The sequence below is a fragment of the Streptomyces sp. 378 genome, assembly GCF_030124145.1.
In the GTDB taxonomy this organism is placed as follows: Bacteria; Actinomycetota; Actinomycetes; order Streptomycetales; family Streptomycetaceae; genus Streptomyces.
Window position 1 is genome coordinate 1 of the sequence record NZ_JASKMS010000023.1, and the last position, 56785, is coordinate 56785.

Genomic DNA, 56785 nt, shown 5'->3' on the forward strand with positions numbered 1-56785 from the left:
ACACCGGCCGAGGTCTTCGAAGAGCAGCTACGCTCGCTGCAACAGCCCGGTGTTGCAACGACTGGTTGAACTCGCCCAATACACGAGTTTCAAGCCGGCCGAACACCTGGACGCGGCAGGCATCGCGGCCTCGATCGGCTCTGTCGGAGATGCGTACGACAACGCCCTGATGGAGAGCACGATCGGCCTGTTCAAGACCGAGTCGATCAAGCCGCGGCTGCCCTGGAAGACCCTCTCCCAGGTTGAGCTGGCCACCGCCGAATGGATCGACCGGTACTGCCACCGACGACTCCACGGTGAGATAGGCCACGTCCCACCCGTCGACTACGAGACCAACTACTACACAGAACTCACAAAACCCCCGGTCAAAACCACAATCTGAGGTCTCTACCGAACCCGGTGCGGTTCACTCCCCATCACGCTCACTCATATCCCATGGTCGCCAGGAAATGCGTCGATGTTTCATGTCGCGCGTACATACATGGTTGCCCCGGTATCCTGCCTTCGCCCTCCTCCTGTCCTCGATGGTTTCCGAGGGTGCGGTGCCGGCAGTCGATGTCGCCGCCTATGGGGTTCGGCGCGGGGTGGCCGCACGCACGTCGTGATGGGGTGGCGGTCAGACGGTCATCCGATCGGCGGGCCGGCCGGCGCGGCGGCAGCGGGTCAGAGCCCGGCGTCCGAGCAGTACGGCGCCCAGCCCCAGCGGGACGGCCACGATGGCACCGACGAGTCCGTTGCCGGTGCCGGGACCACCGCTGGCAGTGGCCAGGTGCAGCACCGCGAGAAGCATGCCGACCGTTCCCACCGCGATGGCCGCCACCCCGCCGGCGCGCGCGCTGCCGGTGCTGATCCGGCGGCCGACGCGGGCCAGGGCCAGCCAGCCGATGGCCAGCCCCAGCACCCCTACTGCGAGGGCCAGGTTGGCCCCCGTCCTCCCGTCGCCGATGATCCCACCCTCGACAGCCGCCATCAGTGCTGCTGAAGCGCTCATGCCGATCTCCCCCTTCATTCTTCGTCGCCGCTTCCGAAATTCGATGTCCGTTGAGAGCATGCGCGCCGGCCTTCCTGCCGGTCGTCCAGCAGACGCAGGCACTTCCCGCTGCCGCCGCCGCGGCATCCACATACCGCAGCAGCGGCACGCGGCGGTCCGCTACCGCACAGGCGGTACGACTCGCTCACCCACCAGATCTCGGTCATCAAGGTGCAGTCCGAGGTCGCCGTCCACGTGGCCCGGCGCCGCGGCGAGCAGGTGCCAGAAACCCTGCTCGCGATCCAGGAAGCCGGCCGGGAGGCAAGCCGGGAGCTGCGGGCGACCCTCGAGGCGCTGCGCGACGATGACACCACCCCGCCGCACGGACTCGACCACACCCCCAACCTGATGAAACGGCTCCAAGGGACCGGCCTGGAGACGACGCTGACGATCGAAGGACATCCGCACGCCGTGCCGGCCGCGGTGAGCCGAACCGCCTACCGGATCGTTCAGGAGTCGCTCACCAACGTCACCCGGCACGCCGCCGCCACCACTGCCTCAGTGCTCATCGACTACCGGCCGGACACCCTCGCCATCCGCGTCGACGACAACGGAAAGGACACCTCGGTGGTTCGGCTTCCTGGCCAAAACCAGATGATCCGCCACGGCGCACACAAGAACCTCCAGACCCTTGAAGCCGACATCCGCCGCTGGGTCAAGAACTGGAACGAGGACCCCAAGCCGTTCATCTGGACCAAGACCGCCGAAGAGATCCCCGACTCCCTCGCCCCTCTGCCGACGGATCTCTGACGCTGGCACTAGAGGCGCTGAAGGGCCTTCATTCCAAGTGAACCGGGAAGTCCCGCCCCAAGGCCGGCACCGGCCCCGGGGGCGCGGTGCGTCGCGACTACCGCGGCGCCGGGCCGGCCATGGTCCACGTTGTGCATGTTTGCCCGGAGATCGCGGTGGAAGAGTTGACCCCGACGACCGGCCGGCCGAGTCGCCGGCGGGACGGCCGGTTTCCTCGATGCCCTGAACAGAACAGGAGGCCGCCGTTGCGCCTCTACGCGCAGACTCCCGCACGCCGGAACCGCCAGGTGCTCGTGGACCTGATCGCCGTGACCCTGATCGCCCTCACGGTGTGGGCGGCATTCTTCGTCCGCGACATGATCATGCTGCTGGCTGAGCCGGGGCGGAAGGTCGAAAACTCCGGAGACGGCCTCGCCGAGGACCTCGGCAATGCTGGCGAAGCGGCGTCGGACGTACCGTTCATCGGCGACGTCCTGAAGAAGCCGCTCCAGTCCGCAGCCGACGCCAGTACCGGCTTTGCCGACGCCGGTGCATCGCTCCAGGAGACCGTCACTCAGGTCGCCGACGTGACGACCGCGGCTATCATCGTCGTCCTCGTGCTCCTCATCCTGGTTCTGTGGCTCCCCCCGCGCCTGCTCTGGATTCGCCGCAGCATGATCGTCCGCCGTCTTGCCGACGCGCCGGGCGGCGCCGACCTGCTCGCCCTGCGCGCCCTCACCGGCCCGCCGGCCGCCCTCGTCGAGCTGCCCATCCCGCCCGGCGGATTCGCCGACGCCTGGCGCCGGGGTGACCAGGAGGTCATCGCCACCCTCAGCGCGGTCGCCCTCGCACACACCGGCCTGCGCCCATGACGCGCGCCTTCCACGGCGGGGGTCAGCCGACGGACGGATACAGGCCGGGGCACCGGAGGTGCGTAGCGTTCGCCCAGCGACGGATGTCCGCACCGGTATGGGCGGAGAGGTTGTCCAGGATGATGTAGATCGGAGTGCCGTCGGGCCGGGCGGCCCGGATCGACTTCAGCGCGGCCAGGGTGTTGGCGGTGCCCATGCGGCGGCGGTTGACGCCCCACAGCCGGTCGTCGCCGACGGAGTAGCAGCCGTGGACGTAGGTGACGCCGTGGGTGCGACGGTAGGTCGCCGGAAGGCGGTCGGGCTGCCCTGCCTTGGCCCAGCAGGAACCTGCAGTGGGCGGATGCCCAGGGGCCCGAACTCGTCGAAGGCGAAGACCCGGTCCGGGAAGTGCTCCAGCACGTGCTCGATGCGGTCGAGCTTGGCGTCGCGTTCGGGATCGGGCGACTCCTTCCAGGTCTTCGTGCGCTGGAAGGTGATCCCGCGGCGCCGGAGCAGGCACCGTAGCGCTTCCCGGCCGATCCGTATGACGCGTCCGTGTACTTTCCGCAGGTAGGCGGCGAGTTTGCGGATCGACCAACGCTGCGCCCAGACCTGGGCGGCCGGCCCTCCTGGGCCCGGGTCGAGATGATCCGCCTGCCGCAGGAGGTCAGTCTCCAGACGGCGCAGTCTCGGCCCGGGCTCGAGCCCCATCCGGTCGCTCAGTGTGCTGCGGGCTCGCCGCACGACGGACAGCGCGTCGGTCTGACGCCCCGACCGGTACAGGGCCAGGGCGAGGAGATGCCAGCCGTTCTCGCGCCAGGGGTGTTCGCTGACGTAGGTGTCCAGCTCGGGAACGGCCTCGGCCGCACCGCCCAGGGCCAGCCGGGCCTCGGCCCGGCTTTCGACGGCCCGGCATTCCAGATCGGTCAGCCGGTTGCGTTCGGAGCGTACCCAGGACGCGTCCGCCACATCGGCGTACGCGGGACCGCGCCACCAGCTCAGCGCCTGTGTGAGCCGGCGTACGGCCTCGGTCGGCGGCAGGTCGGCGGCTGAGTGGACGGCGTGCTCGAAACGCCAGGCGTCCACGTGCTCGTCCGCGGCCTTCAGGGCGTAGCCCGAGCCCTCGGTGACCAGCAGCCGGGGCCGGGCGCGGGGCAGGCGGTCGGGTTCCAGGGCACGGCGCAGCGCGGCCACGAAGGTGCGCAGCGTGCCGAGGGCTTCGGTCGGCGGCTCGTCCCAGAGGTCCTCGACCAGGCGGGTGACCGGCACGACGCGACGGCGGGCGACGACGAGCCGCGCCAGGACCGCCCGGTGCATCGGGCCTTTGAGACCGATGGCTCGCCCGTCGGGGTTCCAGGCCGCGACCGCCCCCAGCACACCCAGTTCCACGTGCATGTTCGTCGTCCGCTCCACCGAGATCCGGAGTCCAACGTACCGGGTGCTCATCGGATGCTCATCCATCGCGACGAGGGTGGGGACATCAAGGACGGCCGCCCAGTGGAGCCGCTCCCTCTTCGAACGGAACGAGTCCTGCTATGTCACCCACCATTCCCGACTTCACCTACCAGCGCGTGCGCGGCACCGACGGCATCTCCCTGAACGTCGCCGTCGGCGGTTCGGGCACCCCCGTGGTGCTCCTCCACGGCTTCCCCCAGACCCACCTCATGTGGCGGGGTGTCGCCCCCGAACTGGCCCGGGACCACACAGTCATCTGCCCCGACCTGCGCGGGTACGGCGACAGCGACAAGCCGGCCGAGGACGGCCCGGACACCTACTCCAAGCGGACCATGGCCCAGGACATCGTCACGCTCGCCCAGGAGCTGGGGCACGACCGCTTCGCTCTCGCGGGCCACGACCGCGGCGCGCTGGTGGCCTTCCGGGCCGGCCTGGACCACCCGGAGGCCGTCAGCCACCTGGCCTGCCTGGACGTGCTGCCCACCCTCGACATGTGGGAGGCGCTGCACGGCGTCACCGCCGCCGTCGGCTTCCACCTGTACCTCATGACACAGCCGCCCGGCCTGCCGGAGAAGATGATCCAGGCCAGTGCCGACGAGTTCTTCGGCTACTTCCTCGATGTGTGGGCCAACCGCCCCGAGGCCATTCCGGCCGACATACGCGACGCCTACCTCGCGGCATGCCGCAACGCCGTCCCGTCGATCGTCGCGGACTACCGGGCCTCCGCGGGCATCGACGTGGAGCACGACCGCGCCGACCGCGCCGCGGGCCGCCGGCTCTCCATGCCCCTGACCGTGCTCCAGCAGGACTGGGGCGCCGCGCTCGGCTACGAGGCCGCCGCGCTGTGGGGCGCCTGGGCCGGCGACCTGAAGCACCTCACGGATTCCTTCCGGCCACTTCATGGCCGAGGAAGCCCCGGCGGACATCGTGGAGGCGTTCCGGGAACTGCTGACGCGCTGACCCGAGAAAGGAGGGAGGCCGTGCCCCGCGCGCGAGGCCCGGGAAAGACGCCATCGGGTCCCGCGGGTTGTGCGTCAGGTGACGACCTTTCCTGCTGCCAGTGCGCTTCGGATCGGGCCATGCCGCCAGGCCTTCACCTTCACCCCGGTTCACTCAGGAGCGGCGATGCTCCGTCAGCCGAGCGAGTCCCAGAACGTGGTCAGTTCCCGGGCGCTGTACTCGGGGTCCTGGAGCATCCACCAGTGCCCTGGGGCATCTCGACGTGGCGCGCGCCGAGGATTTCGGCCGTCTCCCGGGACATGACGGGGTCCTTGACGTGATCGGCCTTGGGGGTGAGCACCAGGCCGGGGCTGTGGGGGGGGGTGGCGGTCGTCGGCCCCCAGTCGGCGAAGACGTTGGGGGTGGACGAGCGGTAGAGCGCGAGGATCGCGTCGCACATCGTGCGGTCGAGCCGTGCGTTCATGGCCCGTGCGTGCGCTTTGGGAACGCCCCACCCGCGCATCGCTGTGGCGGTGTTCCGAGGGTGCTCCGCCGGCACCGACAGGGCATGGGCCATGAACGCCTCGCCCGCCTCTGGGGTCTGCCAGGTCTGGGCGAGGTCGTGCCAGACGTAGGAGGGGTGGTAGATGCAGGCCACGTCCTTCACCCAGCTGCGCAGCGGTACGGCTCCCGTGGTGGCGATGCGTGCACTCAGCAGTGCGCCCCAGTCGTGGCCGACGAGGTCGATGGGCCCGTCCACCTCTTTCAGGGCATCGGTCAGCCAGCGGAGGTAGAACTCCTGGTGGCCGTGGTGCCTTTGGGCAGCGGGGTGCCGAAGCCGGGCAGGGACAGGGCGATGCTGTCGCGGCCGAGCAGGGGACGCAGTTCGTCCCAGACCTCAGGGGTCTCGGGAACGCCGTGGACCAGGACGACAGGAATGGGTGCGATCCGTTTCGTTGCGTGGACCCGATGCGGTGGTGATGCAACAGGCGGGTGCATGGGGTGACTACGTCACAGGGGCGGGGAGGGTTCGGTCCGGCTTCCCCGCGGGCGGGTGCGGGCCGGCTCCGCTGGACCGGATCCCTGCCTCAGGGAGCAGAGCTCGCGGCGCTCTTCAGCGAGGACGTTCGGCAGTACTTCGCTGCTGGCGGCGGCCGACGCGAGGTACGAGCAGGTGGAGGTGCCGGTGTACCTCGTGACCCGGTACCGCCGCTCGTGACCGGCCGGTTCGGCACGAACCAGCCCGACCCGGTCGAGGACGGCGAGGTGTTCGGACACGGCCTGCCCCGTGAGGGGCAGGCCCGGGCTGAGCGAGGTGGCCGTTCCGGCTCCGGACGCGAGGAGCACCTCCGGTGGTGCGTCGACGTGGACCTCGCACTCGATACTGCCCTACTCCATGCCCGACCCCCTCTGCGACCTTTCGTGGCGTATCAGAGCACGGCAGTGGGCGTTCACATGCCATGGTTGGTTGCACATGGGTGCGACGTCGTCCATCAGCCGTCGGCGACATCCGTACGGGGCTGCCGGTAGGGCCGCAGCGCGCGGCGCGCTATGGCGAAACGATGCGTCTCCGACGGGCCGTCGTAGATGCGGAACGGCCGCACCTCCCTGAACAGGCGGGCCAGCGGGGCGTCGGCGGCCGAGATGCCGAGCGCTCCGCAGATCTGCACCGCGCGGTCGACCACTCGGTTCACCGCCTCCGCCACGAAGGTCTTGGACACCGAGGTGAGCTGCGAGGCGGCGGCGGAGCCGGTGTCCAGTTCCCAGGCGGTGCGCAGGATCAGGGCGCGGCTCGCCTCGATGTCGATCTCGGAGTCGGCCAGCATCTGCTGGACCATGCCGAGGTCTCCCAGAGCCGAGCCGAACGCCCTCCGGCTCCCCGCCCGCTCCAAGGCAACGTCCTGGGCGCGGCGGGCGGCTCCCAGCCAGCGCATGCAGTGGGTCATCCGGGCGGGACCGAGCCTGACCTGGGCGCCCTGGAAGCCGTGGTCCACCGCTCCGAGCACCTGCTCCTCCCCCACCACGCACTCCTCGAAGGCGAGCTCGCTGTGCCCGGCGAAGAGCGACTCGTCGAGGGTCTCGATGGTCCGGACGAGGCGCATGCCGGGATTGCCGGCCTCGACGAGGAACATGGTGGCGCCGCCCGGGTCGCCGGGACTGCCGGAGGTGCGGGCCATGACGATGGCGAAGCCGGCGCCCTCGGCACCGGTGATGAACCACTTGCGCCCGTCGATGCGCCAGCCGCCGGGGACCCGGGTCGCGGTGGTCCGCAGGGAGCGGGGATCGGCACCCGCACCGGGTGCCGGTTCGGTCATGGCGAAACAGGACCGTGACTCCCCCGCGGCGAGCGGACGCAGATACCTCTGCTTCTGCTCTTCGGTGGCCACCTTCTCCAGCAGGTGCATGTTGCCCTCGTCCGGGGCGGCGCAGTTCAGCGCCAGCGGTCCGAGCAGGGAGTAGCCCGCCGCCTCGAACACCACCGCCTGCCCGCGCAGGTCGAGCCCGTGTCCGCCCCAGCGCGCCGGCACGTGCGGAGCGAAGACCCCCGCGTCACGGGCGGCCTTTTGCAGGGTCTCCCGCAGGGCCTCGGGGGCGTCGTGCACGGAGCCGCCGCACTCACGCTCGGCCGGAACGACCACCTCGCGCACGAACTCGGCCGTCTTGGCGGCGAGTTGAGTGACAGTCGGGTCTGCATCGAACTGGATGGGCACGGGACCTCCCGCCGACGGGCGTACGGGCATCGGCTCCCGTCGCATTCTAGAAACTGTATAGCCTCTTCAGTATCTTGCCGGGAAGCACCCGGCGACGGGAAGACCACAGGAGAAACACCCATGAGCCTTGCCGTGAGCACCGAGCCGGTCCGGATCGTCCGCCACCCCGACCGGGTCGTCGAGCTGAGACTCGACGACCCGGGGCGGGGCAACGCCCTGGATCTGAGGACGGCCGAGGCCTTGCGGGAGACCGCGCTCGAGGTGGCCGCGGACCCGGGCGGCGCCGTGCTGCTGCGGGCGACGGGCGGCAACTTCTGCGTGGGCGGTGACCTGCGCGCCTTCGCCGGTCGCGGCGCCGGGACCGGCGCCTACGTCCATGCCGTGGCGAGCGCCGCGCACGCGGCGGTACAGGCTCTGTACGAGCTGCCCGTACCGCTGGTGACCGCCGTGCGCGGCGCGGCCGCGGGTGGCGGGGTCGGCCTGGCGCTGGTGGGTGACATCGTCCTGGCGGCCCGGTCCGCGCGGTTCCGGCTGGCGTACACGGCGATCGGGCTGACGCCGGACTGCGGGGCCTCCTGGTTCCTGCCGCACCTGGTGGGCCCGCGCAGAGCGGCGGACCTGATCCTCACCAACCGGGTCCTGACCGGCGACGACGCCGAACGATGGGGCCTGGTCTCCCACTGCGTGAAGGACGAGGAACTGGACGACGCGGCACACCGGACCGCGGCCGGTCTGGCCGCCGGCGCCGGTGACGCGCTGCGTGCCGCGAAGGGTCTGCTGCGTGCCGGCACCGGCGACGAACTGTGCCACCACCTCGCCGAAGAGGCGCGGCTGATCACCGCTCTGGCGGGCGGCCGGGAGGCGCGGGACCGCATGGCGTCGTTCCTCGCCGCGCGAGGTCGCCCGAAGGCGGGTGACGGCCGGACCGCGGCCGACGCAACCGAAAGTGTTTCTTGAGTCCCTCTTCACTAACAGGCTCGCCGAGGCGTAACCTCCGGGCAACACAGATCCAAGGAACCGGTCACCACAGTGCCGGGGAAAAGGTGTGGCGATGCAATCTGCTGCCGTGGGCCTTCCGGACGCTCCCGACGAGTCTCTCGGCGAAGCCGCTGTCGACCTCGTTCTGCGGGGCATGTGGCGCGGCCGTCCGGAGTCCGAGCACCGTCCGCTGGTCGATGCCGGGCTGGCGATGGTGAAGGGTCCGGTGGTGCTGCCGACCGAGCGGGCCAAGGCCGCCGCGGCGCGGATCCTGCGGGTTCCCGCCGGCTCCGAGCAGGAGGCCCGGATCACCGCCGTCTACGAGGCGTTCCTGCCGGTCAACCGGAAGATCCGCGACGTGTGCACGGCTTGGCAGTGCCGCCCCGACGGCTCCGCGAACGACCACTCCGACGACGCCTACGACGCCGGGGTGCGCGAGTCGCTGGAAGACGTGCACGAGGCCATCCAGCCCGTGCTGCGCAGGCTGGAGCGGGTCCTCGCGGGCAGCGACCGGTACCTCCCGGCCCTGGAGGAGGCCCTCGACCGTTTCGACGACGGCGCGACGGCGTGGCTGGCCTCGCCGCTGTGCGACTCGTACCACACCGTGTGGATGCGGCTGCACCAGGAGCTGCTGCTCGTGCTGGGGATCAGCCGGGCCGAGGACGAGGCCCTGGAAGAGGAACTGGTCACGAGGAGCCGGGGGTGAGCGTCGCCGACCGCGAAGCGGGCCCGCTCGCACAGTCCGGTGCTCCTCTCGCGTCCTCCGAGGTCCCAGGCCGGGTCCTGGTGCCTTACGGGCAGGGCCGGATCCGTGGCCTCGACGCCGACGAGCTGGGCGCGCACGGCGCGGCGATGGACCGGCTGGTGGCCCTCGGGCTGCCGGTCGTGCCGGGGCTCACCGTGCCCGCGGGAGCCTCCGCGTCGCTGGGCGAAGACGACACCGCCGAAGCAGCCGTCGGTCTGGTCGAACAGCTCTCGGGGCGGCGGATCGGCGACGTGGCCCGGCCGCTGCTGCTGCGGCTGTCGGCGAGCGCGCCGACCGAGATCGCGGGGCTGCCGCCCGACCTGGCCTGTCTCGGCGTGACCTCGGACAACGCCGACGACCTGTGCGCCGTCATCGGGCGCGCTGAGGCCTTGTACGAGGTGTGGGCCGCCACCGTACGGATGATCGCCGAGTACGCCCTCGATGTGTCCGGTGCGGTGCTCGACGACGCCCTCCTGGACACGCCCGGGCCCCGGGCACGGGTGGAAGCACTGCTGACCCTGGTGGCGCGGCACGGCTCCCAGCCCTTCCCGGACGACCCCGCGCAGCAGCTCGCGCTGGCCGCCCGCGCCCTCCTCGCCCGGTGGGACTCGCCGCGCGCCCGGAGGTCACGCCGGGCCCAGCGGCTCCCCGCCGATCTGACCCTCGCCCTGCATGTGCAGGCGCTGCGCATCGGCCCGGCGGACCACTCGGGCTACGGCACGGCGATCAGCCGCGATCCCGAGACCGGGCGGCTCTCCCCCCAGGGATTCTTCTTCCGGGGAGTGCGCCGCAGCGCCCCGCCGCCGCACACCGGGGAACCGCTGGACCGACTCGCGGGCGGGACCGCGCTGCTTGAGCATTCCCTGCTCACTCTGGAGCGTCATCTGCGGGCACCGGTGTCGGTCGACTTCGAGGTGCGCGACGACGAGATCTCCCTGCTCGCCGCCTCGGCGCAACTCCGCCCACCGCTCAGGGCGGCGGTGTGCCTGGCCGCGGACCTGGCCCGGGACGGGGCGCTCGGCCGCGCGGACGCCGTACGACGGATCACCCCCGCGCAGGTGCAGGAACTGCTGCACCCCCAGCTGCGGCTGACCGGCGGGGAGGACCTCCTGGTGAGGGGGCTGCCCGCTTCCCCGGGGGCGGCGACCGGAGCGGTCGTGCTGTCCAGTGAACGTGCCCTCGAACTGGCCGCGGACGGTACGCGGGTCGTGCTCGTGGCCGCTGAGACGACCCCGGCGGACGTCCCCGGGATGCTGGCCTCCGCTGCCGTGCTGACCGGCAGCGGAGGCATCGCCTCGCACGCCGCCGTGGTGGCGCGGGGCGCCGGCAAGCCCGCGGTGTGCGGCGCCGAGGGGCTGCGCGTGGACCTGGCCGCCGGGACGGTCCGCTTCGGGGAGCGGGTGGTGCGCGAGGGCGACCCCGTCTCGCTGGACGGCCGTACCGGCACCGTCTACGCGGGGACGCTGAGCGTCAGCGTCGCCGGACCGCCGCCCGAGCTGTCCACCCTGCTGGAGTGGGGGGACGGCATGCGCCGGCTGGGCGTGCGGGTCAACGCCGACACCGCCGCCGAGGTCGACACGGCCCTCGCCCTGGGCGCGGAGGGCGTCGGCCTGTGCCGTACGGAACACCAGTTCCTCGGCGAGCGGCTGCCGCTGATCCGCCGGGTGCTCCTGGCCGCCGACCCGACCGCCCGCGACGAGGCCCTGGTGGCGCTGGAGCGCGCCCAGCACGAGGACTTCCGCGCGCTGCTGACCGCCGTCGGCAACCGCCCGGTGACCGTGCGCCTGCTGGACGCCCCGCTGCACGAGTTCCTGCCCGCCCCCGGACAGGCCCTGGACCCGGCCGAGGAGCAGCGGGCCGCCGCACTGCGCGAGGCGAACCCGATGCTCGGGCTGCGCGGAGTGCGGCTGGCCCTGCTGCACGAGAGGCTCTACCCGGCGCAGGCGGAGGCACTCTTCACGGCCTGGGCCGATGTCGCCGCCGCCGGCGTGCGGCCGGAGCTGGAGGTGATGATCCCGCTCGTCAGCATGCCGGAGGAACTCGCCGCCGCGGCCGCGTACGTGCGCGGTGCGGCCGACGCGGTCGCCGCCCGCACCGGGGTGGAGGTCCCCTACCGGCTCGGCACGATGATCGAGACCCCGCGGGCCGCGCTGCTGGCCGGCGAACTCGCCGAGCACGCCGAGTTCTTCTCCTTCGGCACCAACGACCTCACTCAGCTCACCTACGGGTTCTCCCGGGACGACGTCGAGCGCCAGGTGCTCGCCTCGTACCAGGAGCGCGGGTTCCTGACCGCCAGCCCGTTCGCCCGGCTCGACCCGGACGGGGTGGGCGCGCTCGTGGCCCTGGCGGCCGAACGGGCACGGAGCGTACGACCCGGCATCAAGCTCGGCGTGTGCGGTGAGCACGGCGGGGAGCCGGAGTCGATCGCCTTCTGCGACGACGTCGGCCTCGACTACGTCTCCTGTTCCGCGCACCGTGTACCGGTGGCCCGCATGGCCGCCGCGCACAGTGCCCTGCGGCAGCGGCAGGACGAGGGCGGGAGCGCACGATGACGAGCACCACGACCGAGGGCACGGCTCTGTCGGACACCGAGCTGGACGATCTGCGCGAGACCGTGCGGGCGGTGTGCGCCGACGCCGGCGGCACGGCCGCGGTCCGCCGGATGCCCGAGGAAGCCCCCGGCATCGACGCCGAGTTGTGGGACGCCCTCGGCCGGCAGGTCGGCCTCGCGGCCCTCGGCCTGCCCGAGTCGGTGGGAGGCATCGGCGGCCTCGCCGGGATCACCGCCGTCTGCGAGGAGCTGGGCAGGACGCTGGCGCCGGTACCGCTGCTGTCCTCCACCGTGCTGGCCGGGCAAGTGCTGGCCGGCTGCGATACGGCCGACAAGGCGCTGGCCGAGCTGGCGGAGGGCACCGTGCATGCCCTGGCGGTGGCCGCGCCCGACGGGAGGTGGCGGCCCGACGCCGTGCCGGTGGCCGTGTCCTGGCAGGGCGGTGTCCCGCTGCTGGACGGCACCGCGCCGTTCGTACTCGACGGCGCCGACGCCGAGGCGCTGGTGGTGGCCGCGGCGGGGACCGACGGCGTGGACCTCTTCCTGGCCGACCCGCACGCGCCCGGTGTCACGGTGCGCCGGGTGCCCACACTGGACCTCAGCCGGGGCCAGGCGGTGGTCACCTTCTCCGAGGCCCGGGTCAGGGCGCTGACCGCCGGCGGCGAGGGAACGGACGTCGTCTCCCACGCCCTGGACGTGGCACTGATCGCCCTGGCCGCCGAGCAACTCGGCGGGGCACAGGCCGCGTTGGACATGACGGTGGCCCATGTGTGCGACCGCACCCAGTTCGGCAGGGCGATCGGCGGCTTCCAGGCGGTCAAGCACGCGTGCGCCGACATGCTGCTCCAGGTCGAGGCCGCACGGTCGGCCGTGGTCCGCGCGGTCCTGGCGGACGGCTCACCGCAGGCGCTGGCCGAAGCGGCGGCGGTGGCGCAGGCGTGGTGCGGCGAGGCGTTCGTCTCCGTCGCCGCCGAGTGCGTGCAGTTCCACGGCGGGATGGGCTTCACCTGGGAGCACGACGCGCACCTGTTCTTCCGGCGCGCCCAGTCGGACGCGGTCCTGCTGGGCGGCACCGCACACCATCGGGAACGGCTGGCCGGGCTGCTGGGCTGGTGACGTGGAAGGCGGGACGGCATGACCACCAGACTCATCGACGAGTCACTGTTCGACGGGGAGTTCGTCGAGGGCTCCGACGCCGCGGATCCACCGCGTCTCGTGGGCGCCCGCTGCTCCGCGTGCGGCACCGTCGTCTTCCCCCGGCAGGACTCCTGCCCGAGGTGCCCGGAGGGGGTGATGTCCGCGCGGGTGCTGCCGGTGAGCGGGCGGGTGTGGTCGTGGACGCTCCAGGCGTTCCCGCCGAAGCCGCCGTACCGGCCGCCGTCGGGCGGCCACCGGGCCTACCACGTGGGCTATGTGGACCTCGGTGAGGTGCTGGTCGAGGCGCGGCTGGCGGTGCCCCGCGCGGAGATCCGGATCGGTCTGCCGGTCCGGCTCACCACCGTGACCGCGTACCGGGACGAGGACGGGACCGAGGTGCTGACCTTCGCGTTCGCACCGGATGAGGACGGCGGACGATGAGGCGGACCGACGACGTCTATGTCGTGGGCTGCGGTATGCACCCCTTCGGCCGCGACGAGAGCGTCACCGGAATGGACATGGCCGAGCGTGCGATACGCGAGGCGCTGGCCGACGCCGGTGTCGCCTGGGAGGATATCGGCTACGCGGCCGGCGGCTCCGACGTGTCCGGCAAGCCCGACACCCTGGTGCGCCGCCTGGGTCTGACCGGAGTGCCGTTCGTCAACGTGCAGAACGGCTGCGCGACCGGCGCCTCCACTGTGCTCACGGTGGCCAACGCGTTGCGCGCGGGCGAGTCCTCCTTGGGACTGGCGGTGGGGTTCGACAAGCACGAGCGGGGCGCGTTCCACGTCTCCGCGGCCCGCTACGGCCTGGGCGACTGGTACGCCGAGACCGGCATGATGCTCACCACCCAGTTCTTCGCCCTCAAGACCCGGCGGTATCTGTATGAACACGGGATCTCGGAGCGGGCGCTGGCGATGGTGGCGGCGCGGGCCTTCCGCAACGGCTCGCACCACCCCCTGGCGTGGCGGCGCAAGCCGCTGACGGAGCAGGAGATCCTGGACTCCGCCGAGGTCAGTCCCCCGCTCACCCAGTACATGTTCTGTTCGCCGGGACAGGGCGCGGCCGCGCTGGTGCTGGCGCTCGGCGACCGGGCGTTCGACCTGTGTGAACGGCCGGTCAGGCTCGCGTCGCTGGCCTTCCGGACCCGGCGGTTCGGTTCGTTCGAGGTGTTCTCGCCCTGGCTCCCCCCGGGTCCGCACCGCAGTCCCAGCGTGGACGCCGCGGAGGCGGTCTTCCGCACGGCGGGGCTGCGTCCCGCGGACGTACAGGTGGCCCAGTTGCAGGACACCGACAGCGGCTCGGAGCTGATCCACCTGGCGGAGACCGGGCTGTGCCGCCACGGCGAGCAGGAGGCCTTGCTGGCCGCGGGGGACACCGATGCCGAGGGCCGGATACCGGTCAACACCGACGGCGGCTGTCTGGCCGGCGGAGAGCCCGTCGGAGCCTCCGGGCTGCGTCAGTTCCACGAGGTCGTCCGGCAGTTGCAGGGCCGGGCGCCGGGTCGGCAGGTGCCCGGCGCGCCCCGGGTGGGCTTCACCCATGTGTACGGGGCGCCCGGGATCAGCGCCTGCTCGGTCCTCACGGTGTGAACGGGGCGGACGCCGCCATGCGGCACGACGGCAGAACCGCATTCGTCACGGGCGGGGCACGGGGAATCGGGCTGGAGATCGGCCGACAGCTCGCGGACCGGGGGCTGCGGGTCCTGGTCGGGGCGCGAGAGTCGCAGGCCGCCGAGGAGGCGTGCCGTGCCATCGGTCCGGCGGCGGTGCCGCCGGCGCTGGACGTGACCTCCGCGAGGAGCGTCACCGCAGCGGTCCGGGAAGCGAGGGAACTGACCGGCGGAATCGACGTGCTGGTGAACAACGCCGGGGTGTCGCTGGACGGGGATCTGCGGCCCCACACATCGACGAGGAGGTCCTGCACGCCACGCTGGACACCAATTTCACCGGCGCCTGGCGGGTGGCGCAGGCCGTCGTCCCGGGCATGGTGGAAGCCGGCTACGGGCGGGTCGTGAACGTCACCAGCTCGTACGGTTCCCTGGCGCTGATGGACTCCGGCCGACGCCCCGCCTACCGGGTCTCCAAGACGGCGCTCAACGCCCTGACCCGCATGCTCGCTGCCGAGCTGTCCGGCACGGGCGTCCTGGTCAACGCCGCCGACCCCGGCTGGACCCGCAGCGGCATGGGCGGCTCCTCCGCCCCGCGGGGTCCGCGGGAGGGGGCGGACACCCGGTCTGGCTGGCGACCCTGCCCGAGGGCGACGAGACGACCGGTGGGCCGTTCGCCGACCGCAGGCCACAGCCTTGGTGAACCGCCTCAGGTCCGGGATGCGACCGGTTTGTCCGACTTGGACGTTTTCACCATTTTCGCCGGTTGCTGCTCGGTGGCGACGATGCGCAGTGCCAGCTCCCTGACCGCCTCCAGCACGGAGCGTGAGGGCAACTGGGACAACGGTCCTCCCTCCGCCCGCAGCGCGGTGACGAGCATGGTGGTGCTGATCAGCGTGCGGACCGCGAGCGCCTGTGACGCGTGCCGCACCTTCGCCGCCCGGGGGCTGCGGGTGGTGCCCTCGGGCAGATAGTCGTAGCCACGCTGGATGTGCCGCTGCTCGAACTCGTCCCGCAGCACCTTGACGCTGCCGTTGGCGGAGGCGACCTGGACCTGGTACAGGCAAGCCTCGTCCGGGTTCTGTTCGACCCAGTCCCACACGGCGTCGATGACGCGGATCAGTCCCTCCGCGTCACCCGGCTCGGACTCGGGACGGGCCGCCTCCACGACCGCGTTCAGCTGGTCGAACACGCGACGCATGGCGAGTTCGAGCAGCTCCTCCTTGCCGTCGAAGTGGTAGTAGACGGCCGTGGGCACCACCTGGGCCTCGTCCGCGATGTCCTGGATGCTGGTCTCCGCGAACCCGTTGCGGCCGAACACCCGCACGGCGGCGGTGATGATGTGCTGCCGACGCGAGGGTCGGTGGGCGGGCTGCTTGCCGTTCTTCGTGCTGGCCATCATGCTCCCTGCCGGCTGCCGTGACCCCGCGTCCGTGGGCCCTGTGTACTGCCCATGCTATCCAGTAACTCCAACCGCCCGGCGAAGTGATTCCTGCTGCGCGTGGGCCTACGGGACACTCGGCGCCCGGCATACTTGACATCATGACGACCTCCGGAACCCGCGCCGCTCACCGTCCGTCGCGCAAGCAGTGGGTGATCGAAGCAGCCACCGAGCTGTTCGCCACCCAGCCGCCGGACGAGGTGACGGTGGCCGACATCGCCGCTCGCGCGGAGATGACCTCGGCAGCGGTGTACTACCACTTCTCCTCCAAGGATCAGGTCCTGGCAGAGGGGATGCGGGCGTTCGCCACCGCACTGCGCGAGCAGTTGCAGGCGCTCACGGACGCCCACGAACCGGGCTCGGACGTCGGTGCGGCGGTCACCACGCTGCTGGCGTGGCTGGGCGAACACCGTTCCGCCGCCACGGTGTTCTTCGTGTCGTCGGCCGGCATGAGCCAGGAGGCCGAGACGCTGCGCCAGGAGAGCCGTACGGAGTTGCTGGACGAGTTGGTGCGGCTGATCCGCAAGGCCCGCACGTCCGTCACCGACGCCGAAGCCGCGGTGATCGGCCTGAGCCTGCTGGCACTGCTGGAGACCGCGGCGATCTCGCAGGTCCGGGGCGACGACGTGTACCGGTCGCTGGGGCACCGCTCGTTCGTCCGCGAGGTCGGCGCTCTCGCGGAGCGGATCGCCGACCCGGCGATCTGAGGGCCGGTCCGGCGGATCACACCAGGAGCCGGAGGGGTCTGCGCAGCAACTCACCGACGGTGCGCAGATATTCGGCGGCGGGTGCCCCGTCGACGGCACGGTGGTCGAAGGTGAGGCTCAGGGTGAGCACCCGCGTCCGCAGCGGCCGGTCGTCCGACCACTCGACGCCGTCCCTGAGTCTGCCCACCCCGAGGATCGCGACATTGCCGGGGTTGATCACCGGGGTGAAGAAGTCGACGCCGTATCCGCCGAGCGAGGTGACGGTGAAGGTGGCCCCTTCCAGCTGTGCGGGGGAGATCCGCCCCTCGCGCGCGGCCTGGGCCAGGGCCCTGGACCGGCGGGCCATCTCGGACAACGGCAGCTGCACGGCATCCTCGATGACGGGGACCATGAGGCCGCCCGGAACCGCCACCGCGAAACCCAGGTGGATGCCGTCGAGCAGATGGACGCCGTCCTCCCGCACCGTCGCGTTGAGCAGCGGGTGCTCGCGCAGGGCCAGGGCCGCGGCCTTCATCAGGAAGTCGTTGACGCTGGGCACCGGCAGGTCGCTGTCGGCCCACTCCTCCTTGAGCCGGTCCCGCAGGGACACCACGGCGTCCATCCGCACCTCGTAGCCGTGCGTCAGCTGTGCCATCTCCTGGAGGCTGGCGTGCATCCTGCGGGCGATGGTGCCGCGCATCCCGGTGAGCGGGAGGACGTCGCCGGGCCGAGGGGCCGTGTCCCGGTGGGCAGGGGCCACGTTCTGGGGAGGGGCCGCGGTGACCGCGTCGAGGTCGGAGCGGCGGATCCGGCCGCCCGGACCGGTGCCGTTCACCCCGGACAGGTCGATGCCCCGTTCCTTGGCCAGCTTGCGGACCAGCGGCGAGGAGGAGGTGCCATCCGGTGGGACCGGCGTGCCGAGGTCGCCGGGGAGGGCCGCGAGGAACTCCTCCACGTCCTCGGAGACGATCCGGCCGCCGGGTCCCGTGCCGCGTACGGCGGTGAGCTCGACGTCGGCAGCGGTGGCGACCCGCCGGGCGTTGGGCGAGGACAGGAGCCGGTCGGCGGTGCCGTTGCGGGAGGGCACCGCGGGAGCAGCGTCGGCATCGGTACCGTCGAGGGAGGGCACCGCGGGAGCTGCCCCGGCGTCGGTGCCGTTGAGCGCGGGCAGAGAAGCACCCGCACCGGCCCCGGACCCGGCGGGCATCGGCGTACCCGCGGGGTCCGGTGGCTGCTCGCCCTCGGCCAGCAGCCAGCCGATGAGGGCCCCGGTGGGGACGGTGACGCCCGCCGGGACCACCGGGTGGAACAGTCCCCCGGCCTCCGCCTCGACGTCCACGTCGACCTTGTCGGTCGCCAGCCTCAGCAGCGCGTCGCCCTCCGCGACGGCCGCGCCGACCGGCACGAGCCATTCGTCGATCGTGCCTTCCTGCATGGTCAGACCGATCTTCGGCAGCAGAACCTCGACCGCCATGTCGGTCACGACCTTTCGAGGAGACGCCGGCAGCCCTGGGCGATGCGGGCGCGATCGGGCACGTACGCCTTCTCCAGGACCGGGGAGAAGGGAACCGGGGAGAAGGGGGCGCCGATGCGCAGGACCGGCGCGTCCAGGTAGTCGAAGGCGGAGTCCTGGATCTGGGCCGCTATCTCCGCGCCGAGCCCGCCGAAGGTGACGGCCTCGTGCACCACGAGCACGCGGTTGGTGCGGCGGACGGAGGCGAACATCGTCTCGGTGTCGAGCGGCTGCACGCTGCGGGGGTCGATCACCTCGATCTCCACGCCCCCGGCCGCCAGTTCGTCTGCCGCCGCGAGGGCCTCCCCCACCATGCGTCCCAGGGCGATCACCGTGACGTCGGAGCCGTGCCGTGCGGTGTGCGCCTGGCCCAGCGGGATGCCGTAGATCTCCTCGGGCACCTCGTCGGCGCTGCCGAGCAGGGCCTTGTTGAGCATGATGACGACGGGGTTGTCGTCCCGGATGGCGGAGACGGTCAGGCCCTTCGCGGTGTACGCGTCGCTGGGCATGACCACCTTGAGGCCGGGCACGTGGGCCAGCCAGGCCTCCAGGCTCTGGCTGTGCTGCGCCGCGGCGCCGAGGCCCGCGCCGGAGGCGGTGGTGATGGTGAGCGGCACGGACAGCGCGCCGCCGAACATGTACTTCATCTTCGCCGCCTGGTTGACGATCTGGTCGAGGCAGACGCCGATGAAGTCCATGAACATCAGGTCGACGACGGGCCGCAGGCCCCGGGCGGCGGCTCCCACGCCGAGGCCGACCAGGGCGGCTTCGGAGATCGGGGTGTCGATCATGCGGCGGGGGCCGAACTCGTCGAGCAGGTTGTCGAACATGCGGAAGACGCCGCCGTATCCGGCGACGTCCTCGCCGGCGACGAAGACGTTCTCGTCCTCGCGCATGGCCTGCGCGAGTCCCTCGTTGAAGGCCTTGACGTAGGACAGCTTGCGGGGGGCGGCGACCGGGGTGACGGCCGGTGCCTCGGTGGTGGTGGTCATGGCGGTCATCCCGAGTAGACGTTGAGCAGCAGGTCGGCGGGGTCGGGCAGCGGGCTCGCCTCGGCGTACGCGATGGCCTCGGCGATCTCGTCGCGCGTGCGCTGCCATACGTCGTCCAGCTCCGCACGGGTCGCGGTGCCGTCGGCTACGGCCCGGGCCTCCAGCAGGTCGATGGGGTCGCGGGCCTTCCACTCCGCGACCTCCTCGTCGGAGCGGTAGGGGTGACGCAGGCCCTTGACTCCCTGGTGGTCGAAGAAGCGGTAGGTCTTGGCCTCGATCATCATCGGGCCCGCGCCGGACCGGGCCCGTTCGACGGCTTCGGCGGCGGCCCGGTGGACGGCGACCGCGTCCATGCCGTCGACGATCACGCTGGGCATGCCGTAGGCGGCGGCGCGGTCGGCGACATCGGTGAGCAGCATGTGCGCGGACTGCGGGGTGAACTCCGCGTAGCCGTTGTTCTCGCAGACGAAGACCACGGGCAGGCCGAGGATCGCGGCCATGTTGGCGCCCTCGTGCCAGGCGCCGATGTTGGTGGCGCCGTCGCCGAAGAAGGTCACGGCGACGTTGTCCTCGCCCTTGTACCGGGCGGCGAAGGCCGCGCCCACGGCGATCGGGACGCCGGCTCCGACGATGCCGTTGGCGCCGAGCATGCCGCGGGTGAGGTCGTTGATGTGCATGCTCCCGCCGCGGCCGAGGCAGGCGCCGGTGACCCGGCCGTACAACTCGGCGTACATCGCGCGGAAGCCGACGCCCTTGGCCACGGCGTGCCCGTGGCCACGGTGGGTGGAGGTGATCTGGTCGTCGTCGCGCAGGGCCGCCATCACACCGGCGGCGACGGCTTCCTGGCCGACATAGAGGTGCAGGAAGCCGGGCAGTTTGCCGGCCTCCATGAGCTTTCCCGCCTCGGTCTCGAAGAGCCGGATGCGCACCATGCGCTCGTGCAGCTCCTTGATGACCTGTGCGCTGACCTGCGTGGGTTTCTTCGACGCCGTTGACACTCGTTGAGCCACCGTCCGCCCCTTCGTCCGAGGGAGGTTGCCAAGCAATCGGACTTACTTGTGCTGGTCTACAGTAACCAGAAGTGGCACCTTACTGAACAGGGTCTCTAATTACTATGGCCTGAGACGGGGTGGTCGGCAGGCGTCCACCTCGATCGGCAGGGTCATGACCATCACGCCCATCCTCACTGGACGCCGGGCGGCAACTTCGCCACTTTCTATTGACAGACCACACTAAGTGCTGTTGTCGTTTCGGACACAGCCCAGCTGTCGCGTTCCGAAGCCGGTCACCGGCTCGCGGCTGGGAGGATGTGAGGACATCGTGGTCCAAACCAGTTCGCCGGAGATTCGGGGAGCAGACGCCGAGCCCAGGTCGTCGATCTCGGCCCCTTCGGCCCCCGACTACTCGTCGTGGATCAGCCAGGACCGGTCCACCGACGCCGCATCCCTGACGATGCGGCGGGAGGCCGCCGAACTCGTCGAGCGTGTGATGACGCACTACCGCGACAACACCACGCACGAGGCGGACGGCCAGTGGACGGAACCCGTCGCCAACTACCTCGACGCCGACCGCTGGCAACGTGAGACGGACGCCGTCCACCGCAGTGTGCCCCTGCCGCTCGCCATGTCCAGCGAGCTTCCCGGGCCGAACACCTACAAGGCGATCGACGTGCTCGGCATCCCCGTGCTGATCACCCGTGACCGTCAGGGCACCGTGCACGCGATGATCAACGCCTGCCGGCACCGGGGAGCCAAGCTCCTCGAACCCGGCTGCGGGGTGTCGAAGCGCCTCACCTGCCCGTACCACTCCTGGTCGTACGACCTGGCCGGAGAGCTGCGGGGCGTGTACGCGGAGAAGACCTTCGGCGAGGTGCCGCGTGAGGGCCGCAGCCTCGTCCGGCTCCCGGCCGGGGAGCGCGCGGGAATCGTCTTCGTCTCGCTGGACCCCGCGGCCGAGCCCGACCTGGACGCCTGGCTGGGCGACCTCCAGCCCCTGCTGGAGGGTCTCCGGCTGGCGGAGTGCCACCACTACGCCACCAGCGAGCTGACCAGTCCCAACTGGAAGGTCACCCTCGACGGGTACCTGGAGACGTACCACTTCGCCTCACTGCACCCGAAGACGGTGTTCGAGACCAACCTCTCGAACATGATGGCCCACGACACCTGGGGCCCCCACCAGCGCATCGCACCGGCCCTGCGCCCCATCGCGCAGGCCGTCGAGCTGCCGCCGGACCGGCGTGACCCCGGGGACTGTGTCGGGCCCATCTACTGGCTCTTCCCGGGCCTGGCGATCGCGGGCGGCTGGCGCCAGAAGATCGCCGTCTCCCTGGTGCTCCCCCGGACGGCGACCGAGTCGGTGACCCAGCAGATCATCCTGCTGCGGGACCCGGCGGTCACCGAGGAGGAGCGCCAGGCCGCCGACCGGTTCGGCGCGTGGTTCCACGAGGTGGTCCGCGACGAGGACTACGCGACCACCTACGGAGTCCAGCAGGGCCTGAAGGCCCTCGACGGGACCGACTTCGTCTTCGGGCGCAACGAGCCCGGACTCCAGCACTTCCACCGCACCATCCATCAGCACCTGGACGCAGCAGCCCCCAGAGCCGCCAGGTGAGCAACCAACAAGACTCGCGGGAGAACACCATGGTGGCTACGGGCAGCCTCGACGGACGTGTCGCGGTGATCACGGGCAGCACGCGCAGCATCGGCCGCGCCATCGCCGAGGCCTTCCTGGCCGACGGCGCCACGGTCGTCGTCAGCGGCCGCAGCGAGGTCAAGGGCAAGCAGGCCCTGGAGGAGATGGACGCCGGGGACCGGGCCGTCTTCCACCCCTGCGACGCCAACAGCCAGGAGGACATCGAGGGCCTCGCCGACTTCGCCGCCGAGCGCTTCGGCAGGCTCGACATCTGGGTCAACAACGTCGGCGGCAGCTCCGGCTTCGCCCCGATCCACCAGCTCAGCGACGAGGCCTGGCACAACGCCCTCAACCTGAACGTCAACGGCTACTTCTACGGCACCCGCCGGGCCCTGCCGAAGATGCTGGAGGGCGGCTGGGGCCGCATCATCAACATCTCCTCGGTGGAGGGCAAGCAGGCCAACAAGCCCGCGATCAGCCACTACATCACCAACAAGCACGCGATCCACGGTCTGACCAAGGCGACCGCCTTCGAGTACGGCACCCAGGGCATCACCTGCAACGCCATCTGCCCCGGCGCCGTCGACACCGACCTCATGCGGGCCGCGGGTCCCGCCGCCGCGGAGGCCGAGGGCATCTCCTACGAGGACTGGCTGGGCCGCTTCGCCGAGCACGCCGCCACCAAGAAGATCACCACGGTGGAGCAGATCGCGGCGGTCGCCTCGCTGCTCGCGAGCGAGGCGGGGGCGGGTATCACCGGCACGCTGATCAGCGTCGACGGCGGAACAGCGCAGTGGTAGGTGCGGGTACGGACAGCGGGAGACCTCGGTCATGAAGAGCTGGATCACGGACTGGCAGCGCAGTGAGCGGCTGCCGCACTACACCCGGGCCAACGCGGGCGAGACCCTGCCGGAACCCGCCAGCCCGCTGGGCTGGACCCTGGTCTGGGGGCGCGGCCTGCAGGGCTGGCGTCGCGGCTTCGTCGGGTTCGGCATCTACCGCGAGGAGGAGGTGGCCGGCCCCCGGCCGCCGTTCGTCGGCATGTTCGGCGGCCACTTCTACCTGAACCTGTCCCACATGCGGCTGTTCGGCATCCGTATGGGCCAGACGGCGGACCAGATCGACGCCGCCTTCGTCGGTCAGCGCTCCGACACGCCGGTGTACCTGGCGCATCCGGACGACCAGGACGAGGAGCTGACCGCCAAGGCGGGCTCGACGCTCCAGCGGATGCTCGGCCAGGCCGGCTTCCCGGAGGCCGACGCCGACCGGGAACGGCTGCGTGCCCTGCGCCGTTCACGACCGGACCTGGCGAAGCTGTCGGAGGCCGACCTGTTGGCGCACGTACGGTCGTTGCTGGACGAGGTGGAGACGACCTTCCAGCGGCACGTCGAGTCGTCGCTGCCGGCGTCCGTCGGGCCGGCGATCCTCGGCCCGCTGTGCGCGAGCGTGGACCGCCCCGGCGCCATGCTCGACCTGATCGGCGGTCTCGGCGACGTCGACTCCGCCTCCCCGTCGACCGGGCTGTGGACGCTGTCCCGCCAGGTGGCGGCCTCGGCCGAACTCAGCGCGCTCTTCCACCAGGGTCCGGCCGCGGTGGAGCGGGCGCTCGACGGGGCGAGCGGGGACGTGAAGACGTTCCGTGACTCGTTCGAGGAGTTCCTCGCGGAGTCCGGCGACCGCGGTCCCAACGAGTGGGACATCCACGCGCTGTCGTGGGAGGCGTCGCCCGTTCAGGCGCTGGCCCTGGTCGACCGGATCCGGCACAGCTCCGACGACGACTCCCCGGCCGCCCGGCGCACACGGCTGACCGAGGGGCGCGAGCGGACGGCTCGGGAGATCCGGGCCATGCTGCCCGAGGAGGCGCAGCCGATGTTCGACGCCGGGATGCACGCCTCCCAGGTGTGGATCCCGGCCCGCGAGCGCACCAAGGCGAACTGCGTCACCGTCGTCAACGAGATCCGCATGGCCGTACGGGAACTCGGCCGCCGCGGCGTCGCGGCGGGGCTCTTCGCCCGGCCCGAGGACGTGATGATGCTGCTGGACACCGAACTCGACGACTACGTCGCCGCCCCGGAGTCCTTCGGCCCGGTCATCGCGCAGCGGCTCGAGGAGTACGCGGGCCTGCACGAGCTGGAACCGCCGTTCTTCGTCGCCGACGACGCCCAGACCGAGATCGACACCTGGCCGCGCCGCGCCGAGGAGCGGACCGAGGCGGCCGTCGAGGGCGATGTGCTCGGCGGTGTCGGCGGCAGCCACGGCACGTACACCGGCAGGGTGCGGGTGGTCACCGACCCGGCCTCGTGCGAGGCACTGGAACCCGGCGAGGTGCTGGTCGCGCCGATCACGGACGCGGCATGGACCCCGCTGTTCCTGGTGGCCGGCGCGGCCGTCGTGGACGTGGGCGCTCTCAACAGCCACGCCGTGGTGGTCTGCCGTGAGCTGGGCATCCCCGCCGTGATCTCCGTCGAGGGCGGAACGCGACGGCTGCGGGACGGCATGGTGATCACGGTCGACGGTGAGCGGGGCACGGTCACCGTGGACAGTGTTCCCGCCCCGCTCGGCATCTGATCAACTCCGCGGGCCCCTCGCTTCCCTGCACCGGAGCGACGGGCCCGCGGGCACGACCGCGAAAGGACCGCCATGGCCGAGGAACTCATCGTGTCCGGCTGGATGGACTACGAACCCGGCGACCGCGACACCGTGCTGGCGGCCCTCGTGGAGCTGGGCCGACGCACCCGCGAGGAGGAACCCGGCTGTCTGGACTACGCGATGACCGCCGATCCCGACGACGAGCGGCGTATCCGGGTGTACGAGCACTGGACATCGCGGCAGGCTCTCGACGAGCACTTCGCCACCCCGCACATCAAGGACTTCCGGACGGCCGTGGCGGGGCTGGTCCGGGTCGGGGTCTCGCTGGCGGCCCACACGGTCGCCGCGTCACAGCCCATGCGCTGAATCGGCGCCCCGGCCGGGGCGCCGATTCCGGCAGTCTCAGGGGGAACCGTCCAGCCGCACCAGCATCTTGCCGACGTTGCCGCCGCCCAGCAGGGACAGCAGCGCATCCGCGGCGTTCTCCAGGCCGTCCGCCACCGTCTCGCGCGCGGTGATCCGGCCCTCGGCGAGCCAGCCCGCGACCCGCTGCTCGAACTCCGGCCGCAGGTCCTCGTGGTCGCGGACGATGAACCCGGACAAGGTCAGGCGTTTGAGGACCGCCTGGATCAACTGGTTGATGTCCTCGGTCCGTCCCGCGCCGCCGAACTGCGACATCATGCCGCACAGGGCGACCCGGCCACCGGTGCGCAGCGCGTGCAGGGCCGCGGCGAGCTGCTCACCGCCGACGTTGTCGAAGTACACGTCGATGCCGTCGGGTGCCAGCCGGGCCAGCGCGTCGCGCACCGGCTCGGCACGGTAGTCCGCGGCCGCGTCGTAGCCGAACTCCTTCACCAGCAGGGCGCACTTGGCAGTCCCTCCTGCGGTCCCGATGACGCGGTCCGCGCCCAGCAGACGGGCGAACTGGCCGGCGGCGGTGCCGACGGCGCCGGCCGCCGCCGACACGAAGACGGTGTCGCCCGGCCGCAGTCGCGCGACACGGGTCAGGCCGACGTACGCGGTGAATCCGGTCTGGCCGAGCAGGCCGAGCCAGGTGGGCAGCGGCGCGAGTCCCGGGTCGATGCGGCCGGCGCCGTCGACGGCCGCCGCGTCGAGCACGGCCCGCTCCCGCCAGCCGAGCTGATGACGTACGTACGTGCCCGGCGGTACCGAGGCGCAGCGGCTCTCCTCCACGACACCGAGGGCGCGGCCGTCGAGCGGTGATCCGGGGGTGAAGTTGTGCGTGTAGTGCTTCTCGGTGGTCGACAGCCGCCCGCGCATGGACGGGTCGACGCTCATGTAGAGGTTGCGGACGAGCAGCTGCCCCTCCCCCACGGGCGGCAGTGGGCGCTCCTCGACGGCGAAGTCACCGGGGTGCGGTTCTCCGTCGGGTCGGCGCACCAGACAGACCACCCGGGTGCTACGGGACGTCATGGGATCACTCTTCCGGCTGCCGGGTCGCACGCCGCTGGGCGAGGCGGCCGACCCAGCCGGCCATCTGGAGGTCGGCGTGGCGCAGTTCGCCCGACTGCCACCGGGCCTGGAAGTCGAAGACGCCCCGCACCCCCGTACTGGGATCGGTCACCTCGACCAGTCCGTCCTCGGTGAGCCGGTACACATGGCCGGTCAGCGGGTGGATCACTTGCTTGGACATGGGGGTCTCACTCCTGCACTCGGCGGCGTACGCCGCGCTTGGTCACGGTCACCGGGCCCTCGACCCGGAGCCGGCAGGCGAGCCGGGTCAGGCCGTCCACCGGTCTGCGCAGGGCCTCGATGCCCTCGCGTTCCAGCGGGCCCACGGGGAAACAGTTCTCGGCGCCCTCCTCGACCTGGACGAAGCAGGTACGGCAGGTGCCCTTGCCGCCGCAGACGGTGGGCCAGCGGTAGCCGAGCCGCTCGGCGGCGGTGAACAGGTCCTCGCCGTCGAGGACTTCGAGCTCGACACCGGAGGGTCTGACCGCCACCCGGTGGGTCACTTGCTCATCCACTGGTCGAGCGTCTGGTTGAAGTGGCGGATACGGCTCTCCTGGTAGTTCGCCAGGGTGATGCCCGGCTTGCGCATCGCCTTCAGGCCCTGCTGGACGTAGGGCAGGTTCTCGCAGTCCTGGTCGAAGACGGGCCCGAGCACGCCGAGTTCGGGGATGTCGGCGAAGAGCGTGTCCTCCGGCACCCAGCGGATCTTCGCCGGGGGCGGCGTCTTGCCGGGCTGCTTCGGGGACGACATGAAGATGATCTCGGCCGTGCAGGAGTCGGGGTCGAGGCCGTTGGGCCGGAACCGGTAGATGATGTTCGACTTGGCGCCGCCCCAGGGGTTGAAATTGGGGAACAGCAAGTAGTTGATGGCGTCCAGCAGCTCGGTGTCGGGTGTCTCCGAGAAGTCCTGCTGCGAGGTGGCCGCCAGTTGCTCGCGCATCCGCGCGGCGAGGACCTGCCGGGCGGTGCCGCCGGGCGGGATCGCCGGCAGTTCGTCACCCTCCTGCATCACCAGGTCACGTCCCTGGGCGGCGGAATAGAACGAACGCGAGTCGTAGAAGGTCTCCAGGACGTCCTCCTCCGTGACCGATTCCGCCACGTGCGGGCTGGGCGCGCCCTGGATGTTGATCATCCGGTTCCAGTTCGGCTGGTCCGCCATGACGTCGTACTGCGAGTTGGCGTCGGCGAGCCACGTCAGCATCTGCGGATGGGTGGCGATCACATGGAAGGACTCGATGAACGCGTCCTGTGCGACCTTCCAGTTGCAGGGCAGCACCTTGGCGATGTGCAGTGACTTGTAACGGTTCTCCAGCGGCCAGATGTAGTAGTCGTCGAAGGTGCCGCGGTAGCTGTCGAAGGACTCGGCATAGGGGTCCATGTTGATGAAGACGAAGCCGCGCCAGGTGGCCACCTGGGCCTCGGGGAGGGCGAACTTCTCCGGGGTGACATGGGGGAAGTCCCAGGCGCAGGGCGGGGTCCGCATCGTGCCGTCGAGGTTCCAGGCGAAGCCGTGGAACGAGCAGCGGAATTCGCTGACGTTGCCGCCGCCGGTGCGCAGTTTGCGGCCACGGTGCAGACAGACGTTGACGAAGGCGCGGATCTCTTCGGGAGCCGTGCGGACGACGATGAGGGAGTCGTCACCGATCTCGTAGACCTCGTGGTCGCCCACCTCGGGGATCTCGCTCTCCAGGCAGGCGAACTGCCAGACGCGCCGCCAGACCTGCCGCATCTCGCGTTCGGCCCATTCGCGTGAGGTGAATCGGGCGGTGTCGATGTCCTCGCTGCCGAGGTAGTCGTTCCGCTCGTACCTCAGGGCGGGGGGAACGGGGCGGCTGTCCTGGTCGAGGTAGTCCTGGACGCTGGGCCCGGGGCACCGTGCCGTGGCCGGTTCCGACGTTTCGTCCATCATCTCTCCTCTGGCAGAAACTTTATATTGAGTGTAGTTACCCGTTGCCGCCGGGAGCAACACGCGTGCCGGTAGGCGATCTCCGAACTTGACGAGGTCAACGCACTTTCGCACCGTTGTTCCGGAATTTGTTGCGGCAACCCTCTCCCCAAGCCCGCTGGGGCATGTCACACTCCGACCCACTTGAGACTGTAGTGCCTCATAAGTTTCTCCGTCACACCACGGGAGTGCTCAACGATGAGTTCCAGACCCCGTCGCGCGGTCCGCCGCGCCATCACCGCGACCCTCCCCGCCACCGCCCTGCTCGCCCTCGCGGCATGCGGCACCGGGACCACTCCGGCCGCCGACTCGACGCAGGCGGGGGCCCCCGGCTCCCCCGGCCTGACAGCCGCCCGCGCGGCCCTGGCGAAGTACTCCGAGCGTCCGACCACGATCTCCGTGACCGAGCCGGTGGGCAAGGCGATCCCCAAGGGCAAGAAGATCGACTTCATCCTCTGCGGCGTCCAGTCCTGCAAGGACCTCGCCGATTTCTTCACCGAGGCCGCGAAGGAACTCGGATGGCAGGTCAAGCAGATCGCCACCCAGGGCACCCCGGAGTCCGTCCAGGCCGCCTACGAGCAGGCCCTACGCGACAAGCCGGACGCCGTCGTCGCCTCCGGTTTCCCCCGTGCCGTCTACGCCAAGCAGCTGGCACGGCTGGAGGCGGCCGGCATCCCCGTCATCCAGTCGAACGCCGACGACGTGGCAGGCGACGGCATCTCCCTGCTGAAGAACGGGCCGAAGGACGTCGCCGTCCAGGGCGAGATGCTCGCCTCATGGGTGGTGTCGAACAGCGGCGCCAAGGCGGACACCGTCTACTTCGACCTGCCGGCCTACACGATCCTCAAGCCCGTCAAGGACTCCTTCGCGGCCAAGTACAAGGAGTGGTGCGAGGGTTGCGCACTCGACAACGTCGACGTGCCGATCACGGCGGTGGGCAAGGACATGCCGGACCGCGTGGTGTCGTACCTCCGGTCGCACCCGAAGGTGACCCATGTCGTCTTCTCCCTGGGCCTGCTCAACGTGGGTGTGCCGGCCGCGCTGAAGACCGCCGGGATCACCGGCAAGCGCATCGTCGTCAACGTCGGTGACGCGCAGAACTACCAGTACATCCAGGGCGGTCTCACCGACGGCGCGATGGCGCTGAACTCGCACGAGACGGCCTGGCTCCAGGCCGATGCGCTGGCCCGGCACTTCACCGGCCAGCCCATGGCCGTGGACCAGAAGGCGGCGCTGCCCAACCTGCTCGTCACCAAGGACAACCTGCCTTCGGCCGACGGCGACTTCCCGATCGTCGAGGACTACCGGCAGCAGTTCAAGGCGCTGTGGGGACTGAGTTGACCGGGCCGGTGCTACGGGTGGCCGCCCTGTCGAAGAGATTCGGCGGCACCCAGGCGCTGAAGGACGTCGATCTCGAGGTCATGCCCGGCGAGATCCACGCCCTGATCGGCCCCAACGGCTCCGGCAAGTCCACCCTGATCAAGATCCTCGCCGGCTACCACCACGCGGAGCCTGGTGCGGTGGCCGAACTCGACGGCGAGCCCTTCGGCCTCGGCCAGGTCGCGGCTTCCCGCCACGACCGGCTGCGCTTCGTCCACCAGGAGCTGGGACTGGTGGGTGAGTTGAGCGCCGTCGACAACCTCGCGCTCAGCCAGGGCTTCACCCGCACGGCCTTCGGCAACATCCGCTGGCCGGAGATGGAGCGGCGCACGAGCGCCCTCGTCGAACGGTTCGGCCTCGGCATCGACGTACGCAGGCCCCTGATGACGGCGACCCCCGTCCAGCGCACGGTGGTGGCCATCGCCGCCGCGCTGCAGGGCTGGGAGGGCCGCCGTGGGGTCCTGGTGCTCGACGAGCCCACCGCCGTGCTCCCGCCCGGCGAGGTGGCCCGTCTCTTCGACATCGTGCGGGAGGTCCGCGACGCCGGTGCCGGCGTCCTGTACGTCTCGCACCGGATGGATGAGATCTTCGCTCTCGCCGATCGGGTCACCGTGATCCGCGGCGGGCGCCGGATCGCCACCCGGCCGGTCGCCGAGCTGACTCCGCGCCTGCTGGCGGAGCTGATGGCGGGCGAGGAGATGGAGACCGCCCACCGTCCGGCGCCCCCTGCCGGTCCTGCCGACCCGGTGCTGGAGGTCCGCGACCTGTGGGCCGGGCCGTTGCGGGGAGTCGGCTTCGACCTGGCCGGGGGCGAGCGACTGGGCATCACCGGTCTGGTCGGATCCGGCCACGAGATCGTGCCGTACGCGGTGTGCGGGGCCCACGCCGGGCGGGTGAGCGGCAGGCTGCGGCTGCCGGACCGCTCCGAGCGGTGGACCGAGGCGCGTGACGCCGGCGGTCTGGGTCTTCCCCTGGTCCCGGCGGACCGGGCGGGAGAGGGGGTGATCGGCGACTTCTCGGTCGGCGAGAACCTCACCCTGCCGCTCCTGGACCGGCTGCGCTCCCGGTCCGGGCGGGTACGCCGACGCCGCGAGTCCGCCCTGGCGCAGGACTGGATCCGGCGGGTCGGGGTGCGAACGGCCGGACACGGGGCCCGGATCACCACGCTGAGCGGCGGCAACCAGCAAAAGGTCGTCATGGCCCGCTGCCTGGCCCAGCGGCCGCCGGTGCTGGCGCTGTGCGAACCCACGGCGGGCGTGGACATCGCCACCCGGCTGCAGCTCTACGACCTGATAGAGCGTCAGACGGGCGAGGGCATGGGCGTCCTCGTGTCCTCCTCCGACACACAGGACCTGCTCGCGCTGTGCACCCGCGTCCTCGTGGTGCGGAACGGCCGGATCGCACGGGAGATCAGGGGCCGGGACATCACCGAGCCCGCACTCGTGCACGCCATGGAAGGAACCGAGTGACATGAGCCCAGGAAGGAACCGAGTGACATGACGTCCACGACCCGGGCGGCGGAGGTCCCGCCGTCCGTACCGGAGAGGTCCGCGGTGTCCGCCCCGGGGACACCGGCCCGACGGGCGGCGGCCGCCCTGTCGTTCCGGAACATCGGCGCCGTCTACGTGTGGCTGGTCATCGTCGTGCTCTTCACCGTCTGGGCGCCGGACACGTTCCCGACCATGATCACGGTCAAGCAGGTGCTGAACGGCAACGCCGTGGCGGGCCTGGTGGCGCTGAGCGTCGTACCGCCGCTGGCCGCACGCGTCTTCGACCTCTCCATCGCCTTCACCATGTCGCTCACCAGTGTGCTGACCGCTCACTTCATGGTGTCCGCCGGGCTCGGGCCCGGCACGGCCATCACGCTGGCGATGACCGCCGCACTGCTGGTCGGGGTCGTCAACGGCATCGTGGTGGTGCTCCTGCGCGTCGACTCGTTCATCGCCACCCTGGCCACCGGCGCGCTGATCCAGTCCCTGATCACCATGGTCACCAACGACAGCTCGATCACCGGGGTGCGGCTGCTCGCCGAGCCGTTCGCGAGCATCGCCCAGCTGGACGCCGGCGGGGTCACCCTGCCGGTGCTGTATCTGCTGCTCGCGGCCCTCGCCATCTGGTTCCTGCTGGAACACACCGCCACCGGGCGCCGGTTGTACGCCACCGGATTCAACGCCGACGCGGCCCGACTGCAAGGGGTGCGCACCGACCGGCTGCGCTTTCTGACCCTGGTGGCCTCCGCGCTGCTGTCCGGTTTCGCCGGTGTGGTCTTCACGGCCTCGGTCGGCTCCGGATCGCCGACCGCGGGCACCCCGTATCTGCTGTCGGCCTACGCCGCCGCCTTCGTCGGAGCGACCCAGTTGCGCGCGGGCCGCTTCAACGCCTGGGGCACGGTCCTCGCGGTTCTCCTGCTCGGCACCGGCATCACCGGACTCGGGCTCGCCACCAGCGCGCAGTGGGCCGCGAGCCTGTTCACCGGCACGGTCCTCATCGTGGCGCTGGTCCTCACGGGTGGCCGGATCGCCCTGCCCACCGTGCTGCGCCGCCGGGCGGGAACCCGGCCGGACCCGACCACCAGCAAGGTGACCCGACGATGAAAGCACTTCAGTACCGGCGGGTGGGGCACGCCCCCGAGGTCGTGGAAGTACCGGTCCCCGAACCCGGCCCGGGCCAGGTGCTGTTGAAGGTGACGGCGGCCGGACTCTGCCACTCCGATCTGGCGGTGATGGGCTGGCCCGAGGAACAGTTCCCCTACGCCCTGCCGATGACACTCGGTCACGAGGGCGTCGGCACGGTCGCGGCGCTGGGCGCCGGTGTCACCGCCGTGACGGACGGCGAGGCGGTGGCGGTGTACGGCCCGTGGGGCTGCGGACGCTGCCACCCGTGCGCCGAGGGCAGGGAGAACTGCTGTCCGCACGCCGCCGGGCTCGGCATCCTGCCGCCGGGGCTCGGCTCACCGGGTGCCCTCGCGGAGTATGTGCTGGTGGACTCGCCCCGGCACCTGGTGCCGCTGAACGGACTCGACCCGGCGCAGGCCGCGCCCCTCACGGACGCCGGACTGACCCCGTATCACGCGCTCCGCGGATCACTGCCGAAGCTGCTGCCGGGCAGCACGGCGGTGGTGATCGGCGTCGGCGGTCTGGGTCATCTCGCCGTGCAGATGCTGCGCGCACTGACCCCGGCCCGGGTCGTCGCCCTCGACGTGAGCAAGGAGAAGCTGGCGCTGGCACGTGACGTCGGGGCGCACGAGACGCTCCTCTCGGACAGTGAGGCCGCCGCGCGGATCCGCGGACTCACCGGTGGTACGGGAGCGGAGGTCGTCCTGGACTTCGTCGGGGTCGAGGCGACCCTGGCGGTCGCCGCCGCGTCGGTGGCGGTGGCGGGTGACGTCACCGTCGTCGGCCTGGGCGGAGGCACGCTGGCCGTCGGCTTCGGCGGCGGTCTGCCGTTCGAGGTGTCGGCCTCCTTCCCCTACTGGGGCAGCCGGACGGAGCTCCTGGAGGTCCTGGAGCTGGCGCGCCTGGGTCTCGTGTCGTCCCACGTCGAGACCTTCACCCTGGAACAGGCGCCAGAGGCATACGAGCGTCTGCACGCCGGGGAGATCGTCGGCCGCGCGGTGGTGCTGCCGCACACCTCGTCGCCTCACACGCGGTAAGGGCTGCTCGCCGTCGCCTTCCGCGCCGGATGCGGGGCCCCGTTCCATGACGATCCGCAGGGCGGACGGTACGGGCTGGGCCCCGAGCAGTCACCGGGCGTCCCCCAGCGCCCACGCCACAGCCCGCGCTTCACCGAGCCGGGGTTCGCCCGTCCACTGTCCGCTCGACACAGCGCCGGAGCACCGTCAGGAACTCCGGTGTCCGCCAAGGACCCACGTCCGCGCGCCCGGTGTCGTCCACTCCGAGGTCCTGCACGTCGTAGCGGCCCCGGCAGTGGCCGAGGGTGAAGTAGCAGACCTCGCCGCGGCCGTGCCGCTTGAGGTACAGCACGGGCCGGGGCGCGCGGTCGAGGGCCGCCGTGTCGCCCTCGGCGAAACCGCGGCACGGCCCCGTGTACTCGGCGTGCAGCAGGACCTCCAGCTCGCCGTGCAGCTCGCTCACGTACAGCTCGTCGGTGACCGTGAACGGTTCGATCCCGGCGACCAGCGGGTGGTCGGGCCGGGTCACCAGCACCTCGTACGGCTCGATCGGCGGGTGGGCCAGGAACTGGCTGCCGAGCACCTCGGCCACTTCCCCGAGGAGTCTCGGGGTCGTGAACACCCGTGTGCCGCCACCCGCCGACGGCTCGATCACCGCGTTGGTGCCGTGCAGGGCGAGCCAGCGCCCGCCCCGCTCGACGAACCGTGCCAGGGCGGCCCGTTGCGCCGGACGGGGCCGGACGTCGCAGGTGTAGGTGACCAGCAGGTCAGCCTTGTCGAGGGCGGCCACGCAGTCATAGTCCTGGTACACCGTGGTGCGCACCCGGGGATGCTCGCCGAGCAGCTCCAGCAGCCGCAGCCGCGCGTGGTCGAAGTCGTGCCAGCGGCCGCCGCAGACCAGTACGGCGTCCAGTCGGCCGGCCGGGCCCGCCACGGCTCAGTACTGGACGCGGGTGAGCAGCCCGCCGTCCACCACGAGGTTGACGCCGACGCAGAAGGAGCCGGTCCGCCCGAGCAGGAACGCCACCGCCGCGGCCACGTCCTCGGCGGTGCCGTAGCGGCCGATCGGCAGCTTGGCGAGGACCTCCTCGTAGACCTCCGGGCGGCTGGTGCGGATGGTCTCCCAGGCGCCGCCGGGGAAGTCGATCGGGCCGGGCGAGACGGTGTTGACGCGGATGCCCTTCGGCGCGAGGGAGTGCGCGAGGGCCGAGGCGTGCTGGACGACGGCCGCCTTGAGCGCGGAGTAGGAGTTCGCTCCGGCCGGGCGCGCGGTGTCGGAGGCGTTGGTGGTGCCGATGGCCACGACGGCGGCCCGGTCGGAGGCCGCCAGGTGCGGCAGGGCCGCCTCGACGAGTCCCGTGAACGGGATCAGGTCGCCGCGCAGGCTGGCCTCCCAGGACTCGGGGCCCTTCACGTTGCCCGCCGACACGTTGGACACCAGCAGGTCCAGGCCGCCGAGTTCAGCGGCCGCCCGCTCCACGAAGCCCGCCAGGGCCGTCGGGTCGGTGACGTCGACCGGTTCCGCGAACACCGTGGCCCCCTCGCCGCGCAGTTCGGCGGCGGCCTTGACCAGCCCTTCCTCGCCCCGGGCGCACAGCGCCAGCGCGCAGCCCTCGGCGGCGAGGGTTCCGGCGATCGCCCGGCCGATGCCCCGGCTCGCGCCGGTCACCAACGCCTTCGCGTCTGTCAGTCCCAGATCCATCGATGTCACTCCTTTGTGATTGCCTGAACCGTCCGGTGGCTCAGTTGCCGGGAAGCTGCGAGAACGGCGCCCGGTCCGCCCTTGGCTCCGGCGGCAGCTTCAGCACCCGCTCGCCGATCAGGTTGCGCTGGATCTGGTCGGTGCCTCCGGCCAACCGGTAGCCAGGAGCGCCGAGCAGGTGCTGTGTCCAGGCGAAGGTGCCCGGTTCGCCGGTGTCGGCGCTGATGCGCGCCCCCATCAGTTCGGCGGCGACCTGTCCCGTGCGGGTGAGCAGGTCGGAGGCCATGAGCTTGGTCAACGACGCCTCGGGGCCCGGCCGTCCGCCTGCCGCGCTCGTCCTGGCCACGCGGTCCACGGTGGCCGCGCGCAGGGCGGCCCGTACGTACAGGTCGGCGAGACGCTGGCGGACCAGCGGGTCCGAGGTGCAGTCGAGGGAGCGGGCGAGTGCGAGCACATCCGCGAAGGTGCCGCCCTTGCGGCGGTTGCCGCTGCCGGAGGCGGTCCGCTCGAAGGCGAGGGTGGTGGTGGCGACCTCCCAGCCCTGGCCCGGCCGTCCGATCCGGAGCCGGTCCGGGACGCGTACGCCGCTGAGGAACACCTCGTTGAAGGAGGCGCCGCCGCTCATCTGCCGGATGGGGCGCACCTCCACACCCGGGGCGTTCATCGGCACCAGGAAGGCGGTGATGCCGGCCTGTTTGACGACGTCCGGGTCGGTGCGGGCGAGCAGCAGGCCGTAGTCGGCGAACTGGGCGCCCGAGGTCCACACCTTCTGACCGTCGATCACCCACTCGCCCCCATCGCTCTGCCGGGCGCGGGTGCGCAGGGCGGCGAGGTCGGACCCGGCACCCGGCTCGCTGAAGAGCTGGCAGGCCAGCAGGTCGGTGCGCAGGAACGCGCGTGCGTAGTCGTGGAGTTGCTCGGCGGTCCCGAACAGGGAGACGGCCATCGCGACCAGGCGCACGGTGACGCTGATCAGCTCGGTGGAGGGTGGCACCTCGAAGGCGGACTCCTCCTCAGCGAAGGCGGCCACGTGGGCGGCGGTCAGGCCCGCGCCGCCCCGGTCCGCGGGGAGGGTCAGCGCCTGGTAGCCGGCGTCGAAGCGGGCCCGATGGTAGGCGCGGCAGCGCTCCAGCAGCCGGCGTTCCTCGTCCTCGGGGAGGTTGTGGAACACGGCGAGATCGGCGTCTTCTCCGGCGGACTCCGGCACCCGCGCCGGTTCGAGCACGCCGGCCAGCCACTGCCGTACCTGCGTGCGCCATACGTCCGGATCCGGCTGGGGCATGACTCCTCCTCGGACAGTTACCAGACGAGAGATTCAGTAACGGCGGCGGGAAAATGCGCTTTCCAGACCCCTTGAGCATGTGGGAACGCCTCCGCTTGGGATCAGAGTGTTCCGTACTTTCTTGATAAACGCTACAGTCTCCGCATCACCTCTCCCCTCGATTCGGGAGAGGGCCCAGGAGCCGCCGGAGGAGCCATGTCGCTGCTGCCACTCGACCGTCGCGCCCAGGAGACACCCGACGCGCCCGCCCTGGTGGACGACCTGGGCGTGCTGTCCTGGTCCGGCCTCGCCGACCAGGTGACGCGGGCGGCGGCACGGCTGCTTCAGCTCGCGCCCGGCCCCGACGACCGGATCGCCGTCCTGGGGGACAACGCGATCCCGACGCTGGTGGCCCACCTGGCCGGCCTGCGCGCCGGGGTCGGGACCGTGGCCACGTCCCGGAACCTCACCTCGGGCGAACTCGTCGACCAGATCATCGACGCGGGCGTGACCGCGATCGTCACCGGCCCCGCCGGGGCGGGTGCCGCCCTGGACGCGGCCCGGGAACTGGGCCTGCCACTGGTGACGCACGGAACGCCGGCCGTCGGGCACGCCTTCGACTGGGACCTGTGGCTGGCGGCCGCGCCGGCCGGCCGCGCCGTCCCGGCGGACCGGCCCGCCCGCCCTCCGCTCGTCTACACCTCGGGCACCACCGGACGGGCGCGCGGCACCGAGGTGCGCTGGGTGAGCGGCCCGGCCGCCGACAGCGCCGCCTACCTCGCCGCGATGTCCGCCCGGCCCGGATTCCCGCCGGGACCGCACCTGGTGTGCGGCCCGCTCCAGCACAACGCGCCGCTGACCTCGCTGCGCCACCTGGCGGCCGGTCAGCCCGTGGTCGTCCTCGGCAGATACGACGGGGAGACGTTCCTCAGCCGGGTGCAGAGGTGGCGGGTCTCCTCGACGGTGATGGTGCCCACCCACTTCCAGCGGCTGCTCGCCCTTCCGGCGGAGGTCCGCGCCCGGTACGACGTCTCCAGTCTGCGGCAGGTGTCCCACACCGGCTCCGCGTGTCCGCCGGACGTGAAGCGAGCCATGATCGACTGGTTCGGTCCGGTGCTGACCGAGTCGTACGGTGCCAGCGAGGCGGGGACGGTGGCCCGCATCAGCAGCGCCGAGTGGCTGGCGCACCCGGGCTCCGTCGGGCGCGTCCGGGCCCCGTTCGAGGTCCTGGTCACCGATGACGACGGTCGGCGGCTGCCGCCCGGCGAACGCGGACTGCTCGCCTTCCGGGCCCCCGACGACCAGGGCGTCCGCTATCACGCGGACCCGGACAAGACCAGGTCCGCCTATCTCTCCCCCGGCGTCTTCACGCTCGGCGACATCGGCTACGTCGACGCGGACGGCTACATCTTCATCACCGACCGGGCCGCGGACGTGGTGGTCTCCGGCGGCGTCAACCTGTACCCGGCCGAGAGCGAGGCGGTCCTGCGCCGGCACCCGGCGGTCGCCGAGGTCGCGGTCGTCGGCGTGCCCGACCCGGACTTCGGCGAGTCCCTGCGGGCGCTGGTCGTGGCGGTGGCGGACGAGCCGCCGGCCGATGAGCTGGACCGGTTCTGCCGCGAGCACCTCGCCGCCCACAAGTGCCCGAAGTCGTACGAATTCGTCCCGGAACTGCTGCGCAACGCGATGGGCAAGCTCGACAAACGCGCGATGCGCCGCCCGTACTGGCACTCCGAACGGACCATCGCCGGCTGAGCCGGGCTCACTCAGTAAGGACCACCCATGACCGAACTCCTCCTCATCCGGCACGGCCTCCCCCTGGCGGGCGTGTTCGACCCGGGGCTGTCGCCGGAGGGCGCCGCTCAGGCCGAGCGCCTCGCCGCCTGGCTCGTGCACGAGGACGTCGAGGCCCTGTACTCCAGCCCCTACCGGCGTGCCCGCGAGACCGCGGCACCCCTGGAGCGGCGCACCGGCATGACCGCCACCGTCCTGGACGACCTGCGCGAGTGGGACACCGACGTGTCCCAGCCCTACATGCCGCCCGAGCAGATCGGCGCGGACGACCCCCGGGCGGCGGCGCTCACCGAGGGGCGCTACGAGGATTTCGTGCCCGAACTGGACTGGGACGCCTTTCGCGCCCGTGCCGGGCGGGCCATGCGCACCATCCTCGACGCCCATGCCGGAGGGCAGGTCGCGGTCGTGTGCCACGGCGGCATCACCAACACCTATCTGGCGACGGTGCTCGGGCTGCCCACGATGTTCTGGTTCCACCCCGACTACACGTCCGTCAGCCGGGTGCGGCGCATGCCCGGCGGCCGGATCGTCCTGCACTCGGTGAACGAGACGGCCCACATGGTCGCCGAACGTGCCGTCGACGCCGTCGCCTGACCCGCCCCACACCCCAGGAGGTCCCGGCATGCCCGGATCCGTCATCGTCGCCGGAGCAAGGACACCCATCGGCAGGCTGACGGGTGCCCTGAGCACCGTGTCCGCGGTCGGCCTCGGCGCCCACGCCATCGGCGCGGCACTGGCCGCCGCCCGTCTGGACCCGGCGGCGGTGGAAGCCGTCGTCATGGGTCATGTCGTGCAGGCCGGGGCCGGCCCCAACTCGGCACGGCAGGCCGCGATCCGCGCCGGCATTCCGTTCTCCGTCCCCGCGAGCACCGTCAACAAGCTCTGCCTGTCCGGTCTGCACGCCATCGCCCTGGCCGACCTCATGATCGCCTCCGGTCGCCACGAGGTGGTCGTCGCCGGTGGCATGGAGTCCATGTCGGACGCCCCGCACCTGCTGCGCGGGGCGCGCACCGGCTGGAAGTACGGCTCGGCCCCGGCCGAGGACGCCCTCGACCGCGACGCCCTGGTCTGCGCCTTCGACGGCGTCTCCATGGGCGCGGCCACCGAGCGCTACCAGCGGCCGTTCGCCCTGACCCGGGAGGAACAGGACGAGTACAGCGCGCTGTCCCATCAACGGGCCGCCCGCGCCCAGGAGTCGGGGGCGTTCTCCGAGGAGATCGCCCCCGTCACCGTGGCGGGACGCCGGGGCGAGACGGTGGTGGACACCGACGAGGGCGTACGGCCGGGCAGCACCGCCGAGAGCCTGGGGCGTCTGAAGCCGGCCTTCTCCGGCGCCGGCACCATCACCGCGGGCAACTCCTCACCGCTCTCCGACGGAGCCGCGGCCGTCGTCGTGATGAGCGCGGAGCGCGCCCGGCGCGAGGGCCTCATCCCGCTCGCCGAGATCGGCGCCTACGGCACGGTCGCCGGTCCCGACCCCTCGCTGCTCGTCCAGCCGGCCGGCGCGGTCCGCGACGCCCTGTCCCGGGACGGCCGGCTGAAGACCGCCGACCTGGACCTGTTCGAGATCAACGAGGCGTTCGCCGGAGTGGCCCTGGCTTCCGTCCGGGAGCTGGACCTCCCTCTCGACAAGGTGAACGTCAACGGCGGTGCGATCGCGCTCGGGCACCCGGTGGGCATGACCGGAGCCCGGCTGGTGCTGACTCTCGCGGCCGAACTGCGGCGGCGCGGAGGCGGCAGCGGAGCGGCGGCCCTGTGCGGGGGCGGCGGCCAGGGCGACGCGCTGTTGCTGCATGTGCCGACCCAGGACTGAACCCGGAGCCGAATCATCATGAACGTCCAACTGACCTCGGTCCACACGACCCTTGTCGTGGCGGCCCGTGCCCTCGCCGCCGACGGCGTCGTCTCCCTCACCCTGCGCCGCCCCGACGGCGGCATGCTCCCCGCCTGGACGCCGGGCGCCCACATCGACGTACTCCTGGCCGGTGCCGACGGTGAGGACGGAGACCTGATCCGTCAGTACTCCCTGTGCGGAGACCCGGTCGCACGCGACTGCTGGCAGATCGCCGTGCTGCGCGAGCCACAGGGCCGCGGCGGCTCCGCGTACGTCCACGACCACCTGCGCGAAGGCGCCCTCGTGCGGGTCCGCGGACCGCGGAACAACTTCCCGCTGCGGCCCGCCGCTCGCCACCTGTTCATCGCCGGCGGCGTCGGTATCACGCCCATCCTCCCGATGGTGGAGGCCGCCGAGGCCGCGGGGGCCGACTGGCGCCTGCTCTACGGCGGGCGCAGCCGTACCTCGATGGCGTTCCTGGACCGCCTCGCCCCGCACGGGGACCGGGTACTCGTCCGTCCGCAGGACGAGTACGGCCTGCTGGACCTCGCGGCCCATCTCGGCGTTCCCGAGAAGGGCACACTGGTGCACGCCTGCGGTCCCGAGCCCCTGTTGCAGGCGGTGCAGGAACACTGCGGGGCCTGGCCTCCCGGCACGCTGGGCGTGGAACGGTTCGCCCCGGCACCGACGGCCGCGACCGGCCACGCCGAGGTCTTCGAAGTGGAGCTCGCCCGAACCGGGCTCACCCTCACCGTGCCGGCGGACCGCTCGATCCTCGAAACCGTGGAGCGGGCCGGTGTCGCGGTCGACTTCTCCTGCCGGGAAGGCACGTGCGGCACCTGCGAGACCGACGTACTCGACGGCAAGCCCGACCACCGCGACTCGCTGCTGACCGAGGACGAGCGGGCCGCCGGTGACACCATGCTCATCTGCGTCTCCCGCTCGTGCGGGACTCGCCTCGTCCTGGATCTGTGACGGCGATCACTCCGAACTATTTACTAGGACGTCCTAGTATCTCTTCTGTCGGCAGTACCTCCGCCCCGTCCGGGAAGGCCCCCATGAGTGATCTGCACCGGCCCGTGCATCCCGTCCGCCTGGTCACGGCTTCGGCTCTGTTCGACGGGCACGACGCGTCGATCAACATCATGCGGCGCATCTTCCAGTCCCAGGGCGCGGAGGTGATCCACCTCGGTCACAACCGGTCGGTGCGGGAGGTCGTGGACGCCGCTCTGGAGGAGGACGCCCACGGTGTCGCCGTCTCGTCGTACCAGGGCGGGCACGTGGAGTACTTCGAGTACCTGGTCGATTCGCTGCGCGAGCGGGGAGCCGACCACATCCGTGTGGTGGGCGGCGGAGGCGGCGTCATCGTGCCCGAGGAGATCGCCCGGCTGCGCGGCAGCGGGGTGACCATCTTCTCGCCCGAGGACGGGCAGCGGATGGGCCTGGCCGGGATGGTCAACTCGGTTGTCCGGGACTGCGACTTCGACCTCTGGGACGGCAAGCCGGCCGACGCGTCCGCCGTGCTCGCCGGTGACCGGTTCGCGATCGCCCGCGCCATCACCGGCGCGGAACTGGGCAAGCTGTCCCCGGATCTCCTGGAGCGGCTGAGGGCCGCCGCCGCGGCACGGCCCGTGCCGGTGCTCGGCATCACCGGCACGGGCGGCTCGGGCAAGTCGTCACTGACGGACGAGCTGGTGCGCCGCTTCCGCCTCGACCAGCAGGACAAGCTGCGGATCGCCGTGATCGCGGTCGACCCGACCCGCCGCCGCGGCGGCGGGGCACTGCTCGGTGACCGGATCCGCATGAACTCCCTGGACGGCAGCCGGGTCTTCTTCCGCAGCCTGGCCACCCGTGGCAGTCGTGAGCTGCCCGAGCACCTGACCGACGTCATCGACGTGGTCAAGGCCGCCGGGTTCGAGCTGGTGATCGTGGAGACGCCGGGCATCGGTCAGGGCGACGCGGCGATCGTGCCGTTCGTCGACACCTCGCTGTATGTGATGACACCGGAGTTCGGTGCCGCCTCGCAGCTGGAGAAGATCGACATGCTCGACTTCGCCGACGTCGTGGCGATCAACAAGTTCGAGCGGCGCGGCGCCCAGGACGCGCTGCGCGACGTGGGGCGTCAACTGGTCCGCAACCGCGAGGCGTTCGGCATGCGGCCCGAGGACATGCCGGTGTACGGCACGTCGGCGGCGACGTTCAACGACGACGGTGTCACCGCGCTCTACCAGCACCTGAAAACGGGCCTGGCGGAGAAGGGCCTGCCGCTGTCCGAAGGTGCGCTGGCACCGGTCGCGGTACGCCACTCCTCCGGTATCCGGCAGGTGGTCCCCGCGGGCCGGGTGCGCTACCTCGCCGAGATCACCGACACGGTCCGCGCGTACCACGCCGAGACCGCGCTACTGGCCGAGGCGGCCAGGCGCGTGCAGCGACTGGAGGCGGTCAGGGACGAACTCGCCGGGGCCGACTGTGACGCGGCGAACGTGCAGTCGCTCCTCGACGACGCCCGCGGGCAGCTCCCGCACCGGATCGCGGAGCAGATCGGGAACTGGCCCGCCGTCATCGCCTCCTACTCCGGGGACGAGCAGGTGGTGAAGGTCCGGGACCGGGAGATCCGCACCAAGCTGACCCGCGAGTCCCTGTCCGGCAACAAGGTCCCGCGCGTCGCCCTGCCCCGCTTCACCGACCACGGCGAGCTGGTGCGGTTCTGGCGTGGAGAGAACCTGCCCGGCTACTTCCCCTTCACGGCCGGGGTGTTCCCTTTCAAGCGCGACGGCGAGGACCCGGCGCGGATGTTCGCCGGTGAGGGCGGTCCGTTCCGCACGAACCGGCGCTTCAAGCTGCTCTCCGAAGGCCAGCCGGCCACCCGCCTGTCCACCGCCTTCGACTCGGTCACCCTGTACGGCCGCGACCCCGACGAGCGCCCCGACATCTACGGCAAGGTCGGCACGTCCGGGGTGTCGGTGGCAACGCTCGCGGACATGAAGGCCCTCTACGACGGCTTCGACCTGACCTCACCCACGACCTCGGTCTCCATGACCATCAACGGACCCGCGCCGACGATCCTGGCGTTCTTCCTCAACACCGCCATCGACCAGCAGGCGGAGAAGTTCCGAGCCGCCGAGGGCCGTGACCCGTCGCCCGAGGAGGCGGACGAGCTGCGGGCCCACGCGCTCGCGAGCGTGCGCGGCACGGTGCAGGCCGACATCCTCAAGGAGGACCAGGGACAGAACACCTGCCTGTTCTCCACCGAGTTCTCCCTGCGGATGATGGCGGACATCCAGGAGTGGTTCATCGCCCACAAGGTCCGCAACTTCTACTCCGTGTCCATATCCGGCTACCACATCGCCGAAGCCGGCGCGAACCCCATCAGCCAGCTCGCCTTCACCCTCGCCAACGGCTTCACCTACGTCGAGGCCTACCTCGCCCGCGGCATGCACATCGACGACTTCGCCCCGAACCTGTCGTTCTTCTTCTCCAACGGCATGGACCCCGAGTACTCCGTCCTCGGCCGGGTCGCCCGCCGGGTCTGGGCCGTCGCGATGAGGGAGAAGTACGGAGCCAACGAACGCAGTCAGAAGCTGAAGTACCACGTCCAGACCTCCGGACGCTCCCTGCACGCCCAGGAGATGGACTTCAACGACATCCGCACCACCCTCCAGGCCCTCACGGCCATCTACGACAACGCGAACTCGCTGCACACCAACGCCTACGACGAGGCCGTCACCACCCCGTCCGAGGAGTCGGTGCGGCGGGCGCTGGCGATCCAGCTGGTCATCAACCGCGAGTGGGGCCTGGCGATGAACGAGAACCCCCTCCAGGGATCGTTCATCGTCGACGAACTCACGGACCTGGTGGAGGAGGCCGTACTCCAGGAGTTCGAGCGGATCAGCGAGCGCGGTGGCGTGCTGGGCGCGATGGAGACCGGCTACCAGCGGGGCCGCATCCAGGACGAGTCGATGCTGTACGAGCAGCGCAAGCACGACGGCTCCCTGCCCATCATCGGCGTCAACACCTTCCTGCGCCCCGGGGGCGACAGCTGGCCCCAGGAGCTGGAACTCGCCCGGGCCACGGAGGAGGAGAAGCAGTCCCAACTGGAGCGCGTGCGGCACTTCCACACCGGCCACCGCGACCAGGCCCACGACGCCCTGGCCGCTCTCAAGAACGCGGCGACGAACGGTGACAACGTCTTCGCCGTCCTCATGGACGCCACCCGGGTCTGCTCCCTCCAGCAGATCACCGAGGCCTTCTTCGAGGTGGGCGGCCAATACCGCCGCAACGTCTGACCCAGCCCCACCGTCCCGGAAGCCACCCCGCAGCGACTCACCAGATAGGACCTCAAATGGATCCCGTTACTCGTCTCGGCGTGGTCGGATGCGGCCTCATGGGCTCCGGCATCGCCGAAGTCGCGGCCCGCAGCGGCATCGACGTCCGAGTCGCCGAGGCCACGCCGGACGCGCTGGAGGCAGGCCGCCGCCGGCTCACCGCCTCACTGGACCGAGGCCTGCGGCGTGGCAAGCTCAGCGAGGAGCAGCGGGACCAGGCCCTCGCCAGGCTTTCCTTCACCCACGACCTCAGCGACTTGGCCGACCGCCAGTTCGTCGTCGAGGCGGTCGCCGAGAACCGCGACATCAAGACCGACGTCCTGCGGACCCTGGACAAGGCGGTCGAAGACCCCGCGGCGGTCCTGGCCACCAACACCTCCTCGATCCCCATCGTCGATCTCGCCGTCGTCACCGAGCGGCCCGCACAGGTCATCGGCATGCACTTCTTCAACCCCGTGCCCGTGCAGCAGTTGGTGGAGGTCATTCCCGCCCTCACCACCAGCGCGGACACCGTGCTGCGCACCCGCGGCTTCGCCGAGCAGTTGGGCAGACGGGCCATCCAGGCGCCCGACCGCTCCGGCTTCGTCGTCAACGCCCTCCTCGTGCCCTACCTGCTCAGCGCGGTACGGATGGTGGAGTCGGGCTCCGCACAGCCGGAGGACATCGACCGGGGCATGGAACTCGGATGTGCCCACCCCATGGGGCCGTTGCGGCTGCTCGACCTCATCGGCCTCGACACCGCCCAGGCCGTGGCCGAGTCGATGTACGAGGAGTTCAAGGAGCCGCTGTACGCACCGCCGTCCCTCCTGCGCCGCATGGTCGCCGCGGGCCACCTCGGCCGCAAGAGCGGCCGGGGCTTCCACATCTACGACGCCTGAGCGCGCGTTCCGGCTGGGGTGCCGTGAACGCGCCTTCGGGTCACGTCGTCCTTCTGTCCGCTGGGCTGGTCAGCCGTGCGCGACGACGCCGACGGGGGCGGCTGCGTGATGCATGACCGCGTGAGCCACGGACCCGATGTGCACGCCCAGCGGATTGCGGCGACGGCGCCTGCCGATGACGACGAGGGAGGCGTCGCGGGAGGAGTCGACGAGGAGGTTCGCGGCGTTGCCGGGGCGGGAGACCTCGGCGACCTCGACGTCCGGGTACTTCTGCCGCCAGGGCAGCAGCACCTCGGTGAGCGCGGTGGCCTCCGCCCGGGCGAACTCCTCGTGCGACTCGAAACCCGCACCCATGGTGTAGACGGCGTAGGGCGACAGGCCCCAGCCGTGTACGACGGTCAGCGGGGCCCGACGGCACCCGGCCTCCTCGAAGGCGAAGTCGAGCACGCTCTCGGCGGGGCTGTCGGTGTCCAAGCCCAGAACGACGGGCCGGAACGCGGTGGCGGCGGACGGGATGCCGGCGGAGTCCCTGACATGTTCGTCCACGGCCTGCTCCCCGGCACGCACGAGGACCACGGCCGTCTCGGTACGGGCGACCACGCTCTGCCCTATGGACCCCACCAGGAAGCCTCCGAGGCCGCTCAGCGCGCGGGAGCCGAGGACCAGCAGTTCCGCGTCGCGGGCCGCCTCCACGAGGGCGTCGGTCCGCGAACCGGTCAGCTGCTCGATGCCCACTTCGACATCCGGGTGGCGCAGCCGCAGGCCCTCGGCGGTCTCACGCGGGATCCGCTCGGTCCAGTGCCGGTGGGTCTCCGCGCCGAGGAGCGGCGCCTGCGCCATGCGTGCGGGTACGGGTTGCCACACGTGAACCAGCTTCACGGCCAGCCCGCGCAGCGCTGCCTCACGGGCGGCCCAGTCCGCGGCGGCCCGGCTCTCCAGCGAGCCATCGAGTCCCACGATGATCATACCGGGCATGAAGCCCACCTCCTGTGTCGGACAAGTGCTACGACCTTGTCGTTCAGCGGTTTTCGAAGCCAGGGGCCGATGGGCCCGGACGGGGCCCGACCGGCCCCATCGGCCGGCCGGCTCCGAGGTGGAGAACCACCTGGGCATGGCCGTCATCTGCTCGCCGATGGGCGGGACGCCCTCACTCACGGTCGAACGGAAGCCGAACCCCGACGGGCCGGCCGCATGGCCCGTGGGCCCCTTCTCGGACCTCGTGGGTGCCGGGGTCTCACGGGGTCGATGGCGGTGCTGCGCGCCGTCCGTGTCGTGCGTGTGCGGCCCGCCAGCCGTGCTCGGTCAGCAGCACGGTGAAGGCGGTGGCGAGGCAGATCGCCCACTGCGCCGGGCTGAGGGCGACGGTGTCGAAGACTCCTTGGGCGACCGGCGCCTGTACGGCGACGACCTGGAGGGTGAGGACGGCGGTCAGGCAGATCCACAGGGTGCGGTTGTGCAGCTGGTGGCGTCCGAGGACGGGGCCGTCCTCGCTGCGCGCGGCCAGGGCGTTGCAGAGCTGGAAGAGGACGAACGTGGTGAAGCCCATGGTGGCGGCGGTCGCGGTGTCGGTGAGGTGACGGGCCCCCGCGAACACCGCCAGGGTGCCGACGGCCATGACCGCGCCGGAACGGATGACGGCGGCCAAGCGGCGGGCGTTCAGGATGCGTTCGCCGGGTGGGCGGGGCGGACGCCGCATCACGTTGCCCCCCGGTGGGTCGACGGCCAGGGCCATGGCGGGCGGCCCGTCCATGATGATGTTGACCCAGAGCAGCTGGATCGCGGACATGGGGGCGGGCATCCCGGCCAGTACGGTGGCGAGCAGGGTGAGGATGGCGCCGACGTTGGTGGACAGCTGGAAGCGGACGAAGGTGACGATGTTGTCGTAGATGGAGCGACCCTCACGGACCGCACGGACGATGGTGGAGAAGTCGTCGTCGGTGAGCACGATGTCGGCGGCCTCTTTGGCCACGTCGGTGCCGGTGACGCCCATCGCGACGCCGATGTGGGCGGCGCGCAGGGCAGCGGCGTCGTTGACTCCGTCCCCGGTCATGGCCACGATGTGGCCGCGTCGGGCAAGCGCACGGACGAGGGTCACCTTGTGTTCGGGGGCGACACGGGCGAATACACCGACGCCCTCGATCCGGTCCGCCAGTTCGTCGTCGGTCATCCGGGCCAGTTCGGTGCCGGAGACAACCTCGCCGGTGATGCCGAGTTCGCGGGCGATGGCGGTCGCGGTGTCGGCATGGTCCCCGGTGATCATTTTGACGCTGACACCGGCCTCCCGGGCCAGGGCGACCGCGTCGCGGGCCTCGGGGCGGGGCGGGTCGGCGATCCCGGCGACGGCGGTCAGGGTCAGCCCTCGCACCTCCTCCGGGTGGCCCCGGTCGGCGGTCGCGGTCGCGGCGCCCAGGACGCGCAGGCCCTGGCCGCCCATCCGCCGGGCGGCGTCGGTGACTTCCCGGCGGCGCTCGACGTCGAGGAGTGCCGGTCCCCGCTCGGTCAGGACGTGGGTGCAGCGGTCCAGCAGGACGTCGACGGCTCCCTTGGCGTGGACGACGGTCCGGCCGTCGGCGTCACGGTGGAAGGTGGCCATGTACTTGGCGGCCGGATCGAAGGGCACCTCCCCCGTACGCGGCACGTGCCCGCGCGGTTCGGCGTCGAGGCCGGCCTTGGCGGCAAGCACGATCAGGGCGGCCTCGGTGGGGTCGCCGGTGACACCGTCCGCGGTGCGGCGGGCGTCGTTGCACAGCGCGAACGGCAGCACCGCGTCGCGCACGTCCACGCCGGTGGTGTCGGCGGAGAGCACCGTGCCGGTGGTGTCGTAACCCTCGCCGGTCACCTCGTGGTCGCGTCCGGCCGCCCACAGGGCGCGGACGGTCATCTCGTTCATGGTGAGTGTGCCGGTCTTGTCGCTGCACACCACGGTCGCCGAGCCGAGCGCCTCCACGGAGGCCAGTCGCTTGACGATGGCTCCGCGGCGGGCCATGCGGTAGACGCCCAGTGCCAGGGTGAGCGCGAGAACGGCGGGCAGCCCTTCGGGGATCGCCGCGACGGCCAGGGCCACCGCCCGCAGCGCGAGGTCGGCCGGCTCCTCGCCGCGCAGGAGGCCCACGAGGGCGTAGGCGGCCACGGCGACGCCGCTGATCGCGGCCAGGCGCCGGCCCAGGCTGTCCATCTGGACCTGGAGCGGGCTGGGCGGTTCCGCGCCGGTGCGCAGTGCCTCGGCGATCGCGCCGACCTCCGTGCGCATGCCGGTGGCCGTGACGATCATCTCGGCGCGACCGCGGGTCAGCGCGGTGTTCATGAAGAGCATGCCGGTGCGCTCGGCGACGGGGACGGGCTCGCCGCCGTCAGCCGCTGCGGGCGCGGTCGTCTTCGCGACGGGACGGGACTCACCGGTCAGCGCCGCCTCGGCGGCCTCGACCGATTCGGCGACGGCCAGCCGCCCGTCGGCCGGGATACGGTCTCCGGCTTCCAGGAGGACGATGTCGCCGGGCACGAGGGCGCCGGCCGGGATCGTCCTCACCTGCCCGTCGCGCCGTACACGCGCGGTGGGGACCAGCATCTGGCGCAGCGCTTCCAGGCTGCGCTCGGCCCGCCGTTCCTGCAGGTAGCCGATGGTGGCGTTGATGAGCAGGACGACGGTGATGACGAGTGCGTCCTTGACCTCGCCGATGATCCCGGCGACGACGGCTGCGGCGAGCAGGATGCCGATCAGCCAGCTGCGGAACTGGTCCAGCAGGCGCAGCCACTGCGGCCTGCGGGCCGGTTCCGCCAGCTCGTTGGCTCCCCACTCGGTGGCCCTCCGCTCGGCGTCCACCGTGGTCAGACCCATGGCCGGGACCACCGCGAGCGAGTCCGCCACGTCAGTGGCGTCGCGTCGGTGGGCGTCCGGCCGCAGGGGCGCCCGTGCCGGCGGAGTGGGATCGTCCAGCCTGGTCCGCTGAGACACGGTCACTCCTCCCCGCGGACGACGGCGACGGGACAGTGGGCGTGGTGCAGCAGGGCCTGGCTGACCGAACCGAGCAAGAGCCCGGTGAAACCGCCGCGCCCCCGGGCACCGACGACCACCAGTTGAGCACCTCGGCCGGCATCGATGAGGGCCTGACGGACACGGGAGCGCACCAGGCGTCGCTCCACCGACACCTGGGGGAACTTCCCCTGCCAGGCGCTGACCGCCTCGTCCAGCAGCTGCTGTTCGGCCTCACGGAGCCGGTCGGCGTCCGCCACCATGGCGTTCAGGGGGTCGCCGGGACCCTTGTAGGCGTGCTCGCTCCAGGTGTTCCAGACGTGCACGGCCACCAGCGGCGCCTTGCGCAGGGCCGCCTCGGTGAAGGCGAACTCCACCGCGCCCGCGCCGGCTTCGGAGCCGTCCACGGCCAGCACCACCGGACCGGCCGGGTCGGGGCGGCCTCGTACCACCATCAGAGGGCAGTGGCCGTGTGCGGCCAGGTGGACCGCCGTCGATCCCAGCAGTAGTCCCGAGAAGCCGCTCAGGCCCCGGCTGCCGGTCACGGCCAGCGACGCCGACCGCGACTCGATCTCCAGTACCTCGGTTGCCTCCCCGGCCACCACCGACCGGGTGACGGCCACATCCGGCGCTGCCGTGTGGGCCAGTTCCTCGGCGCGGGCCAGCACTCCGTGGGTCATCGGCTCCAGACCGTGGTCGGCCGGGCTCCAGGGCGGACTGCCGGCCGGCCGGTGTCCGAACGCGTGCACGATCCGCAATGGGGCGCCACGCAGCTGCGCCTCACGGGCCGCGACTTCGACCGCCTCAAGACTGGAGGCGGAGCCGTCCACCCCTGCGATCACCGGATGAGTCACTGGGTTCTCCTGTTCCCGAGCGCCGCCGATGTGCGGCTTCTCGTCTCCCAGCCTCGGCTCAGCCGCTCGTTGTGCCCAGGGGCCACAGGGCCGTACCGAGGGCCGTTCGGCCCTGCCGAGTGTCTGCGGGCGATCCGGGCACCGGGCACGAGGCACCCCATGAGCAGGTCCACCCGTGGCACGGGAAGCACGAGGGCCACCGGCAGGCAGAGCGACACGTCGAAGGCCCGCGGCGGTGTGGTCCGCCGCGGGCCCGAGCCACCGTTTCGCCGCCCGTGGCGCCCCCCTCGCCGTCACCGACGCCTCGGCGCGTGGCCGCCTCTCGGCGCCGCACCGGCCATGAGGTGACGCCCCGCGCATCCGCGGCTGTCCTCACCCCACCCGGCACGCGACCCGCCCGCGTCCCGGGACGGGCAGGGCCCCGCACCTGGTGCGGTCAGTCCCGCGCGCCCGCCGCCCGCACCACCGCCACCGGGCAGTGGGCGTGGTGGAGGAGGGCCTGGCTGACCGAGCCGAGCAGCAACCCGGCGAAGCCGCCGCGCCCTCGGGCACCGACCACGACCAACTGCGCGGACCGGCTGGCGTCGATCAACGCCTCCCGGGTTCGGCCGCGCACCACTTTCTGCTCCACCACCACTCTCGGATACCGTGCCCGGTGGCCGGCCAGCGCCTCGGACAGCAGGCGCTCCTCCTGCCCGGCGAGGGCGCCCGGCGGGTTCGCGTACGGAGCCGACGCATCCTGCGGCGCGGGCATCGGCGCGTTCCACGTGGTCCAGGCGTGCAGCGCAACCAACGGCGCCTTCCGCAGCTCGGCCTCGGCGAAGGCGAACTCCACCGCCCGCTCCCCCGCGGCCGAGCCGTCGACACCCAGCACCACCGGATCGTCCGCACTCGGCTCCTCCCGGGCCACCAGCACCGGACACCGGCCGTGCGCCGCCAGGTGCACCGCCGTCGACCCCACCAGCAGCCCGACGAAGCCGCCCATGCCCCGGGAGCCCACCACCACCAGCTCTGCCGCGCGCGACTGGGCCTCCAGGACCGTCAGGGAATCACCCGCCACCACGGCGCCGTTCACGTCGACCTCCGGTGCCGTCGCCCGCGCACGCTCGACCGCTTCGGTCACCAGACGGTCGGCCATCTTCCGAAGCCCGCCGTCGGGCGGACCCAACGGCGAGGGACTCAAGGGCACATGCGTCGCCGGCCAGACGAACGCGTGCACCACCCTGAGCTCCGCCCCACGCGCCCGCGCCTCCCGGGCCGCCGCCTCCACCGCGGCGAGACTCGACGCCGACCCGTCCACACCCACGACCACCAGAGCACTCATCGTGCCTCCTCCACTCGGACTTTCTTGGTTCTCCTCTCCAGCCCACCCCGGGCACCGCCTCGCTGTCACGGGGTCCACTGGCCACCGACAGGGCCGACCGGCCCTGTGCCGGCCGTCCGGCATGCCGGTCCCCGGACGCCGCGGGCCGCGCCGTCCGTCCTTACCCGAACGTTCTTCCACTCATCTCCTTGTGTGCGTCAGCGCTCGCGCAGCGGAGAAGACCAGGACCGCCGCGATGCCTGCCGACAGGAGGTGGAAGGCAGGGTGGAGCACTGCCGCGTTCAGGGTGCGCCGGCCTCGACGACCTCACACCGTGGTCCGCCCCGCACGACCTTCAGCGCGCCGGTGTCGGGGCCGGTGCGAAGACGTCGTACGCCTCTTCCATACGCCGCCGACCACCACGGCCTCATAGCGGTCCAGGTCCGTCACGGTCTCGGCGATCTTCTCCATCGATCCGTTGGTCGACCCGTGGGCGACGAGCACCCTCTGCGCCATGGTGTCCGCCTCCTTTCACAAACGCCGCAGCCAGTCGTCCGCGACGCCACCGGGAACGCGCGTGTCGTCCCGGAACCGACGAGGGGCTCATCACGCCGGACGAGGCCCTGGCCCGGGTGAGCGGCGAGGGCCTGGCCCGGCTGATGTTCCCGCGGTTCGACGCCTCCGCGACCGGTACCGCGCTGGCCCACGGTGTCCCGGCCTCTCCCGGCGCGGCGGTCGGGGCCGTGGTCTTCGACTCCGCCCAGGCCGTACGCCGCGCCGCGGCCGGCGAGAAGGTCGTCCTCGTCCGCCAGGAGACCACCCCGGACGACCTGCCCGGCATGATCGCCGCACAGGCGGTCCTCACCAGCCGGGGTGGCAAGACCAGCTCCGCCTACCTGGACAAGGGCGTCTTCTCCGCGTCCCCCTTCGAGACGCTCGACCGCGAGGGGGTCGGCCGACTGGTGGGCATCGCCGTCGCCGAGGGCCGCGCCACACGCCCGGACCTCACGATCGGGGTGTGCGGTGAGCACGGCGGCGATCCCGACTCGGTGCACTTCTTCCACACCGCCGGACTGGACTACGTCTCCTGCTCGCCGTTCCGGGTGCCGGTGGCGCGACTGGAGGCAGGCCGGGCGGCGCTGGAGGAGACCGAGGGGAGCGACAGCAGATGAACCGTAGCCCCGCCATCACCGTGCACCCCGAGCAGACCGTGCCGGACGCCGCCCGGCTCGTGGAGCGCCGCGGCGTCGAGCGGCTGCCCGTGGTCGACGAGGCCGACCGCCTCATCGGCATCGCCACCCGTCGCGACCTGCTGCGGGTCTTCCCGCGCGAGGACGACGACGTCCGCCGTCAGGTGACCGAGGAGGTCGTCGTCACCGCGCTGAACCGTCCGTCCGACGCTGTCCGCGTCTCCGTCCGCGAAGGCGTCGTCACCCTCGACGGCCGGGTCGAAGTGCGCAGCCAGGTGCCGGAGCCCGTGCACGCCCTCTGGCGCCTCGACGGCGTGGTCGGCGTGGTGAACGGCCCGGGCTTGCGCATCGACGACTGCGAGTCACCCGCCCCGTCCCACCGGACCGGGAGCCGGTGACCGCAGCGGCGGGCACTGCCGTGCCGCGGCTCGATCGGACCGGGGCCGACGGTCCCTGCCGAGCCGGGCCGGACGGACCCGAGAGGGACCCTTCGGCGCCTGCCACGGCGCCGGGACCCGCCGGAGAGTGGAGCCAGGGAGGGGCGCCGGTCCCCCGCGGTGTCCCTCCCGTCCCGAGCCCCCGCATGAGCACGGCGGCCCCTGACGACGGAGGGTGCGCGCCGGCCAACCGCGCATGCCGATGCGCGACGACATGCAGGAGCTCATGCGCACTGCGTACAACGGCTGAACACGGCCGTACCGGAAGCCGCCGCGCGGGAGCCTGACAGCTTCCGCGCGGTGGCTTCGCCATGCGGAGCGGTGCCGGCCGACGTACCGAGGGGGTCCCACGGGCCCCTGCGCATGGGCCATCGGGCCGTACTGCACTGCCGGTGTGCTCGTGCGTCACACGGACAGCCAGCCCAGGTGCTCGCAGGGCCCGGACAGCGGATCCGGCGTCCGCGGTCCGGGCCGCTCGGGCTCCTGTCAGCCGTCCCACGTCCAGTCGGCGACCTCGGGCAGGTCGACGCCGTGCTCGCGGATGTACGCGTGGTGGCGCAGCCGGGCGTCCTCCATTTCCTGACGTACGGCCGCCGCGCGCACCGCGAGGCCGGGGACACGGTCGATGACGTCCATGACCAGCCGGTAGCGGTCCAGGTCATTGCGGACCACCATGTCGAACGGTGTGGTGGTGGTGCCCATCTCCTTGTAGCCGCGCACGTGCAGGTGCTGGTGGCCGGTGCGGCGGTAGGCCAATCGGTGGATCAGCCAGGGGTAGCCGTGGTAGGCGAAGACGACCGGCTTGTCGGGGGTGAACAGGCCGTCGTACTCGAAGTCGGTCATTCCATGGGGGTGTTCCTCGCTCGGCAGCAGTCGCGCGATGTCGACGACGTTCACGACCCGGACGGCCAGCTCCGGCAGGTGGTTCCTCAGCAGCTGTGCGGCGGCCAGTACCTCCTGTGTGGGGACGTCGCCGGCTGCCGCGAGCACCACGTCCGGTTCCCGCTTGCCGCTGTCGGTGCCGGCCCAGTCCCAGATTCCGGCGCCGCGGGCGCAGTGCGCCTCGGCCTGTTCCATGGTCAGCCAGTCGAAGCAGGGCTGTTTACCGGCGACGATGACGTTGACGTAGTCCTTGCTGCGCAGGGCGTGGTCGGCGACGGAGAGCAGGGTGTTGGCGTCCGGCGGCAGGTAGACCCGGACGGCTTCGGGGCTCTTGTTGAGGATGTGGTCGACGAAGCCGGGGTCCTGGTGGGAGAAGCCGTTGTGGTCCTGACGCCACACGTGGGAGGTGAGGAGGTAGTTGAGGGAGGTGATGGGGGCGCGCCAGGGCAGCCGGCGGGTCACGCGCAGCCACTTGATGTGCTGGTTGACCATCGAGTCGACGATGTGGACGAACGCCTCGTAGCAGGAGAACAGCCCGTGCCGGCCGGTGAGGAGGTAGCCCTCCAGCCAGCCCTGACAGGTGTGTTCGGACAGGATCTCCATCACCCGGCCGTGGCGGTCCAGGTGCTCGTCCACCTCGAGGGTGCCGGCCTGCCATGCCTTGCCGCTGGCGCCGTAGACGGCCTGGAGGCGGTTGGAAGCCGTCTCGTCGGGGCCGACCAGGCGAAAGTCGCGTCGGTCGGCGGTGTCGCGCATGACGTTCTCGAGCAGGTCGCCGAGGACGCGGGTGGGTTCGTGCAGGGTCGCGCCCGGCTTGTCCACCGGGACGGCGTACCGCTCCAGCGGCGGCAGCGGGAGTTCGCGCACCAGCAGGCCGCCGTTGGCGTGCGGGGTCGACCCCAGCCTGCGGGTGCCGTCGGGGACACACGCCAGGACGTCGGGGCGAGGCGCTCCGTGTTCGTCGAACAGCTCCTGCGGCCGGTAGGAGCGCAGCCATTCCTCGAGCTGCCGCAGGTGGTCGGGGTTGTCCCGGACGGCGGACAGGGGGACCTGGTGGGCTCGCCAGGTCCCTTCCACGGGAAGGCCGTCGACCTCGGCGGGGCCGGTCCAGCCCTTGGGGGTGCGCAGCACGATCATCGGCCAGCGGGGCCGCTCGGTCTCCCCGTCCTCGCGGGCGGCGCGCTGAATTCCGGCGATGCGGTCGGCGGCGGTGTCCATGGCCTGGGCCATCGCGCGGTGGACGGCGGCCGGCTCGTCGCCGGTGACGTGGAGGGGTTCGTGGCCGTACCCCCTGAGGAGTTCGTCGAGTTCGGATTCCGGAAGCCGGGACAGCACCGTGGGATTGGCGATCTTGTAGCCGTTGAGGTGCAGGATCGGCAGGACGGCGCCGTCCTGCACCGGGTCCAGGAACTTGTTGGAGTGCCAGGAGGCGGCCAGCGGCCCGGTCTCCGCCTCGCCGTCACCGATGACACAGGTGACCAGCAGGCCGGGGTTGTCGAAGGCGGCGCCGTAGGCGTGCGAGAGGGCGTATCCCAGTTCCCCGCCCTCATGGATGGAGCCGGGCGTCTCCGGAGCCACGTGACTGGGCACGCCTCCGGGAAACGAGAACTGCCGGAACAACCGAGCCATCCCGGCGGCGTCCCGAGTGATGTCCGGGTAGGTCTCCGTGTACGACCCTTCCAGCCAGGAGTTGGCCACCACGGCGGGACCCCCGTGGCCGGGGCCCCAGATGCAGAGGGCTTCCAGCCCACGGGAGTGAATGAGCCGGTTGAGGTGTGTGTACACGAGATTGAGGCCAGGTGACGTGCCCCAGTGACCGAGCAGCCGCGGTTTGACGTGCTCAGCGCGCAGCGGTTCGGTGAGCAGGGGATTGGACATCAGGTAGATCTGACCGACGGACAGGTAGTTCGCGGCACGCCAATGGGCGTCCAGCCTCCTCAATTCATCGTCTGTGAGCGAACCGGGCACCTGTTGCGAATGGACGGACATGCTGGGTTCCCTTGCGGATCGATGGTTCGGCCGACGGAGGGTTCTGCGAAGTCTTTTGTCCCAGCCTCCCCCGTTCACCGGGTGCCCGACAGGGCCGACCGGGCCCTTTTGTACACACCGCTTGGGGTGACCCGGTGTTCGATCGCGTCGGGGCATCGACTCCTTCACCCACAGACCACCGAGCGCTTGAGGACACCACGCTCCATCAGCGGCGTCGCGCCAACTCACTTGCCGTAGGAACGGGTGTGCGATGGAAGAGGCGTGGTGTGTCCTCGCACCTGTTCACCTTCACGTTCACCGTTGGTCCGGAGACCTCCGGGCCGACCGGGGGGCTTGTCCCGGCCCGCCCGGAGGTGCGGTTCCCGCCCCGGGTGCCGACGGGGCGCCGTCAGCGCACGTAGACGTTGGGCTGCGGCGGGCGACTCATGCCGGCGCCGAGGAAGTAGCTGGGGTGGGGCGGCTGGTTGTAGGCGGTGTTCTGCCAGGCCAGAGCGGTGCGGTACTGGGCGTCGTGAGCCAGGGTGTGCAGTTTGGTGGTCGTGGGGGTGGACGTGGCGTAGATGCGCAGGGCGTTGTTGCCGGAGTGGCGCCAGATGACTTCCTCGCGCCAGTCGCCGAAGAGGTCGCCCGAGAGCACCGGGGTGGACTTGGAGCCGTTGCTGGAGGCCACGCCGCTGCCGGTGAGCAGCCGGGTGTCGCCGCCGGTGCCGTACTTGTCGATCTGGGTGCCGTTCAGCAGTTCGCGCACCGGGTCGGCGTCCCACCAGGCGAGGAAGTTCGCCGAGGACGGGTTGCGGCCGACGTTGCCGCCGGAGGCGTTGCGCAGGTTGTTCATGTTCGGGCCGGAGCCCCAGAACTCGGCGCCCGCGTTGCCGGCGTGGATGTCACCGGCCACGCCGCGGCCCGGTCCCTCGGCGCCACTGGTGGGGGTGCGGTGGATGACCTGTCCGGTGCGGGCGTCGTGCAGGTCGGAGCCGGGCTGGTTGCTCGACTCGTGGATGGAGAAGACCTCCAGCCCGGCGCGGTTGGGCACGAAGTCGCCGACGTGCAGGGCGTCGCCGTGGCCGTAGCCCGTGGCGTACATCAGGCGGCCGTTGTCGTCGATGGTCGCGGAGCCGTAGACGATCTCCTGGCGGCCGTCGGCGTCGACGTCGGCGATGGACAGCTGGTGGTTGCCCTGGCCGTGCGCGGCGCCGTTGCCCGAGGCGTTGGAGTCGAACGTCCAGCGCTTGACGAGCTGCCCGTTGCGGAAGTCCCAGGCGGCGATGACCGCGCGGGTGTAGTAGCCGCGGGCCATGATCAGGGACGGGCGCTGTCCGTCCAGGTACGCGGTGCCGGCCAGGAAGCGGT

At 71.6% G+C, this 56785-nt stretch carries 48 protein-coding genes and 6 pseudogenes (1 of these 54 cut by a window edge); 29 read left to right on the plus strand and 25 right to left on the minus strand.

What is annotated here, in order from left to right; genetic code table 11:
• The coding region (locus tag QNO09_RS27120) for an integrase core domain-containing protein (RefSeq protein ID WP_283972879.1) at nt 1-382 on the plus strand (382 nt) is incomplete at its 5' end.
• A gap of 234 nt (nt 383-616) precedes the next feature.
• Here QNO09_RS27120 and QNO09_RS27125 read toward each other — a convergent pair.
• The gene (locus QNO09_RS27125) at nt 617-991 is read right to left on the minus strand and encodes a DUF6223 family protein (protein WP_283972880.1); all 375 of its coding nucleotides are present in this window, start codon (nt 989-991) and stop codon (nt 617-619) included.
• Between the two features lie 174 nt (nt 992-1165).
• Between QNO09_RS27125 and QNO09_RS27130 the strand changes: the two are divergent.
• Nucleotides 1166-1594: pseudogene (locus QNO09_RS27130) on the plus strand (sensor histidine kinase); the annotation flags it as partial.
• Nucleotides 1595-2025: 431 nt separating this feature from the next.
• Nucleotides 2026-2631: a hypothetical protein gene (locus QNO09_RS27135; protein ID WP_283972881.1), complete on the plus strand. Its 606-nt coding sequence runs from the start codon at nt 2026-2028 to the stop codon at nt 2629-2631.
• A gap of 70 nt (nt 2632-2701) precedes the next feature.
• Here the strand turns inward: QNO09_RS27135 and QNO09_RS27140 are convergent.
• A pseudogene (locus QNO09_RS27140) lies at nt 2702-3210 on the minus strand (transposase); the annotation flags it as partial.
• A 72-nt stretch (nt 3211-3282) separates the two neighbouring features.
• A pseudogene (locus QNO09_RS27145) lies at nt 3283-4071 on the minus strand (AfsR/SARP family transcriptional regulator); the annotation flags it as partial.
• 74 nt (nt 4072-4145) lie between these two features.
• On the opposite strand from QNO09_RS27145, the pseudogene QNO09_RS27150 reads away from it, so the two are divergent.
• Nucleotides 4146-5025 (plus strand): annotated as a pseudogene (locus QNO09_RS27150) (alpha/beta hydrolase).
• A 199-nt stretch (nt 5026-5224) separates the two neighbouring features.
• Here QNO09_RS27150 and QNO09_RS27155 read toward each other — a convergent pair.
• From QNO09_RS27155 to QNO09_RS27165, 4 genes are all read right to left on the minus strand, one after another.
• Nucleotides 5225-5764, minus strand: a complete 540-nt coding sequence (locus QNO09_RS27155) for a hypothetical protein (RefSeq protein WP_283972882.1) — start codon at nt 5762-5764, stop codon at nt 5225-5227.
• Between the two features lie 17 nt (nt 5765-5781).
• Nucleotides 5782-6003, minus strand: coding sequence for an alpha/beta fold hydrolase (locus QNO09_RS40055; protein WP_502962351.1), 222 nt, complete (start codon nt 6001-6003; stop codon nt 5782-5784).
• A 12-nt stretch (nt 6004-6015) separates the two neighbouring features.
• Nucleotides 6016-6282, minus strand: a complete 267-nt coding sequence (locus QNO09_RS27160) for a hypothetical protein (RefSeq protein WP_283972883.1) — start codon at nt 6280-6282, stop codon at nt 6016-6018.
• Between the two features lie 215 nt (nt 6283-6497).
• On the minus strand, nt 6498-7715 hold the full coding sequence (locus QNO09_RS27165; RefSeq protein ID WP_283972884.1) for an acyl-CoA dehydrogenase family protein: 1218 nt from the start codon (nt 7713-7715) through the stop codon (nt 6498-6500).
• 120 nt (nt 7716-7835) lie between these two features.
• Between QNO09_RS27165 and QNO09_RS27170 the strand changes: the two genes are divergently transcribed.
• From QNO09_RS27170 to QNO09_RS40065, 8 genes and pseudogenes are all read left to right on the plus strand, one after another.
• Complete coding sequence (locus QNO09_RS27170) at nt 7836-8672, plus strand: enoyl-CoA hydratase/isomerase family protein (RefSeq protein WP_283972885.1); 837 nt, start codon at nt 7836-7838, stop codon at nt 8670-8672.
• Nucleotides 8673-8766: 94 nt separating this feature from the next.
• On the plus strand, nt 8767-9399 hold the full coding sequence (locus tag QNO09_RS27175) for a hypothetical protein (RefSeq protein WP_283972886.1): 633 nt from the start codon (nt 8767-8769) through the stop codon (nt 9397-9399).
• On the plus strand, nt 9396-11990 hold the full coding sequence (locus QNO09_RS27180) for a putative PEP-binding protein (protein ID WP_283972887.1): 2595 nt from the start codon (nt 9396-9398) through the stop codon (nt 11988-11990). Before QNO09_RS27175 ends, QNO09_RS27180 begins: the two co-directional genes overlap by 4 nt.
• Nucleotides 11987-13105 carry an acyl-CoA dehydrogenase family protein gene (locus QNO09_RS27185; RefSeq protein ID WP_283972888.1) on the plus strand — a complete coding sequence of 373 codons (1119 nt, stop codon included), beginning with the start codon at nt 11987-11989 and terminating at the stop codon, nt 13103-13105. The genes QNO09_RS27180 and QNO09_RS27185 overlap by 4 nt, the downstream gene beginning before the upstream one ends.
• Before the next feature lie 18 nt (nt 13106-13123).
• Nucleotides 13124-13567, plus strand: coding sequence for a Zn-ribbon domain-containing OB-fold protein (locus QNO09_RS27190; protein ID WP_283972889.1), 444 nt, complete (start codon nt 13124-13126; stop codon nt 13565-13567).
• Complete coding sequence (locus QNO09_RS27195; RefSeq protein ID WP_283972890.1) at nt 13564-14718, plus strand: thiolase family protein; 1155 nt, start codon at nt 13564-13566, stop codon at nt 14716-14718. The genes QNO09_RS27190 and QNO09_RS27195 overlap by 4 nt, the downstream gene beginning before the upstream one ends.
• Nucleotides 14719-14735: 17 nt before the next feature.
• The gene (locus QNO09_RS40060) at nt 14736-15143 is read left to right on the plus strand and encodes an SDR family oxidoreductase (protein WP_502962352.1); all 408 of its coding nucleotides are present in this window, start codon (nt 14736-14738) and stop codon (nt 15141-15143) included.
• Nucleotides 15059-15262 (plus strand): annotated as a pseudogene (locus QNO09_RS40065) (SDR family NAD(P)-dependent oxidoreductase); the annotation flags it as partial. The gene QNO09_RS40060 and the pseudogene QNO09_RS40065, both read left to right, overlap by 85 nt.
• A gap of 182 nt (nt 15263-15444) precedes the next feature.
• Here the strand turns inward: QNO09_RS40065 and QNO09_RS27200 are convergent.
• Nucleotides 15445-16134: a TetR/AcrR family transcriptional regulator gene (locus QNO09_RS27200; RefSeq protein WP_283972891.1), complete on the minus strand. Its 690-nt coding sequence runs from the start codon at nt 16132-16134 to the stop codon at nt 15445-15447.
• A gap of 143 nt (nt 16135-16277) precedes the next feature.
• On the opposite strand from QNO09_RS27200, the gene QNO09_RS27205 reads away from it, so the two are divergent.
• Nucleotides 16278-16883 (plus strand): TetR/AcrR family transcriptional regulator, encoded by a 606-nt coding sequence (locus tag QNO09_RS27205; protein ID WP_283972892.1) that lies wholly within the window; start codon nt 16278-16280, stop codon nt 16881-16883.
• 16 nt (nt 16884-16899) lie between these two features.
• Here the strand turns inward: QNO09_RS27205 and QNO09_RS27210 are convergent, their stop codons facing one another.
• From QNO09_RS27210 to QNO09_RS27220, 3 genes are read right to left on the minus strand one after another with little or no spacing between them, the layout of a single operon-like run.
• Nucleotides 16900-18336, minus strand: coding sequence for a dihydrolipoamide acetyltransferase family protein (locus QNO09_RS27210; protein ID WP_283972893.1), 1437 nt, complete (start codon nt 18334-18336; stop codon nt 16900-16902).
• A 5-nt stretch (nt 18337-18341) separates the two neighbouring features.
• Complete coding sequence (locus QNO09_RS27215) at nt 18342-19367, minus strand: alpha-ketoacid dehydrogenase subunit beta (protein WP_283972894.1); 1026 nt, start codon at nt 19365-19367, stop codon at nt 18342-18344.
• A 5-nt stretch (nt 19368-19372) separates the two neighbouring features.
• Nucleotides 19373-20377, minus strand: coding sequence for a thiamine pyrophosphate-dependent dehydrogenase E1 component subunit alpha (locus QNO09_RS27220; protein ID WP_283972895.1), 1005 nt, complete (start codon nt 20375-20377; stop codon nt 19373-19375).
• 310 nt (nt 20378-20687) lie between these two features.
• Here QNO09_RS27220 and QNO09_RS27225 point away from each other — a divergent pair, with 310 nt between their 5' ends.
• The 4 genes from QNO09_RS27225 to QNO09_RS27240 all read left to right on the plus strand — a co-directional run bounded on the left by QNO09_RS27225 (nt 20688) and on the right by QNO09_RS27240 (nt 24953).
• Nucleotides 20688-21977, plus strand: coding sequence for an aromatic ring-hydroxylating oxygenase subunit alpha (locus QNO09_RS27225; protein WP_283972896.1), 1290 nt, complete (start codon nt 20688-20690; stop codon nt 21975-21977).
• Nucleotides 21974-22798, plus strand: coding sequence for an SDR family NAD(P)-dependent oxidoreductase (locus tag QNO09_RS27230; RefSeq protein WP_230528975.1), 825 nt, complete (start codon nt 21974-21976; stop codon nt 22796-22798). The genes QNO09_RS27225 and QNO09_RS27230 overlap by 4 nt, the downstream gene beginning before the upstream one ends.
• Nucleotides 22799-22829: 31 nt before the next feature.
• Nucleotides 22830-24566 (plus strand): PEP-utilizing enzyme, encoded by a 1737-nt coding sequence (locus QNO09_RS27235; RefSeq protein WP_283972897.1) that lies wholly within the window; start codon nt 22830-22832, stop codon nt 24564-24566.
• 72 nt (nt 24567-24638) lie between these two features.
• Nucleotides 24639-24953 (plus strand): putative quinol monooxygenase, encoded by a 315-nt coding sequence (locus tag QNO09_RS27240; RefSeq protein ID WP_283972898.1) that lies wholly within the window; start codon nt 24639-24641, stop codon nt 24951-24953.
• A 36-nt stretch (nt 24954-24989) separates the two neighbouring features.
• On the opposite strand, the gene QNO09_RS27245 is transcribed toward QNO09_RS27240, so the two are convergent.
• From QNO09_RS27245 to QNO09_RS27260, 4 genes are read right to left on the minus strand one after another with little or no spacing between them, the layout of a single operon-like run.
• A complete protein-coding gene (locus QNO09_RS27245; protein ID WP_283972899.1) occupies nt 24990-26021 on the minus strand; it encodes an NADP-dependent oxidoreductase in 1032 nt (343 codons plus the stop codon).
• 4 nt (nt 26022-26025) lie between these two features.
• Nucleotides 26026-26241 (minus strand): transposase, encoded by a 216-nt coding sequence (locus tag QNO09_RS27250; protein ID WP_283972900.1) that lies wholly within the window; start codon nt 26239-26241, stop codon nt 26026-26028.
• A 7-nt stretch (nt 26242-26248) separates the two neighbouring features.
• Nucleotides 26249-26575 (minus strand): 2Fe-2S iron-sulfur cluster-binding protein, encoded by a 327-nt coding sequence (locus tag QNO09_RS27255; RefSeq protein ID WP_283972901.1) that lies wholly within the window; start codon nt 26573-26575, stop codon nt 26249-26251.
• Nucleotides 26560-27966, minus strand: a complete 1407-nt coding sequence (locus QNO09_RS27260) for an aromatic ring-hydroxylating oxygenase subunit alpha (RefSeq protein ID WP_283972902.1) — start codon at nt 27964-27966, stop codon at nt 26560-26562. Before QNO09_RS27260 ends, QNO09_RS27255 begins: the two co-directional genes overlap by 16 nt.
• Before the next feature lie 237 nt (nt 27967-28203).
• Between QNO09_RS27260 and QNO09_RS27265 the strand changes: the two genes are divergently transcribed.
• Genes QNO09_RS27265 through QNO09_RS27280 form a run of 4 tightly spaced genes read left to right on the plus strand, consistent with a single transcriptional unit; the run spans nt 28204 to nt 33037 of the window.
• Entirely contained in the window at nt 28204-29346 is a 1143-nt protein-coding gene (locus QNO09_RS27265) for a sugar ABC transporter substrate-binding protein (protein ID WP_283972903.1), read from the plus strand.
• Nucleotides 29331-30854, plus strand: coding sequence for a sugar ABC transporter ATP-binding protein (locus QNO09_RS27270; RefSeq protein WP_283972904.1), 1524 nt, complete (start codon nt 29331-29333; stop codon nt 30852-30854). Before QNO09_RS27265 ends, QNO09_RS27270 begins: the two co-directional genes overlap by 16 nt.
• 27 nt (nt 30855-30881) lie before the next feature.
• Nucleotides 30882-31979: an ABC transporter permease gene (locus QNO09_RS27275; protein ID WP_283972905.1), complete on the plus strand. Its 1098-nt coding sequence runs from the start codon at nt 30882-30884 to the stop codon at nt 31977-31979.
• Complete coding sequence (locus tag QNO09_RS27280; protein ID WP_283972906.1) at nt 31976-33037, plus strand: NAD(P)-dependent alcohol dehydrogenase; 1062 nt, start codon at nt 31976-31978, stop codon at nt 33035-33037. Before QNO09_RS27275 ends, QNO09_RS27280 begins: the two co-directional genes overlap by 4 nt.
• 130 nt (nt 33038-33167) lie before the next feature.
• Here QNO09_RS27280 and QNO09_RS27285 read toward each other — a convergent pair whose 3' ends face one another.
• The 3 genes from QNO09_RS27285 to QNO09_RS27295 are packed head-to-tail and all read right to left on the minus strand — an operon-like array spanning nt 33168 to nt 36000.
• Nucleotides 33168-33950 (minus strand): ThuA domain-containing protein, encoded by a 783-nt coding sequence (locus QNO09_RS27285; protein WP_283972907.1) that lies wholly within the window; start codon nt 33948-33950, stop codon nt 33168-33170.
• A 3-nt stretch (nt 33951-33953) separates the two neighbouring features.
• Nucleotides 33954-34718, minus strand: a complete 765-nt coding sequence (locus tag QNO09_RS27290; protein WP_283972908.1) for an SDR family NAD(P)-dependent oxidoreductase — start codon at nt 34716-34718, stop codon at nt 33954-33956.
• Nucleotides 34719-34758: 40 nt separating this feature from the next.
• A complete protein-coding gene (locus QNO09_RS27295; RefSeq protein ID WP_283972909.1) occupies nt 34759-36000 on the minus strand; it encodes an acyl-CoA dehydrogenase family protein in 1242 nt (413 codons plus the stop codon).
• A 195-nt stretch (nt 36001-36195) separates the two neighbouring features.
• Here QNO09_RS27295 and QNO09_RS27300 point away from each other — a divergent pair, with 195 nt between their 5' ends.
• The 6 genes from QNO09_RS27300 (at nt 36196) to QNO09_RS27325 (ending at nt 44810) form a co-directional block, all read left to right on the plus strand.
• On the plus strand, nt 36196-37734 hold the full coding sequence (locus QNO09_RS27300) for an AMP-binding protein (RefSeq protein ID WP_283972910.1): 1539 nt from the start codon (nt 36196-36198) through the stop codon (nt 37732-37734).
• A 27-nt stretch (nt 37735-37761) separates the two neighbouring features.
• The gene (locus tag QNO09_RS27305) at nt 37762-38367 is read left to right on the plus strand and encodes a histidine phosphatase family protein (protein WP_283972911.1); all 606 of its coding nucleotides are present in this window, start codon (nt 37762-37764) and stop codon (nt 38365-38367) included.
• A gap of 28 nt (nt 38368-38395) precedes the next feature.
• Entirely contained in the window at nt 38396-39586 is a 1191-nt protein-coding gene (locus tag QNO09_RS27310; protein ID WP_283972912.1) for an acetyl-CoA C-acyltransferase, read from the plus strand.
• 18 nt (nt 39587-39604) lie between these two features.
• A complete protein-coding gene (locus QNO09_RS27315) occupies nt 39605-40582 on the plus strand; it encodes a PDR/VanB family oxidoreductase (RefSeq protein WP_283972913.1) in 978 nt (325 codons plus the stop codon).
• 83 nt (nt 40583-40665) lie between these two features.
• Complete coding sequence (icmF, locus tag QNO09_RS27320; protein WP_283972914.1) at nt 40666-43893, plus strand: fused isobutyryl-CoA mutase/GTPase IcmF; 3228 nt, start codon at nt 40666-40668, stop codon at nt 43891-43893.
• Nucleotides 43894-43949: 56 nt separating this feature from the next.
• On the plus strand, nt 43950-44810 hold the full coding sequence (locus QNO09_RS27325) for a 3-hydroxybutyryl-CoA dehydrogenase (RefSeq protein ID WP_283972915.1): 861 nt from the start codon (nt 43950-43952) through the stop codon (nt 44808-44810).
• A gap of 69 nt (nt 44811-44879) precedes the next feature.
• Here QNO09_RS27325 and QNO09_RS27330 read toward each other — a convergent pair whose 3' ends face one another.
• The 5 genes from QNO09_RS27330 to QNO09_RS27350 form a co-directional block, all read right to left on the minus strand.
• Nucleotides 44880-45785 carry a universal stress protein gene (locus QNO09_RS27330; protein WP_283972916.1) on the minus strand — a complete coding sequence of 302 codons (906 nt, stop codon included), beginning with the start codon at nt 45783-45785 and terminating at the stop codon, nt 44880-44882.
• Nucleotides 45786-46044: 259 nt separating this feature from the next.
• The gene (locus QNO09_RS27335) at nt 46045-48762 is read right to left on the minus strand and encodes a cation-translocating P-type ATPase (RefSeq protein WP_283972917.1); all 2718 of its coding nucleotides are present in this window, start codon (nt 48760-48762) and stop codon (nt 46045-46047) included.
• A gap of 2 nt (nt 48763-48764) precedes the next feature.
• Nucleotides 48765-49634 (minus strand): universal stress protein, encoded by an 870-nt coding sequence (locus QNO09_RS27340; protein WP_283972918.1) that lies wholly within the window; start codon nt 49632-49634, stop codon nt 48765-48767.
• 436 nt (nt 49635-50070) lie between these two features.
• Nucleotides 50071-50958: a universal stress protein gene (locus tag QNO09_RS27345; RefSeq protein ID WP_283972919.1), complete on the minus strand. Its 888-nt coding sequence runs from the start codon at nt 50956-50958 to the stop codon at nt 50071-50073.
• A gap of 306 nt (nt 50959-51264) precedes the next feature.
• Nucleotides 51265-51453 carry a hypothetical protein gene (locus tag QNO09_RS27350; RefSeq protein WP_283972976.1) on the minus strand — a complete coding sequence of 63 codons (189 nt, stop codon included), beginning with the start codon at nt 51451-51453 and terminating at the stop codon, nt 51265-51267.
• Between the two features lie 77 nt (nt 51454-51530).
• Between QNO09_RS27350 and QNO09_RS27355 the strand changes: the two are divergent.
• Nucleotides 51531-52109, plus strand: a pseudogene (locus QNO09_RS27355) (putative PEP-binding protein); the annotation flags it as partial.
• Nucleotides 52106-52525 (plus strand): CBS domain-containing protein, encoded by a 420-nt coding sequence (locus QNO09_RS27360; protein WP_349636989.1) that lies wholly within the window; start codon nt 52106-52108, stop codon nt 52523-52525. The pseudogene QNO09_RS27355 and the gene QNO09_RS27360, both read left to right, overlap by 4 nt.
• Before the next feature lie 525 nt (nt 52526-53050).
• Here the strand turns inward: QNO09_RS27360 and QNO09_RS27365 are convergent.
• A complete protein-coding gene (locus tag QNO09_RS27365) occupies nt 53051-55435 on the minus strand; it encodes a phosphoketolase family protein (RefSeq protein ID WP_283972920.1) in 2385 nt (794 codons plus the stop codon).
• Between the two features lie 388 nt (nt 55436-55823).
• Nucleotides 55824-56785, minus strand: the end of a protein-coding gene (locus QNO09_RS27370) for a rhamnogalacturonan lyase family protein (RefSeq protein WP_283972921.1). It continues 1351 nt past the right edge of the window; only the last 962 of its 2313 coding nucleotides appear in the window; its start codon lies beyond the right edge, outside the window; its stop codon occupies nt 55824-55826.

What these genes read in the sequence shown, in the direction of transcription:
- QNO09_RS27250 (WP_283972900.1), bottom strand. Translation starts at nt 26,241, where the DNA reads ATGTCCAAGCAAGTGATCCACCCGCTGACCGGCCATGTGTACCGGCTC.
- QNO09_RS27190 (WP_283972889.1), top strand. Translation starts at nt 13,124, where the DNA reads ATGACCACCAGACTCATCGACGAGTCACTGTTCGACGGGGAGTTCGTC.
- QNO09_RS27300 (WP_283972910.1), top strand. Translation starts at nt 36,196, where the DNA reads ATGTCGCTGCTGCCACTCGACCGTCGCGCCCAGGAGACACCCGACGCG.
- QNO09_RS27345 (WP_283972919.1), bottom strand. Translation starts at nt 50,958, where the DNA reads ATGAGTGCTCTGGTGGTCGTGGGTGTGGACGGGTCGGCGTCGAGTCTC.
- QNO09_RS27260 (WP_283972902.1), bottom strand. Translation starts at nt 27,966, where the DNA reads ATGGACGAAACGTCGGAACCGGCCACGGCACGGTGCCCCGGGCCCAGC.
- QNO09_RS27295 (WP_283972909.1), bottom strand. Translation starts at nt 36,000, where the DNA reads ATGCCCCAGCCGGATCCGGACGTATGGCGCACGCAGGTACGGCAGTGG.
- QNO09_RS27240 (WP_283972898.1), top strand. Translation starts at nt 24,639, where the DNA reads ATGGCCGAGGAACTCATCGTGTCCGGCTGGATGGACTACGAACCCGGC.
- QNO09_RS27350 (WP_283972976.1), bottom strand. Translation starts at nt 51,453, where the DNA reads ATGGCGCAGAGGGTGCTCGTCGCCCACGGGTCGACCAACGGATCGATG.
- QNO09_RS27245 (WP_283972899.1), bottom strand. Translation starts at nt 26,021, where the DNA reads ATGACGTCCCGTAGCACCCGGGTGGTCTGTCTGGTGCGCCGACCCGAC.
- QNO09_RS27365 (WP_283972920.1), bottom strand. Translation starts at nt 55,435, where the DNA reads ATGTCCGTCCATTCGCAACAGGTGCCCGGTTCGCTCACAGACGATGAA.
- QNO09_RS27210 (WP_283972893.1), bottom strand. Translation starts at nt 18,336, where the DNA reads ATGGCGGTCGAGGTTCTGCTGCCGAAGATCGGTCTGACCATGCAGGAA.
- QNO09_RS27195 (WP_283972890.1), top strand. Translation starts at nt 13,564, where the DNA reads ATGAGGCGGACCGACGACGTCTATGTCGTGGGCTGCGGTATGCACCCC.
- QNO09_RS27170 (WP_283972885.1), top strand. Translation starts at nt 7,836, where the DNA reads ATGAGCCTTGCCGTGAGCACCGAGCCGGTCCGGATCGTCCGCCACCCC.
- QNO09_RS27360 (WP_349636989.1), top strand. Translation starts at nt 52,106, where the DNA reads ATGAACCGTAGCCCCGCCATCACCGTGCACCCCGAGCAGACCGTGCCG.
- QNO09_RS27305 (WP_283972911.1), top strand. Translation starts at nt 37,762, where the DNA reads ATGACCGAACTCCTCCTCATCCGGCACGGCCTCCCCCTGGCGGGCGTG.
- QNO09_RS27290 (WP_283972908.1), bottom strand. Translation starts at nt 34,718, where the DNA reads ATGGATCTGGGACTGACAGACGCGAAGGCGTTGGTGACCGGCGCGAGC.
- icmF (WP_283972914.1), top strand. Translation starts at nt 40,666, where the DNA reads ATGAGTGATCTGCACCGGCCCGTGCATCCCGTCCGCCTGGTCACGGCT.
- QNO09_RS27215 (WP_283972894.1), bottom strand. Translation starts at nt 19,367, where the DNA reads ATGACCACCACCACCGAGGCACCGGCCGTCACCCCGGTCGCCGCCCCC.
- QNO09_RS27325 (WP_283972915.1), top strand. Translation starts at nt 43,950, where the DNA reads ATGGATCCCGTTACTCGTCTCGGCGTGGTCGGATGCGGCCTCATGGGC.
- QNO09_RS27265 (WP_283972903.1), top strand. Translation starts at nt 28,204, where the DNA reads ATGAGTTCCAGACCCCGTCGCGCGGTCCGCCGCGCCATCACCGCGACC.
- QNO09_RS27235 (WP_283972897.1), top strand. Translation starts at nt 22,830, where the DNA reads ATGAAGAGCTGGATCACGGACTGGCAGCGCAGTGAGCGGCTGCCGCAC.
- QNO09_RS27200 (WP_283972891.1), bottom strand. Translation starts at nt 16,134, where the DNA reads ATGGCCAGCACGAAGAACGGCAAGCAGCCCGCCCACCGACCCTCGCGT.
- QNO09_RS27125 (WP_283972880.1), bottom strand. Translation starts at nt 991, where the DNA reads ATGAGCGCTTCAGCAGCACTGATGGCGGCTGTCGAGGGTGGGATCATC.
- QNO09_RS27185 (WP_283972888.1), top strand. Translation starts at nt 11,987, where the DNA reads ATGACGAGCACCACGACCGAGGGCACGGCTCTGTCGGACACCGAGCTG.
- QNO09_RS27280 (WP_283972906.1), top strand. Translation starts at nt 31,976, where the DNA reads ATGAAAGCACTTCAGTACCGGCGGGTGGGGCACGCCCCCGAGGTCGTG.
- QNO09_RS40060 (WP_502962352.1), top strand. Translation starts at nt 14,736, where the DNA reads ATGCGGCACGACGGCAGAACCGCATTCGTCACGGGCGGGGCACGGGGA.
- QNO09_RS27315 (WP_283972913.1), top strand. Translation starts at nt 39,605, where the DNA reads ATGAACGTCCAACTGACCTCGGTCCACACGACCCTTGTCGTGGCGGCC.
- QNO09_RS40055 (WP_502962351.1), bottom strand. Translation starts at nt 6,003, where the DNA reads ATGCACCCGCCTGTTGCATCACCACCGCATCGGGTCCACGCAACGAAA.
- QNO09_RS27275 (WP_283972905.1), top strand. Translation starts at nt 30,882, where the DNA reads ATGACGTCCACGACCCGGGCGGCGGAGGTCCCGCCGTCCGTACCGGAG.
- QNO09_RS27330 (WP_283972916.1), bottom strand. Translation starts at nt 45,785, where the DNA reads ATGCCCGGTATGATCATCGTGGGACTCGATGGCTCGCTGGAGAGCCGG.
- QNO09_RS27175 (WP_283972886.1), top strand. Translation starts at nt 8,767, where the DNA reads ATGCAATCTGCTGCCGTGGGCCTTCCGGACGCTCCCGACGAGTCTCTC.
- QNO09_RS27205 (WP_283972892.1), top strand. Translation starts at nt 16,278, where the DNA reads ATGACGACCTCCGGAACCCGCGCCGCTCACCGTCCGTCGCGCAAGCAG.
- QNO09_RS27310 (WP_283972912.1), top strand. Translation starts at nt 38,396, where the DNA reads ATGCCCGGATCCGTCATCGTCGCCGGAGCAAGGACACCCATCGGCAGG.